This is a genomic window from Streptomyces sp. NBC_00572 (assembly GCF_026341815.1).
Classification (GTDB): Bacteria; Actinomycetota; Actinomycetes; order Streptomycetales; family Streptomycetaceae; genus Streptomyces.
Window position 1 is genome coordinate 630,245 of record NZ_JAPENX010000002.1, and the last position, 57,671, is coordinate 687,915.

Annotated in this window: 44 protein-coding genes (2 of these 44 running past the window's edge); 26 read left to right on the plus strand and 18 right to left on the minus strand. The window is 73.4% G+C overall.

What is annotated here, in order from left to right; all coding sequences use genetic code 11:
• The 3 genes from OG514_RS35135 to OG514_RS35145 all read left to right on the plus strand — a co-directional run.
• Positions 1-640: the 3' portion of an ATP-binding cassette domain-containing protein gene (locus tag OG514_RS35135; protein ID WP_266901700.1), read on the plus strand. It extends 239 nt beyond the left edge of the window; only the last 640 of its 879 coding nucleotides appear in the window; its start codon lies off the left edge, out of view; its stop codon occupies positions 638-640.
• Positions 641-802: 162 nt separating this feature from the next.
• Positions 803-2,818, plus strand: coding sequence for an NADPH-dependent 2,4-dienoyl-CoA reductase (locus tag OG514_RS35140; RefSeq protein WP_266901702.1), 2,016 nt, complete (start codon positions 803-805; stop codon positions 2,816-2,818).
• A 32-nt stretch (positions 2,819-2,850) separates the two neighbouring features.
• On the plus strand, positions 2,851-3,387 hold the full coding sequence (locus OG514_RS35145) for a PadR family transcriptional regulator (protein ID WP_266901704.1): 537 nt from the start codon (positions 2,851-2,853) through the stop codon (positions 3,385-3,387).
• Between the two features lie 18 nt (positions 3,388-3,405).
• On the opposite strand, the gene OG514_RS35150 is transcribed toward OG514_RS35145, so the two are convergent.
• The gene (locus OG514_RS35150; RefSeq protein WP_266901706.1) at positions 3,406-3,621 is read right to left on the minus strand and encodes a hypothetical protein; all 216 of its coding nucleotides are present in this window, start codon (positions 3,619-3,621) and stop codon (positions 3,406-3,408) included.
• Positions 3,622-3,842: 221 nt separating this feature from the next.
• Here OG514_RS35150 and OG514_RS35155 point away from each other — a divergent pair, with 221 nt between their 5' ends.
• Positions 3,843-5,240 carry an NAD(P)/FAD-dependent oxidoreductase gene (locus OG514_RS35155; RefSeq protein WP_266901708.1) on the plus strand — a complete coding sequence of 466 codons (1,398 nt, stop codon included), beginning with the start codon at positions 3,843-3,845 and terminating at the stop codon, positions 5,238-5,240.
• A gap of 99 nt (positions 5,241-5,339) precedes the next feature.
• Here the strand turns inward: OG514_RS35155 and OG514_RS35160 are convergent, their stop codons facing one another.
• Positions 5,340-6,680 (minus strand): DUF2252 domain-containing protein, encoded by a 1,341-nt coding sequence (locus OG514_RS35160; RefSeq protein ID WP_266901710.1) that lies wholly within the window; start codon positions 6,678-6,680, stop codon positions 5,340-5,342.
• Between the two features lie 184 nt (positions 6,681-6,864).
• On the opposite strand from OG514_RS35160, the gene OG514_RS35165 reads away from it, so the two are divergent.
• Entirely contained in the window at positions 6,865-7,626 is a 762-nt protein-coding gene (locus OG514_RS35165; protein WP_266901712.1) for a GntR family transcriptional regulator, read from the plus strand.
• Positions 7,627-7,756: 130 nt separating this feature from the next.
• Here the strand turns inward: OG514_RS35165 and OG514_RS35170 are convergent, their stop codons facing one another.
• Both OG514_RS35170 and OG514_RS35175 read right to left on the minus strand, forming a co-directional pair.
• The gene (locus OG514_RS35170) at positions 7,757-9,295 is read right to left on the minus strand and encodes an amino acid permease (protein WP_266901714.1); all 1,539 of its coding nucleotides are present in this window, start codon (positions 9,293-9,295) and stop codon (positions 7,757-7,759) included.
• Positions 9,296-9,396: 101 nt separating this feature from the next.
• On the minus strand, positions 9,397-10,371 hold the full coding sequence (locus tag OG514_RS35175) for a hypothetical protein (RefSeq protein ID WP_266901716.1): 975 nt from the start codon (positions 10,369-10,371) through the stop codon (positions 9,397-9,399).
• A 302-nt stretch (positions 10,372-10,673) separates the two neighbouring features.
• Between OG514_RS35175 and OG514_RS35180 the strand changes: the two genes are divergently transcribed.
• The 5 genes from OG514_RS35180 to OG514_RS35200 all read left to right on the plus strand — a co-directional run bounded on the left by OG514_RS35180 (position 10,674) and on the right by OG514_RS35200 (position 15,924).
• On the plus strand, positions 10,674-12,212 hold the full coding sequence (locus OG514_RS35180; protein WP_266901718.1) for an FGGY family carbohydrate kinase: 1,539 nt from the start codon (positions 10,674-10,676) through the stop codon (positions 12,210-12,212).
• Complete coding sequence (locus tag OG514_RS35185; RefSeq protein WP_266901720.1) at positions 12,209-13,627, plus strand: FAD-dependent oxidoreductase; 1,419 nt, start codon at positions 12,209-12,211, stop codon at positions 13,625-13,627. Before OG514_RS35180 ends, OG514_RS35185 begins: the two co-directional genes overlap by 4 nt.
• Complete coding sequence (locus tag OG514_RS35190; RefSeq protein ID WP_266901722.1) at positions 13,624-14,835, plus strand: FAD-dependent oxidoreductase; 1,212 nt, start codon at positions 13,624-13,626, stop codon at positions 14,833-14,835. The genes OG514_RS35185 and OG514_RS35190 overlap by 4 nt, the downstream gene beginning before the upstream one ends.
• Before the next feature lie 94 nt (positions 14,836-14,929).
• Positions 14,930-15,406, plus strand: coding sequence for an NUDIX domain-containing protein (locus OG514_RS35195; RefSeq protein ID WP_266901724.1), 477 nt, complete (start codon positions 14,930-14,932; stop codon positions 15,404-15,406).
• A gap of 269 nt (positions 15,407-15,675) precedes the next feature.
• Positions 15,676-15,924: a hypothetical protein gene (locus tag OG514_RS35200; RefSeq protein WP_266901726.1), complete on the plus strand. Its 249-nt coding sequence runs from the start codon at positions 15,676-15,678 to the stop codon at positions 15,922-15,924.
• Between the two features lie 30 nt (positions 15,925-15,954).
• Here OG514_RS35200 and OG514_RS35205 read toward each other — a convergent pair whose 3' ends face one another.
• Both OG514_RS35205 and OG514_RS35210 read right to left on the minus strand, forming a co-directional pair.
• Positions 15,955-17,208, minus strand: coding sequence for a cytochrome P450 (locus OG514_RS35205; protein WP_266901728.1), 1,254 nt, complete (start codon positions 17,206-17,208; stop codon positions 15,955-15,957).
• A 240-nt stretch (positions 17,209-17,448) separates the two neighbouring features.
• Positions 17,449-19,383, minus strand: coding sequence for an NAD(P)-binding protein (locus OG514_RS35210; protein ID WP_266902295.1), 1,935 nt, complete (start codon positions 19,381-19,383; stop codon positions 17,449-17,451).
• A gap of 332 nt (positions 19,384-19,715) precedes the next feature.
• Between OG514_RS35210 and OG514_RS35215 the strand changes: the two genes are divergently transcribed.
• Both OG514_RS35215 and OG514_RS35220 read left to right on the plus strand, forming a co-directional pair.
• The gene (locus tag OG514_RS35215; RefSeq protein WP_266901730.1) at positions 19,716-21,002 is read left to right on the plus strand and encodes a D-alanyl-D-alanine carboxypeptidase family protein; all 1,287 of its coding nucleotides are present in this window, start codon (positions 19,716-19,718) and stop codon (positions 21,000-21,002) included.
• Between the two features lie 167 nt (positions 21,003-21,169).
• On the plus strand, positions 21,170-21,784 hold the full coding sequence (locus OG514_RS35220) for a DUF6058 family natural product biosynthesis protein (protein ID WP_266901732.1): 615 nt from the start codon (positions 21,170-21,172) through the stop codon (positions 21,782-21,784).
• Between the two features lie 39 nt (positions 21,785-21,823).
• Here the strand turns inward: OG514_RS35220 and OG514_RS35225 are convergent, their stop codons facing one another.
• Together OG514_RS35225 and OG514_RS35230 are read right to left on the minus strand one after the other, a co-directional pair.
• On the minus strand, positions 21,824-24,202 hold the full coding sequence (locus OG514_RS35225) for an excinuclease ABC subunit UvrA (protein ID WP_266901735.1): 2,379 nt from the start codon (positions 24,200-24,202) through the stop codon (positions 21,824-21,826).
• Between the two features lie 120 nt (positions 24,203-24,322).
• The gene (locus OG514_RS35230; RefSeq protein ID WP_266901737.1) at positions 24,323-24,535 is read right to left on the minus strand and encodes a DUF5133 domain-containing protein; all 213 of its coding nucleotides are present in this window, start codon (positions 24,533-24,535) and stop codon (positions 24,323-24,325) included.
• Between the two features lie 141 nt (positions 24,536-24,676).
• Between OG514_RS35230 and OG514_RS35235 the strand changes: the two genes are divergently transcribed.
• Positions 24,677-25,714, plus strand: coding sequence for an NAD-dependent epimerase/dehydratase family protein (locus tag OG514_RS35235; RefSeq protein WP_266901739.1), 1,038 nt, complete (start codon positions 24,677-24,679; stop codon positions 25,712-25,714).
• A gap of 113 nt (positions 25,715-25,827) precedes the next feature.
• On the opposite strand, the gene OG514_RS35240 is transcribed toward OG514_RS35235, so the two are convergent.
• Positions 25,828-26,688 carry a glutathione S-transferase C-terminal domain-containing protein gene (locus OG514_RS35240; RefSeq protein WP_266901741.1) on the minus strand — a complete coding sequence of 287 codons (861 nt, stop codon included), beginning with the start codon at positions 26,686-26,688 and terminating at the stop codon, positions 25,828-25,830.
• 172 nt (positions 26,689-26,860) lie between these two features.
• A complete protein-coding gene (locus OG514_RS35245) occupies positions 26,861-27,007 on the minus strand; it encodes a hypothetical protein (protein WP_266901743.1) in 147 nt (48 codons plus the stop codon).
• A gap of 112 nt (positions 27,008-27,119) precedes the next feature.
• Between OG514_RS35245 and OG514_RS35250 the strand changes: the two genes are divergently transcribed.
• The 4 genes from OG514_RS35250 (at position 27,120) to OG514_RS35265 (ending at position 31,338) form a co-directional block, all read left to right on the plus strand.
• Positions 27,120-27,575: an Rrf2 family transcriptional regulator gene (locus tag OG514_RS35250; RefSeq protein WP_266901745.1), complete on the plus strand. Its 456-nt coding sequence runs from the start codon at positions 27,120-27,122 to the stop codon at positions 27,573-27,575.
• 159 nt (positions 27,576-27,734) lie between these two features.
• Entirely contained in the window at positions 27,735-29,099 is a 1,365-nt protein-coding gene (locus tag OG514_RS35255; protein WP_266901747.1) for an acyl-CoA dehydrogenase, read from the plus strand.
• A 156-nt stretch (positions 29,100-29,255) separates the two neighbouring features.
• Positions 29,256-30,128 carry a universal stress protein gene (locus OG514_RS35260; protein WP_266901749.1) on the plus strand — a complete coding sequence of 291 codons (873 nt, stop codon included), beginning with the start codon at positions 29,256-29,258 and terminating at the stop codon, positions 30,126-30,128.
• 151 nt (positions 30,129-30,279) lie between these two features.
• On the plus strand, positions 30,280-31,338 hold the full coding sequence (locus OG514_RS35265; protein ID WP_266901751.1) for a CAP domain-containing protein: 1,059 nt from the start codon (positions 30,280-30,282) through the stop codon (positions 31,336-31,338).
• A 15-nt stretch (positions 31,339-31,353) separates the two neighbouring features.
• On the opposite strand, the gene OG514_RS35270 is transcribed toward OG514_RS35265, so the two are convergent.
• From OG514_RS35270 to OG514_RS35290, 5 genes are all read right to left on the minus strand, one after another.
• A complete protein-coding gene (locus OG514_RS35270) occupies positions 31,354-32,898 on the minus strand; it encodes a sigma-70 family RNA polymerase sigma factor (protein ID WP_266901753.1) in 1,545 nt (514 codons plus the stop codon).
• Between the two features lie 97 nt (positions 32,899-32,995).
• Positions 32,996-33,289 carry a hypothetical protein gene (locus OG514_RS35275; protein WP_266901755.1) on the minus strand — a complete coding sequence of 98 codons (294 nt, stop codon included), beginning with the start codon at positions 33,287-33,289 and terminating at the stop codon, positions 32,996-32,998.
• 97 nt (positions 33,290-33,386) lie between these two features.
• Entirely contained in the window at positions 33,387-35,606 is a 2,220-nt protein-coding gene (locus tag OG514_RS35280; RefSeq protein WP_266901757.1) for an NADP-dependent isocitrate dehydrogenase, read from the minus strand.
• Positions 35,607-35,649: 43 nt separating this feature from the next.
• On the minus strand, positions 35,650-36,720 hold the full coding sequence (locus OG514_RS35285) for a phosphatase PAP2 family protein (RefSeq protein WP_266901759.1): 1,071 nt from the start codon (positions 36,718-36,720) through the stop codon (positions 35,650-35,652).
• Positions 36,721-36,885: 165 nt separating this feature from the next.
• Entirely contained in the window at positions 36,886-38,727 is a 1,842-nt protein-coding gene (locus OG514_RS35290; protein ID WP_266901761.1) for a glycoside hydrolase family 15 protein, read from the minus strand.
• Positions 38,728-38,991: 264 nt separating this feature from the next.
• On the opposite strand from OG514_RS35290, the gene OG514_RS35295 reads away from it, so the two are divergent.
• The 9 genes from OG514_RS35295 (at position 38,992) to OG514_RS35335 (ending at position 51,821) form a co-directional block, all read left to right on the plus strand.
• The gene (locus tag OG514_RS35295) at positions 38,992-39,768 is read left to right on the plus strand and encodes a glycosyltransferase family 2 protein (RefSeq protein ID WP_266901763.1); all 777 of its coding nucleotides are present in this window, start codon (positions 38,992-38,994) and stop codon (positions 39,766-39,768) included.
• A 520-nt stretch (positions 39,769-40,288) separates the two neighbouring features.
• Positions 40,289-41,038 (plus strand): glycosyltransferase, encoded by a 750-nt coding sequence (locus tag OG514_RS35300; RefSeq protein ID WP_266902297.1) that lies wholly within the window; start codon positions 40,289-40,291, stop codon positions 41,036-41,038.
• A 5-nt stretch (positions 41,039-41,043) separates the two neighbouring features.
• Positions 41,044-42,495: a glycosyltransferase family 4 protein gene (locus OG514_RS35305; RefSeq protein WP_266901765.1), complete on the plus strand. Its 1,452-nt coding sequence runs from the start codon at positions 41,044-41,046 to the stop codon at positions 42,493-42,495.
• Entirely contained in the window at positions 42,492-45,107 is a 2,616-nt protein-coding gene (locus OG514_RS35310) for a hypothetical protein (RefSeq protein WP_266901767.1), read from the plus strand. Before OG514_RS35305 ends, OG514_RS35310 begins: the two co-directional genes overlap by 4 nt.
• Positions 45,104-46,930 (plus strand): glycosyltransferase family 4 protein, encoded by a 1,827-nt coding sequence (locus OG514_RS35315; RefSeq protein ID WP_266901769.1) that lies wholly within the window; start codon positions 45,104-45,106, stop codon positions 46,928-46,930. The genes OG514_RS35310 and OG514_RS35315 overlap by 4 nt, the downstream gene beginning before the upstream one ends.
• Positions 46,912-47,784, plus strand: a complete 873-nt coding sequence (locus OG514_RS35320; protein ID WP_266901771.1) for a PIG-L deacetylase family protein — start codon at positions 46,912-46,914, stop codon at positions 47,782-47,784. Before OG514_RS35315 ends, OG514_RS35320 begins: the two co-directional genes overlap by 19 nt.
• Positions 47,781-49,469 (plus strand): glycosyltransferase family 39 protein, encoded by a 1,689-nt coding sequence (locus tag OG514_RS35325; RefSeq protein ID WP_266901773.1) that lies wholly within the window; start codon positions 47,781-47,783, stop codon positions 49,467-49,469. The genes OG514_RS35320 and OG514_RS35325 overlap by 4 nt, the downstream gene beginning before the upstream one ends.
• Positions 49,456-50,550 (plus strand): glycosyltransferase family 4 protein, encoded by a 1,095-nt coding sequence (locus tag OG514_RS35330; RefSeq protein WP_266901775.1) that lies wholly within the window; start codon positions 49,456-49,458, stop codon positions 50,548-50,550. Before OG514_RS35325 ends, OG514_RS35330 begins: the two co-directional genes overlap by 14 nt.
• A gap of 29 nt (positions 50,551-50,579) precedes the next feature.
• Positions 50,580-51,821, plus strand: coding sequence for a beta-galactosidase (locus tag OG514_RS35335; protein WP_266901777.1), 1,242 nt, complete (start codon positions 50,580-50,582; stop codon positions 51,819-51,821).
• On the opposite strand, the gene OG514_RS35340 is transcribed toward OG514_RS35335, so the two are convergent.
• From OG514_RS35340 to OG514_RS35350, 3 genes are all read right to left on the minus strand, one after another.
• Complete coding sequence (locus tag OG514_RS35340; RefSeq protein ID WP_266901779.1) at positions 51,812-52,570, minus strand: class I SAM-dependent methyltransferase; 759 nt, start codon at positions 52,568-52,570, stop codon at positions 51,812-51,814. The two genes, OG514_RS35335 and OG514_RS35340, sit on opposite strands and share 10 nt — an antisense overlap.
• Positions 52,571-57,181: an aminotransferase class I/II-fold pyridoxal phosphate-dependent enzyme gene (locus OG514_RS35345; protein WP_266901781.1), complete on the minus strand. Its 4,611-nt coding sequence runs from the start codon at positions 57,179-57,181 to the stop codon at positions 52,571-52,573.
• A 251-nt stretch (positions 57,182-57,432) separates the two neighbouring features.
• Positions 57,433-57,671, minus strand: partial view of a LacI family DNA-binding transcriptional regulator gene (locus OG514_RS35350; RefSeq protein ID WP_266901783.1) — the 3' end only. It continues 796 nt past the right edge of the window; the window shows 239 of its 1,035 coding nt (coding positions 797-1,035); its start codon lies off the right edge, out of view; its stop codon occupies positions 57,433-57,435.

Here is a 57,671-nt window from a genome sequence, read left to right on the forward strand (position 1 = left end):
CGACCGGAAGGGACTGACCCGGCTGCGGACCACCGTGCAGCTGGTGGTGCAGGACCCGGACGACCAGCTGTTCGCCGCGTCGGTCGGCCAGGACGTGTCGTTCGGTCCGATGAACCTCGGCCTGTCCGAGGAGGAGGTCCGGCTGCGGGTGCGGGAGGCACTTGAGGCGCTGGACATCGTGGCGCTCGCGGACCGGCCGACGCATCTGCTGTCGTACGGACAGCGCAAGCGGGCGGCGATCGCGGGTGCGGTGGCGATGCGTCCCCGGGTGCTGATCATGGACGAGCCGACGGCGGGCCTCGACCCGCACGGGCAGGAGCGGCTGCTCGACGCGCTCCGGAGGCTGCGGAAGTCCGGCACGACGGTGCTGATGGCCACGCACGACGTGGATCTTGCGCTGCGCTGGGCGGACGAGGCGGCGGTGCTCGCCCCTTCGGGCCTGCGGACCGGCCCGGTCGCGGAGCTCCTCGCGGACGACGCCCTGCTCGACGAGGCGAGACTGCGACGCCCCTGGGGCACGGCGGTGGCACGACTGCTCCGCTCCCGGGGCCTGCTCACCGCGGATGCCCCGGAGCCGCGTACGCCGGAGGAGCTGGACGCCTGGCTGGGGGCGGCCGCGGCGCCGCACGGCGCCGAGTAGCGACGCCACGGGCCACGCGCCACGCCCTGCTCGCCGCTCACCGCCGACGCGCTTGCTACTGAGTAGTAGACATCACGTCCCGAATCTTCTGCAACTAGTTGCATAAAGGGGGGGAGGTCACCTAGAACTGTGGCTGACGTTCCTGCGCGAGGAGGCGCCCGCATGACCCCGTACCCGCACCTGCTGAGCCCGCTCGACCTCGGGTTCACCACCCTGCCCAACCGGGTGATCATGGGGTCGATGCACGTCGGCCTCGAAGAGACCGAGCACGGCTTCGAGCGCATGGCCGCCTTCTACGCGGAGCGCGCCCGGGGCGGCGTGGGCCTCATCGTCACCGGTGGCATCGCGCCCAACGACGCCGGTCGCCCCTGGGACGGCGGCGCCAAGCTGACCACCACGGACGAGGTCGCCGAGCACCGGCTGATCACCGACGCCGTGCACGAGGCCGGCGGCCGCATCGCGATGCAGATCCTGCACTTCGGCCGGTACGCGTACCACCCCGCCCTCGTCGCGCCCAGCGCGATCAAGGCCCCCATCAGCCCCTTCGTACCGAACGAGCTGACCGACGCCGAGGTCGAGCAGACCGTCGAGGACTACGCCCGCTGCGCCGAGCTGGCCAAGGAGGCCGGGTACGACGGCGTCGAGGTCATGGGCTCCGAGGGCTACCTCATCAACGAGTTCATCGCCGCCGCCACCAACCAGCGCACCGACCGCTGGGGCGGCTCGTACGAGAACCGCGTCCGCTTCCCGCTGGAGATCGTCCGCCGCATCCGCGAGCGCGTCGGGGAGGACTTCATCCTCGTCTACCGCCTCTCCATGCTGGACCTCGTGCCCGGCGGCTCCACCCTGGAGGAGGTCGTCCGGCTCGCCAAGGAGATCGAGGCGGCCGGCGCGACCATCATCAACACCGGTATCGGCTGGCACGAGGCACGCATCCCCACCATCGCGACGTCCGTGCCGCGGGGCGCCTACACCTGGGTGACGAAGAAGCTGATGGGCGCGGTCTCCGTGCCGCTCGTCACCAGCAACCGCATCAACACCCCCGAGGTCGCCGAGGAGATCCTCGCCGACGGCCGCGCCGACCTGGTCTCGCTGGCCCGTCCCTTCCTCGCCGACCCGGACTTCGTCGCCAAGGCCACGGCCGACCGGGCCGACACGATCAACACCTGCATCGGCTGCAACCAGGCCTGCCTGGACCACACCTTCAACCTGAAGATCACCTCCTGCCTGGTCAACCCGCGCGCCTGCCACGAGACCGAGCTGGTCCTCTCCCCCACCCGCCGCGCCAAGCGGATCGCCGTCGTCGGCGCGGGCCCGGCCGGCCTCTCCTGCGCGGTCTCGGCGGCCGAGCGCGGCCACTCCGTGACCCTGTTCGACGCGGGCGCCGAGATCGGCGGTCAGCTGAACATCGCCAAGAAGGTCCCCGGCAAGGAGGAGTTCGACGAGACGCTGCGCTACTTCCGCGTGCAGCTCGCCGAGCGTGGGGTCGACGTCCGCCTGAACACCCCGGTCGCCGCGGGCGACCTGGACGACTTCGACGAGGTCGTCGTCGCCACCGGCGTCTCCCCGCGCACCCCCGGCATCGCGGGCGTGGACCACCCGAGCGTCCTCAGCTACCTGGACGTGCTGCGGGACGGCGCGCCCGTCGGCGAGCGGGTCGCGATCATCGGTGCGGGCGGCATCGGCTTCGACGTCGCGGAGTTCCTCACGGACGGCGGGGAGGGCGCGAGCCAGGACCCCGAGACGTACTTCCGCCAGTGGGGCGTGGACACCTCGTACGAGAACCGGGGCGGACTGCGCGCGCCCGAGCGCGGCGCGCCGCCGCGCCAGGTGCACCTGCTCCAGCGCAAGGAGTCCAAGGTCGGCGCCGGCCTCGGCAAGACCACGGGGTGGATCCACCGCACCGAGCTGAAGCACCGGGGCGTGGCGATGGTCGCGGGCGTGTCGTACGACCGGATCGACGACGAGGGCCTGCACGTCACCATCGGCGGCGAGCAGCAGCTGCTGCCCGTCGACACGGTGGTGCTCTGCGCGGGCCAGGAGCCGCGCCGGGACCTGTTCGAGGAGCTGGTGGCGGCGGGCCGCGTGGCGCACCTGATCGGCGGCGCGGACGTGGCCGCCGAGCTGGACGCCAAGCGGGCCATCGACCAGGGCACCCGGCTCGCGGCCACCCTGTGATCACCGTGGCCGACCACTTCTAGGATGCGTCCATGTCCCTCCCGCACGCGATCCTCACCGCGCTGCTCGAAAAGCCGTCCTCCGGCCTCGAACTGACGCGCCGCTTCGACAAGTCGATCGGCTACTTCTGGTCGGCCACGCACCAGCAGATCTACCGCGAGCTGGGCAAGCTGGAGCAGGCGGGGCACATCCGCGCCCTGCCCGCCCCGGTGCCCGTACGGGGGCAGCGCAAGGAGTACGAGGTGCTGCCCGCGGGGCGGGAGGCACTCGGCACCTGGGTGGCGAGGTCCGAGGACCCGAAGCCCATGCGGGCCGCCCTGCTGCTCCGGATGCGGGCGGCCGCGGTGGTCGGCGCGTCGGGTCTGCGCGCCGAGCTGACCCGTCATCTCGCGCTGCACCAGCAGCAGTTGGACGAGTACCTCGCGATCGAGACCCGCGACTTCCCGAGCGAACGCCGCCACTCGGAACCCGACCGGCTGCGTCATCTCGTCCTGCGGGGCGGGATCGAGATGGAGCGCTTCTGGGTGGAGTGGCTGACGGGCGCGCTGGCGGAACTCGGGAGAGAGTGACCTCCGGGGCGGGGCGCCCTAGGCGAGCCAGAGCGAGGAGTGCCGGTGGCGTGCCGGAGCGATGTCGACGGCGTCGGCGGCCTCTGCGTCGAGGACTCCCTCGGGGGTGTTCAGTGTGCGCAGGAGCGCGCCGATCCCGTTGCGCAGGTACTGACGCGCCCGGCGTTCCTCCTGGGCGGACCGGTCCGCCACTCCGGTGTCCCGGTTGAAGCGGGGCCATCGGTAGAGGGCCACTGTGCGGCGGATCGCGCACGGGCGAGGCCGTCCGCGCTGTCGCGTCGAGGGATGTCCTGGCGGGCTACCTGAAGCCCGTCGGGCCGCTCGGGCGTTCGCATGCCATGCGCCTCACCCTAGCCGTGGGCCCGGGCGGCCGAAACAGTACGGCCGCGGCGCCTCTCGGCCCGTACCTGCGTGGATACTGGACCGTTGGAGTTCCACGACACGAAAGGGCGGGTATGGCCGACGACTTGGGGCGCCGGGTGACACGTCACGCGGTGGTCATCGGGGGAAGTCTCGCTGGGCTGCTGGCCGCTCGGGTGCTGGCCGAGCATGCGGAGAAGGTGACGGTCGTCGAGCGCGACCGGCTCCCCGAGGGGCAGGAACCGCGGCCGGGCGTCCCGCAGGGCCGGCACCTGCACGTCCTGATCGCGGGCGGGCAGCAGGCGCTCGACGAGCTGCTCCCGGGGTTCATGGACGAGTTGACCGCTCTCGGCGCGCCCAAGGTGGGTGTCCCCGAGGACATGGTCCAGTGGCAGAACGGCAAGTGGTACCGCCGCACGCCCGCGACCGTGCACTTCTACACCGGCTCGCGCCCCCAGCTGGAGTGGCTGGTGCGGCAGCGCGTCCTCGCCGACCCCCGGATCGAGCTGATCGAGGGCACCGAGACGGTGGGGCTCACCGGCGACTCCTCGCGCGTACGGGGCGTACGGCTGCGGGAGCGCGGCGCGGGGGCCGACAAACAGCCCCGTACGCTCACCGCCGATCTGGTGGTGGACGCGTCCGGCCGGTCCACGAAGGCCGCCGACTGGCTCGCGGGCATCGGCGCGGAGGCACCGCACGAGGAGACCCTCGACACCGGTCTCGCGTACGGCACCCGCGTCTACCGCTCCCCGGACGAGGTCCCGGGCACCGACGCGACCGGCTACTACATCGTGCCCAACCCCGCCCAGGTGTACGGCGGTGTCGTGCTGCCCCTCGGCGACGGGCGCCACCTGGTGACCCTGTCGGGCCTGCGCGGCGACGAACCGCCCACCGACGAGGGCGCGTTCGAGGAGTACGCGAAGCGGCTGCCGCACCCGGTGGTCAGCGACTGGCTCGCGCGGGCCGAGCCCATCTCCCCGGTGTACGGCTTCCGCAGGACCGCCAACATCCGGCGCCGGTACGACCGTCCGGGGCGCCGCCCTGCCGGATTCCTGGCCACCGGCGACGCGCTGTGCGCCTTCAACCCGATCTACGGGCAGGGCATGGCCGTCGCCGCGCTCAGCGCGGTCGCACTGCGCCGGGCGCTCGCTGACACCAAGCGCACCCCGACCACCCGCACCGTGCAGCGCGCGCTGCTCGACGCCTCCCGGCAGGCCTGGGACATCTCGGCGGGCGCGGACAAGAAGATGCCCGGGGCGACCGGTGACGCGGCACGCCCGGGTCCGATGGACAAGGCTGTGGGCTGGTACCTGAGCCGGGTGCAGGCGCGGGCCGCGGGCGACCCGGTCGTGGGCGGGCCCTTCCGCGCGGCTCTCACCCTGACCGCCCCGCTGACGAGCCTGTTCGCTCCGTCGGTGGCGCGGGCGGTGCTCTTCGGTCCGGAGGCCGAGACACCCTCGGGGCCGCCGCTGCGCCGTACGGGCACCCCCTAGCGGTGCGAGGGGCGGCGGTGGACATGCCGCCGCCCCTCGCCCCGGACGGGAATCGGCCCGCGCGTGGCGAGTCGGCCACCACCCGTGACGCGGAGCAGTTCAGGCCCCCGGCGCCGCCGCCACCATCCCCGCCGCGATGGCCCCGCCGAGCGCCGCGTAGTCGTCGGCGTTCTGGCCCGCGTAGGCGAGGGCGAAGTCGGCGACGGCGCGGTCGAAGACGTCGGAGCCACCCAGGTAGGCCGCGATTCCGATCCGGTCGCCCGAGCGGGCGTGGGCGCGGGCCAGGGCGCGGCCGCAGAGCCTGGCGTAGTCCCGGAGCAGGGCCGGGGACATGGTCTCCACCTCGGCCGAGCCCTTCATGTCGCGCAGCTGGCGCCAGTAGAAGTGGCGTTGCTCGGGGCCGGTCATCCAGCCGAGGAAGATGTCGCTGGCGGCCTGGGTGAGGCGCTGCCCGGAGACGACACGGTGTCCTTGGTGGGTGTACGTACTCGCCGGCAGGTACTCCTCCAGGACGGACTTCCCGGCCTCCTTGATCTGGAGGATGAGCGGGTCTCCGTCGTCGCGGCCTTCGAGGAGGAGGACGAAGCAGCGGGTGCCGACGCTGCCGACGCCGACGACCTTTCGCGCCGCGTCGACGAAGCGGTAGCGGTCGAGGAGGACACGGCGTTCCTCGGCGAGCGAGCTGCGGTAGTCGTTGAAGATCTTGCCGAAGGTGACCCGGTCGAGGTCCGTGGCCCGTTCGAGGAGCGGCGGGTCGTCGACGATGTGCCGGGCCCCGGTGGCGTCGGTCTCGGTGAGCTTGTTCAGGACCTGGAGGCTGGTGCGGCGGCGGGCGCCGGCGAGCCGGTTCACGAGGCGGGCCCGGTCGTCGCGGCGGACGAGGGGGACCAGGTCATCGGCGGCGATCCGCTCGTACCAGACGGCGAGCTCGCCGAGTCCGGCGAGCCGGCGCATGGCCGTCCGGTACGCCTCGGTGGCGACGAGGGCCGCCCGGTGGGCCTTGGCCTTGCTGCTGCCGTTCTGGAGGGCGGCGACGGTGATGCTGGCGGCGAGCCGCTTCACGTCCCATTCGAAGGGTCCGGGGAGCGTCTCGTCGAAATCGTTCACATCGAAGAGGAGGGTCCGTTCGGGTGAGGCGTAGACCCCGAAATTGAGGAGGTGGGCGTCGCCGCAGAGCTGGACGGTGAGCCCGGTGTGGCGCTGGGCGGCGAGGTCGGCGGCCATCACCTCCGCGGCGCCGCGGAGGAAGGCGAAGGGGGAGGCCGACATCCGGCCGTACCGGAGGGGGACGAGGTCGGGCAGCCGGCCCGCGGACTCGCGTTCCAGCACGTCGATGGGGTCGGGGCGCTGGGAGCTGGGTATCCAGCGGCCGTGCGAGGAGCGGGGGACTCGCTTGCGGGCCGCCCTGCCCTGTGCGGCGCGCTCCGACGGTGTCGTCATCCGGCCTCGCCCACCTTTCCCGTCGCTGCGGTCTCGCCCCCGTCACCTGGTACCTCATTACAAGGGCCCTCGCTCCTTTCGGCCACTCTGCCGGGCAGCCCTGGCGAAATGGTTTAGACCAATGATAGAAATTGATCACCCACACGGCCCAGGCAATCACGCTGAGCGAAGAGAGGGATTGATCATGGCCGAGCCCGAATCCGAGGCGACGGCAGACGCGCCGCTCTATCTCCGGGTCGCCGCCGCGCTGCGCGAGGACCTCGCCCACCGCCGCATCTCCCCCGGCAGCAGACTCCCTTCGGAACGATCCCTGTCCCAGCGCTACCACGTCAACCGGCAGACGGTACGCAGCGCCCTCCAACTCCTGCGGGACGAGAGGCTCGTGGTCACCGACCGACGCGGCACCTTCGCCGCCGCCGGATCCGCGGACGCCGGCGAGCCGGTCGTCCCGGCCCTGACCGCCGGCCGGCCGACCTTCCCCGGCGGCCCCCGCGCGGCAGAGGCGCTGGTACGGGCCACGCTCACCTGGGAACCCGCGCCCACTCCGCTGGCACCGCGGCTCCTGCTCACCCCGGGCGAGCCCACGCTCGTACACCGGCACGTGGTGCACGGCCCGCAGGGAGCGGCACTCCAGCGGGCGGTGTCGTGGTTCTCCCGGCCGGCGCTCGCCGAGATCCCCCAACTGGCCCGCTACCGGCGGGTCCGGGACCGGCGTCAACAGCCCGACCTGCGGCTGCTCTACCACTGGATGCACCAGGCGGGGCTGCGCATCACCCACCGGGAGTCGGTCGGCGTTCCGCCGGGTCCGACCACGACGACGGCCGGCGGCGCGGCCCGGCTGATCGTCCACCGGGTGGTGAGCGATCAGCACGGGCACGCCCTGGAGATCACGGACATCGACTTCTCGGCCCAGTCGGCGGCCTGGACGTACGAGTTCAGCGCCTGACAGTGGGCCGGCTCCTGTCCGGCACGGGGACAGGAGCCGGCCTCACCGACTCGTCGGGCTCGTCGGGCTCGTCGGGCTCGTCGGGCTCGTCGGGCTCGTCGGGCTCGTCGGGATTCTCCGGTAGCTCCGGTCAGACGATGCCCTCCGCGATCTCCGCCTCCTCGCGGGCGTTGCCGTACGCCGTCGGCGTGCCGTACGAGCGGCGGGCGACGTACCACCAGACGCTGGCCAGGACGAGCACGACTGCCAGCGCGATCACGGCGTAGTTCATGGTGTCGACGGTCACCGGGGACTTCTGCGGCAGGCAGAACAGCACGGTCACGATCGCCACCCAGACGACCGCGGTCCAGCCGATCGGCTTGCTCCAGCGGCCCAGGCTCCACGGGCCGGGGGTGAAGCGGTTCCCGGCGCGCAGGCGCAGATAGATCGGGATGGCGTAGGCGGGCGTGATGCCGATGACGTTGATCGCGGTGACGGCGCCGTAGGCGGTGGCGGAGTACAGCGAGGGAAGGGCAAGCACCGCGGCCACGACCACCGCGAGCCAGACGGCCGGGACCGGTGTCTGGGTGCGGCCGCTGACCTTGCGCCAGATCGCCGAGCCCGGCAGGGCGTTGTCACGGCTGAAGGCGAAGACCATGCGGCTGGCGGCGGCCACCTCGGCGTTGCCGCAGAACAGCTGGGCGACGATGACCACGAGGAGCAGGGCGGTGGCGCCGCCTGTGCCGAGCGCGTCCAGGAAGATCTGGGCGGGCGGGACGCCGGTGGCGCTGTTCTGCGTGGCGGTGTAGTCCTGGATGGCGAAGCTCAGCCCGGCGAGCAGGGCGAATCCGGCGAGCCAGGAGACCCAGATGGCCCGGACGATGCCCTTGGAGGCGGCGACGGAGGCGTTCGAGGTCTCCTCGGAGAGGTGGGCCGAGGCGTCGTAGCCGGAGAAGGTGTACTGGGCGAGGAGCAGGCCGATCGCGGCGACGTAGAAGGGGTTGGCCCACCCGGTGTCGTTGACGAACTCGGTGAACACGAAGTCGACGGACTGGTGCCGGTCGGGGACGAACGCGAGGGCTCCGACGATGATCGCCACGCCGGCCAGGTGCCACCAGACGCTGATCGAGTTGAGGACGCTGACCAGGCGGACGCCGAAGAGGTTCAGGACGGCGTGGAGCAGCAGGATCGCGAGGAAGATCAGGAAGGTGGAGCCGGCGGTGGGTTCGAAGCCCCACTGGAGGTTGAGGAAGGCGCCGGTGAAGAGCGCGGCGCCGTAGTCGATGCCCGCGATGGCGCCGAGCAGACCGAGCAGATTCAGCCAGCCGGTGTACCAGCCCCAGCGTCGCCCGCCGAGCCGGTCCGCCATGTAGTAGAGCGCGCCGGAGGTCGGATAGGCGCTCGTGACCTCGGCGAGCGCGAGGCCCACGCACAGCACGAAGAGGCCGACACCGACCCAGCCCCACAGCATGACGGCGGGGCCGCCGGTACCCATGCCGAAGCCGTACAGGGTCATGCATCCGGAGAGGACGGAGATGACCGAGAAACTGATCGCGAAGTTGCCGAAGCCTCCCATCCGGCGGGCGAGGACGGGCTGGTAGCCGAGTTCTCTCAGCCGCGCCTCCTCGTCCTGGGCCGGGGGTGGCGTGCGTATCGCGTCGGTGGGGTCGGGGGCGGTGCGGGACGACATGGATTCCTCCGGGGACGGGGGGCGAGCGGGTTCGGGGGGGGGAATGAACGGTGGGAGAAATGAATCGAGTGGGGGCAGCGAGGGGGACGTACGAGGGAGCTTCAGCCGCTGAGACAGCGGGCGCGGGCGCGCAGGAAGACCTCTTCGGCGAGCACGCGGTCGTCCGGGTGAGGGGTCCGGTACGCCCAGGGAAGGGTCGTGTAGTAGGGGCCGAGCGACTCGAAGACCCGGGCCGCGTCGGTGAAGCGGAGGGCCCCGAAGAGGGCGTGCGCCAAGTGGTTGAGGTCGAGCAGGGAGGCCTCGTCGGTGGCACAGAAGAGGAACCACGTGTCGAGGGCGCGCTGGGCTTCGCGTACGGCGTCCTCGGCGACCCAGTGCAGGTCGAGGGCCCGTTCGTGGCCGCGCTCGCGCCGGTAGCGCTCGACGCGCACGTACAGCGGGAGGACGTGCAGGGCGGAGCCGACGGGAGCCGAGGAGGCGGCCCAGTGCGAGTAGTTGACGGCCTCGGAGAGCGGTCCGGGGCGCCGGGCGTACACGAACTGGAGCATGCGGTGGTGCGCCTCGCGGTTGTACGGGTCGCGCTTCTCGGCCTCGGCGAGCAGGCCCCAAGGGCCGGGTGGCAGCATGGGGGCCGGCGGGGACAGCCGGTGTTCCTCCATGCGCTGGCGGCCGTCGAGGGCGGCGAGGGCGATCAGGCCGACCCAGGGCACGGGGTCGTCGGGGGCCAGGTCGGCGGCCTCCCGGCAGGCGCTCCAGGCCTCCTGCCAGAGTTCCCGGGTACGGGCGTGGCCGGCGCGGTGGGCGCGTACGGCCCGCTCGACGGTGACGCGGCTGTGCATCACGGTGGCGGCGAGGCTTCCGGGCTGTTCGGTCCGCCACATGTGGACGACGTCGGTGCCCGCGGCGACGGCGGCGAGGACCTGGGTGCGGCGGGTCCAGCCGTCCCAGCCCTCCGTCTCGTCGAGGAGCCGGGCCATCGCCACCCAGCGGCCGGTGCGTAAGTCCTGGACGGCGTTGCGCAGGGCGTGGTCGTGGCCCGCGGGGTGGTAGACGGGTCTGAAGCCGTGTCCGGCCATCAGGGGGTGGGGCGTGGTGTGGATGACATGGGTCCTCGGTGGATGGAGGGGGTGGTCAGTCCCCCGGCGGGCGTCCCGGCCGTTGATCGGCGATCACTATAGAGGGCTCTGGACCCGACCGGTCCACTTTCTCTTGTGACAGTAATTATCAAGCCAACGACTGAATTTGACTTACTGTCAGGTACCTCCATCGGACCTGACGTGATCATCCGCGGAGGCTTGACGAAGGGCCGCCGCGACGGCACCCTGGCCCTTTTCGGTGACCGGACGATCACCGAACGTCCACCGGACAGGAGCGCACGATGACGGGCGGCCCGGTACTCGCCGTCGACCAGGGCACCTCGGGCACCAAAGCCCTCGTCCTCTGCCCCGAACGCGGAGTCGTCGGCAGCGGTACGGCCCCGGTCCGGCCCCGCTATCTGCCGGGCGGACTGGTCGAGGTCGACCCTCGTGAGCTGTACGACTCCGTGGTCGCCGCCGGGCGCGCGGCACTCGCCGAGGCCGGCACGCCGGTCGTCGCCGTGGGCCTCGCCAACCAGGGGGAGACCGTCCTCGCCTGGGACCCCGCCACCGGCGAGCCGCTCACCGACGCCCTGGTCTGGCAGGACCGCCGATCGGCCCCCCTCTGCTCCGAACTCGACGCCCACGCCGAGCAGTTGAGGCAACTCACCGGGCTTCCCCTCGACCCCTACTTCGCCGCGCCGAAGATGGCCTGGATCCGCCGCCACGCCACCGGCGCCGGTGTCGTCACCACCAGCGACGCCTGGCTCGTGCACCGGCTCACCGGTGCCTTCGTCACCGACGCGGCGACCGCCGGACGCACCGGACTCCTCGACCTCGACACGGTCGCCTGGTCGGAGACCGCCCTCGACCTGTACGGCCTGGGCGGCGAACGGCTCCCCCGGGTCGTGGACTGCGACACCCCCGTCGGCACCACCACGGCCTTCGGCCCGCCGCTTCCGCTCACCGGCCTCCTCGTGGACCAACAGGCCGCGCTGCTCACCCAGAGCGCCGACGACCCGGCCGCCGCCAAGTGCACGTACGGCACCGGGGCCTTCCTCCTCGCGCAGACCGGCGCCGAACCCCGGCGCGCCTCCTCGGGCCTGGTCAGCTGTGTCGCCTGGCGGCTCGGCGGGCAGGTCGCCCACTGTCTGGACGGCCAGGTGTACACCGTCGCCTCGGCCGTGCGCTGGCTCACCGACCTCGGCGTCATCGGCGGCGCGGAGGAGATCGACCCGGTGGGCGGCGGGGTCCCGGACACCGGCGGGGTCACCTTCGTACCCGCGCTCGCGGGGCTCGCCGCGCCCTGGTGGCGGGGAGACGTCCGCGGCTCGCTCACCGGCCTCGGCCTCGACACCACGCCGGGCCACCTGGTCCGCGCCCTGTGCGAGGGCATCGCCGCGCAGGTCGTCGAGCTCGCCGCGGCCGTCGCGTCGGACCGGGGCGCACCGCTGACCTCCCTGCGTGCCGACGGCGGGCTCACGCGGTCCGCTCTGCTCATGCAGACCCAGGCGGATCTACTCCAACTCCCGGTCGAGGTGTCCTCGTTGCCCGACGCCACCGCGCTCGGGGTGGGCGCGGTCGCCCGGCTCGGACATGACCCCGGCCTCACGCTCCGCGAGGCGGTACCGGAGTGGAAGCCGTCGGCCGTCTACGAGCCCCGCATCTCGGGCGACGAGGCGGGCGAGCGCCTGGCGCGGTTCCGTGGCGAGGTGTCGGCCCTGGTGGAGCGGGCGGGCGGCCACGGTGGCGGCTTCGGCACGGAGACCGGCTCCCCCTCCGGATCCGCGACCGGCTCTCCCTCCGGGTCCCGGTCCGGCTCCGGGTCCGGCTCCACGTGACCGTCACCCGCACCGGGCCCCTCCCCGGGGACCCCGACGCGGTGTACGACGTCGTGGTCGTCGGTGCCGGGGTCGTCGGCTCGGCCATCGCCCGGGCACTGGCCCGCCACCCCCTGCGCGTCGCGCTCGTGGAGGCCGCGAACGACGTCGGCGACGGTACGTCGAAGGCCAACACCGCCATCCTGCACACCGGTTTCGACGCCTTGCCCGGCACCCTGGAAGCGCGGCTCGTGCGCGAGGGGTACCGGCTGCTGTCCTCGTACGCGCAGGAGACCGGCATTCCCGTGGAGCCGCTCGGCGCTCTCCTCGTCGCCTGGGACGAGGAGCAGCGCGCCGCCCTCCCCCGCCTCGCGGAGAAGGCCGAACGCAACGGACATCACACGACCCGACTGCTCACGGCCGCCGAACTACGAGTGCGAGAGCCGCACTTGGGACCCGGGTCTCTTGCCGCGCTCGAAGTTCCGGGCGAGTCGGTGATCTGCCCGTGGACGACCACCCTCGCGTACGCCACGCAGGCCGTCCGCTCCGGGGTCGAGCTGCATCTCAACTGCCGTGTGGAGAAGGTCCGTCCGGGAGATCCGTACCACCTTCTCGTCACGCGGCGCGGGGTGCTGCGGACCCGCCATCTCGTCAACGCGTGCGGACTCCACGCCGATGCCTTCGACGCGCTGGTCGGCCGCGAGGACTTCACGGTCACTCCGCGCCGGGGCCAGCTGCTGGTCTTCGACAAGTTCGCCCGCGACCTGGTCCGGCACATCCTGCTCCCCGTACCGGGCCCGCTCGGCAAGGGCGTGCTCATCGCGCCGACCGTGTACGGGAACGTCATGCTCGGGCCCACCGCCGAGGACCTGGACGACAAGACCGCCACCGGCACGACGGCGGAAGGGCTCGCCGGGCTCCGCGAGCAGGGCGGCCGCATCCTCCCCGCACTGCTCGACGAGGAGGTCACGGCCGTCTACGCGGGTCTGCGGGCCGCCACCGGGCAGGAGGACTACCGCATCGCCGCGCACCCGGGTCTCCGGTACGTGACGGTCGGAGGGATCCGTTCCACCGGGCTCACCGCCTCCCTGGCCATCGCCGAGCACGTCCGCGGGCTGCTCGCCGACTGCGGGCTCGACCCGGGGCCCGAACGGCCGCTCGCCCGGCTCCGCATGCCGAACCTCGGCGAGGCCTTCCCCCGCCCGTACCGGGACTCCCGACTCATCGCCCGTGAGCCGGATTTCGGCTCGATCGTCTGTCACTGCGAGCGGGTCACCCGGGGCGAGATCCGGGCCGCGCTCACCTCGACGATCCCGCCGGGAGGCCTCGACGGGCTGCGCCGGCGCACGCGCGCGCGTGGCGGCCGCTGCCAGGGCCACTACTGCGGCGCGGAGGTACGGGCGTTGTTCGAGGAGTACGGGGAGGGGGCCCGGTGAGCCGCACGGTCGACGTGCTCGTGGTGGGCGCGGGGCCCGCCGGGCTCGCCGCGGCCGGCCGCCTCGCGGCGCTGGGCGCCGGGCGCGTCGAGGTCCTGGAGCGGGAGCCGGCCGCCGGCGGCATCCCACGACACTGCGCCCGACCGGGATTCGGCGGGGACGCCCGGGGCCGCCCCCTCGACGGCCCGGCGTACGCACGCCGCTCGGTGCGGGCGGCGGTGCGGGCCGGGGCCACCGTCCGTACCGGCGTGTCGGCCACCGGCTGGGCGGGGCCGCTGACCCTCGACGTCACCGCACCGACCGGCCTCGAACGCATCCGGGCCCGCGCGGTCGTCCTGGCCAACGGTGCCCGCGAACGACCCCGCAGCGCACGGCTCGTCCCGGGATCACGACCCGCCGGGGTGCTGACCACGGGCGAGCTCCAGCGGCTGGTCCCACGGTTCGGGGCGCGCCCTGAGCACATCGGACGACGGGCCGTGGTCGTCGGTGGTGATCCCGTGGCCCGCAACGCCGTGCGCACGCTCCGCGCCGCCGGGGTGGAGGTGGTGGCCGTCGTCACCGAACGCCCGGCACGACGCGTGGCGTTCGGGTCCGTCCCGGTGCTCACGGGCGCGGTCGTGACGGAGCTCCTCGGACGGGGGCGACTGACCGGGGTCACGGTCCGGGGCGGGGACGGTCGTACGAACCGGCACACGCTGCGGTGCGACACCGTCGTCTTCACCGGGGACTGGATCCCGGACCACGAACTCGCCCGCGCCGGCGGGTTGCCGCTCGCTCCGGGCACCCGGGGCCCCGCGACGGACTGCGCCTTCCGCACCGCCGTACCCGGGGTCTTCGCGGTGGGCAACCTTCTGCGCGGGGTGGAGCCGGCGGTGGTGGCCGCCGCCGAGGGGCGGGCGGCGGCAGCGGCCGTACTCGATCTGCTCGCCGGTCACCCCTGGCCCGACGGTGGAGTGCCGGTGCGGGCGGCGGAGCCGCTGAGGTGGGTGACGCCCGGTCTCCTCGGTCCGGTGGCCGCTCCCCTGCTCTTACGGTCGGAGCGCCGGCTCGTGCGACCGGTCCTGACCGTCACCCAGGACGGCGCCCCGCTGCGTCGGGAGAGGGTGAGCGGCTCGCTCGTTCCTTGGCGTTCGGTGCGGCTGGGGCCGTCCTGGACGGAAGGGGTGGACCTCGCGGGCGGCCCGGTGGTGGTGGCCGCCGAGGAGTGACGCGCGCGGCGGGGGCGTGCGGGCACGGCGTGTGCGACCGCGGTGACCGCGTGCGCGGCTGCGACTGCTCGGCCCTTCGGCCAGACTGACCCACATGTCGGACAAGCGCAGTGCGGGTCTTCTGGTCTTCCGCCGTACGACGGACGGTGGCGTCGAGGTTCTCATCGGTCATATGGGCGGGCCCTTCTGGGCGTCCCGCGAGGTGGCGGCCTGGTCGATCCCCAAGGGGGAGTACGAGCCGGACGAGGCACCGGAGGCGGCGGCGAGCCGCGAGTTCCTGGAGGAGCTGGGCCTTCCGGCCCCCGAGGGCGAGTGGTGGGGCCTCGGGGAGTCCCGGCAGCGCAACGGAAAGCTCGTCACCATCTGGGCCGTGGAGGGCACGCTCGACCCGGCCGAGGTCGTGCCGGGCACCTTCACCATGGAATGGCCGCCCCGGTCCGGGGTCCAGGGGGAGTTCCCGGAGATCGACCGGGTGGGCTGGTTCTCCCCGGAGGCGGCTGCTCCGCTGCTCGTGGAGGGTCAGCGGGTCTTCCTGGAACGGCTGGCGGAACGGCTCGACGGACAGACCTGAGGACGCCCGACGCCCGCCCCGCAATCCCTCTGTCGCCCGTCGTGGTTCGTGAGCGAGAACGCGCGCCGTGTGACGGGGGAGCAGCATGGATCACACGAAGGCACGATGGACCGGGCTCGGCGGCTGTCTCGGTGCCGCCACGACGGCGTCGGCCCGGTCCTTCACCAAGGGCGGCAGGCTGCGTTGACGCCGCCGGGGCGGCTACGAGCGTCGTTGTCAGACCCGTACGACAGAGTGGTGAGCGCCGAACTGTCGAGAGGGAGCCCGACATGACCACCACGATCACCGCCAGCGAGCGCGCGGCCGCCCAGGCGTACCTGAGGTTGCTCGAATCCACCCAGGCCGTGCTGACCGATCCACAGCTCGCCCCGTATGCGGGGGTGATGCTCACCCATCCGATGGCCGAGGCGGACGAGGCGCTCCGCGCCGCGGGCCTCGCGGGGAACGAGGCCCGGCTGCTGAGCCTCGTCTCCTCCCTGCGCTCCTCCCCCGCGACCGCCTGGGGACGGGCCGGGTGAGGGGCCCGCCCGAGACAATCCCTGGGACCGTCAGCCGCCCGGCCGGACCGGGAGCGCCCTGACGCTGTTGCCGACGAAGCCGGCGTGGCGGTGCAGCTCGGACTCCGGAACCGCCAGGTCCAGGTCCGGGAAGCGGGTGAAGAGTGCCTCCAGAGCGATGGCCGCCTCCATCCGGGCGAGCGGGGCGCCCAGGCAGTAGTGGGGGCCGTGGCCGAGCGAGAGGTGCTTCACCGTCGTCGTACGCGTGAGGTCGAAGCGGTCGGCGTCCGGGCCGTGGGCCTTCGTGTCCCGGCCCGCCGCCGAGTATCCGGCCAGGACGGGGGTGCCCTGCGGGATGAGGGTGCCGTCGACGGTGAGGTCGCGGGTGGCATAGCGGAACGGGAAGTAGCTGACCGGGCTGTTCCAGCGGAGGGTCTCCTCCACCACGTCCGACCAGGTCGCGCGGCCCTCGGTGACCAGGGCGAGTTGGTCGCGGTGGGTGCAGAGCGCCCGTACCGCGTTGGTCACCAGGTTCATGGTGGTCTCGTGGCCCGCGATGAGCAGCAGGAGCAGGGTGCCGATCAGCTCGGGCTCGCTCAGCCGGTCGCCGTCCTCGTCCCGGGCGGCGATCAGGGCGCTGGTGAGGTCGTCGCCGGGAGCGGCGGCCTTCTCACCGGCGATGGAGGCGAGGAGTGCGAGGACTTCGCGGTTCGCGGCGACGGCCCGCGCGGGCTCCGTGTCGGTCGCGACGATCAGGCCGGAGAGATGGTGCAGCCGGTCCTGGTGGGCGGCCTCGACACCGAGGAGTTCGCAGATGACGCCGAGTGGCAGCGGCAGCGCGTAGTGACGGCGCAGGTCGGCGACGCCGTCGCCGGTCCCGGCCGCCTCGGCGAGTCCGTCGAGGAGCCCGGCGGTGACGGTCTCGACACGCGGGCGGAGTTCCTCGACCCGGCGGGCGGTGAAGGCGCTGCTCACCAGGGTGCGCAGACGGCGGTGGTCGGCGCCGTCCGAGGTCGTCATGCCGGGCACGGTGGCGAAGGTCCGCAGCGGCCAGCCTTCGGGTATGCGGCCCTCGGTGAGCGCGGTGAAGTGCTGGGGGCTCTTGGCGACGTCGGGGTGGGAGAGGAAGTCACGAAGGGCGTCGTGGCCGAGTACCGCCATGCCCTCGATCTCGCCGGGGAGGATCACGGGAGCGACGGCGCCTTCGGCGAGCAGGCGGGCGTTCTCGGCGTGGGGGCAGCCGCCGGACGGGTCGATGCGGTGGGGCCTACGGCCGCGGGCGGCGTCGTCGTGTGGTGTGTTCACTGGCGGAACTCCTGACTGCGGGGCCCGTGCGGGGCGGGACGGTACGGATCCTGGTGGTGCGGGGCCATGAGAGTGCGGGCCCCACAGGGTGCGGGGCACGTACCGGAGGCGCCCGGCCGGGCGCCGTCCCGTGGGCCACCCTCCCCGGGACTCCGTCCGGGGCGACCCCCACCGCCCTGCGGGACGATTGCCCACCCGGCGGGGTGCGGGGGTCGTCGCGTGCGGGGTCAGATCCTACGGTCAACCACGGTCTGTTCGTGGCGGGTTGAGCGGCACATCGCCGTCTCCCGTCTCGGCGGCCCGTCCGCCTCGCCCGAGGAGTTCGGCCAGGCCTCGGCGGGTTGCGGCCACCACGACCCGGTCGGCCGGTTCCAGGACTCGGGCGGGGTCCAGGCGCCATAGCGGGTCCCGGCCCGCCGGGCCGGAGTACATGCCGCTTCGGTCCAGGGCGATGACCCGCCACTTGCCCGGGTGGAAGGCCTCGGCCACGGTGCGTCCGTCGAGGAGCGGGTGGTCCGCGACGTCCACGGCGGCGAAGAGGAGGACCCGGCGCTCGACCGGCACGGCGCCGAGCACCTGACGGCCCAGCATCGCGCCGGCGAAGGCGGGGGCGGCGAGGTGGGAGACGCTGCGGCTGCGGGTGAGGGCCGCGGGGTGGGCGGTGCGGAGGGTGCGGAAGACGGCCGTGGCGAAGTCGTCGTCGTACAGACGCAGGACGACCCGCAGGTCCGGGGTGACGGCGCGGGCGGAGAGCGCGGCCTCCAGGTTGGTGATGTCGACGCTGGTCAGGGCGAGCAGGGCATGGGCGCGGTCGATGCGGGCGGCCTCCAGGACGCCCTCCTCCGTGACGTCGCCGATGACGGTGGGCACGCGCAGCCGTCTCGCGACGGCGATGCCGCGGGCCTCCGGGTCGGATTCGACGCAGACCACGGGGATGTTCAGCCTGCGCAGCCGGGCGAGGACGCGGGTGCCGACCTTGCCGAGGCCGAGGAGGACGACGTGCCCGGAAAGTCCACGCGGCGGACGTCTCAGGGTGGTCGCCGTACGGAAGGTGCCGAGGCCCTCGATGAGAGCGGCGACGATCACCGGCAGCAGGAGAAGCCCGACGAACCCGGCGAGGATCTGGAGGACCTGACGGCTGGTCGACTCCCCCACCGCCGGGTCGCCGATGGCGAAGATGTCGAGCAGCGTCAGATAGGCGGCGTGCAGCGGGTGGTCGCCGGTGGTGAAGGTGGACGCCAGGGCGAGCGCGAGGACGGCGGCCGCCGCACCCGCCAGGGACCAGCGCAGGCGACGCGAGAAGAGGGAGGCGACGGGCAGGGCGGAGGCGGCGAGGCGGGCGGAGGTCAGGACGGGGCCCGCCGGGGTGACCGCTTCGAGGGTGACGGCGGCGCGGCCGATGGCGGCGGCCACCGTCCGGTCGTCGGGCAGCAGTCGGGGACCCGCGTCGCCGCTGCGTTCGGAGCCCTCGCAGCCGGCCGGGTCGCGGGCTGTGGCGGAGAGCAGGGCGAGCGTGCACAGGCCGGGGTCGGGGGCCTCTCCGGCGGCCGGCAGGCGCTCCACGGCGTGCAGCAGCAGTCCCCCTGCCTGGACCACCTTGCTGGTGCCCGCGACGGCGGCCGCGGCGAGACCGGGAGCGGCGGTGTCGACGTCGGAGAGGACCGTGGTGGCGGCGTCGAGCTTCTCGGGGTCGAGGCCCGGTTCGGCGACGGCGGCGGCCTGGTCGAGGAGGGTTTCGAGGTGTTGCCCCAGCTTGCGGTTGTAGAGCCGGATGACGAGGCGCAGCCGGGGGTTGAGGCGGCGGGCGGTGAGCGCGGCCCGGATGTTGGTCTCGTCGTCCTCGTGGACGAGGGCGAGCGCGGCGGCCCGCTCGACCCCGGCGTCGGTCAGCGCCCGGTCGTCGGCCTCGGCCGACTCGACGACCCGCAGGGTGCCGGTGGGATCACCGCCGTCCGCGCCGGTCGCCGCCGGGGCGGGCGGGGCGGTGGTGCCGGTGGTGCGGGTGACGGCGGCCGTGACCCGTCCGAAGAGGGCGAGCGCCCGGCCGGCGCGGGCGCTGGGTGTGCGCGGTGCGTCGGGTCGTACCGGCACGAGGAGGGTGACCTGCTCGCCGTACACCTCGTGGAGCTCGCCCGCGAGACGGTGGGCGAGGGCGTCGTCCCCGCAGACGATCATGTGCCCGGCGGGCGTCCGGCGCGGCTGCCGATCGGTCCGGAAGGCGGGCGCGCCGAAGGGGCCGCCGCCGTTCGTCCCGGGAGACCTGGTGGGGCCGGGGACGGACCGGGAGGCGGGTTCGGCGGGTGGCGCTCCGGCACTGTCGGCCGGAACGGCGTTGCTCTGGTACGGGTGTGAGGGCACGTCACAAGGATGCCCTGCGCCACCGACAGCGGGCGGGGGAGGCCGTACCACCCGGGCGGGCTCACGACTCGCCGCCGTACGCCACACCCGCTACGCCGGTCGGCGCACTCCGATCTGCGCGTATCGCGCCTCCTTCCTACGGTGACTGAATGATCGTCACGTCAGCTGTCCGTCATGCCGCCGCCGGTACCGCGGCGGTGCTGTTCGTGCTGTCCGCTCCGGCGGCCACGGCGTCATCCGTCACCTCGACCGCGACCGCGTCCTCGACCGCGTCCGTCTCCTCGGCCTCCTCGCTCCGGGAGCCCACGCCGCCCGCACGCCAGTACCTCGACCGTGCCCGGCTGGACCGGAAGGGCACGCAGGTGCAGCCGCTGCCGGGCGCGCCCGACGTACCCTCGGTCTCGGCGCTGTCCTGGGTGGTCGCCGACGCGTCCTCCGGCGAGGTCCTCGCCGCGCGCAACGCCCACCGGAAGCTGCCCCCGGCCAGCACCCTCAAGGCGCTGTTCGCCCTCACCGCGCTCCCCGGTCACGCCCCCTCCGAGCAGCACACCGTGGCCGATTCCGAGCTGACCGGGATCGGGGACGGCAGCAGCCTGGTCGGAGTGAAGGAGGGGTACACGTACAAGGTCTCGGATCTGTGGAACGGTGTGTTCCTCAGCTCCGGGAACGACGCCGTGCACGTCCTGGCCGCGATGAACGGCGGCTGGGAGTCGATGTCCCGGCAGATGCAGGAGAAGGCCAGGTCCCTGGGCGCCCTGGACACCCACGTGGTGTCCCCCGACGGCTACGACGCGCCGGGCCAGGTGTCCTCCGCGTACGACCTCGCGGTGTTCGGCCGGACCGGTCTGCAGGACCCGGCGTTCACCCGGTACTGCTCGACCGCGTACGCGGACTTCCCGGCGGGCTCCTGGTCGTACGGCATCGCCAATACCAACCGACTGCTGACGGGCGCGGACGGCGTGGCCCGTTACCCGGGGCTCATCGGGATCAAGAACGGCTACACGAGCAACGCGGGCAACACGCTGATCTCTGCGGCCCGGCGCGGCGACCGGACGCTGGTCGTCACGGTGATGAACCCGCAGGGCGGCGGCGGGCTCGCCGTGTACGAGGAGGCGAGGGAGCTCCTCGACTGGGGCTTCGAGGCGGCGGGGCGGGTCCAGCCGGTGGGCTCCCTGCTCCCCGTACCGACGAAGGACACGGCCGACGCGGGCACCCGGGCGGTGTCCGTGGCCCGTGAGGGCCGTGCCGCGAAGGCCGCCGGTCAGGCGCCCCGGGCCGGAGCGGTGGCGGCGGCCGCGCCCGGCAAGGACCCCGCGCACGAGCCCGCGCCCTCGGGCGCGTCGGTGGGTCTTCCGCTGGCCCTCGTCGGCTCGGCCTGCGCCGCGGCGCTGGCGCTGTGGGGTCGGCGGCGCAGGGCGGCCCACCGGGTGGGCTGATCGCGCGGGGCGGGCCCGCCCATGGACCGCCGGTCGTGCGGCGCCACTGGAGACATCGGACCGGGTCGTGCCGGCGACGGTTCGGTGGGCGCCGCACGATCCGGCTTCTAGCCTGCGGGGACGCCGTCCGGGAAGGGCTCTGACGGCCTCAACCGGGGAGTGGTGTGATGACGGACCGGACACTGGTGCGGCAGGTCGCGGAGCGGTTCCGGGAAGTGAACGGCGACCATCCGATGACCGCGGCGGACGACGCGTACGTCACCGGACAGTTCGTCCCTCTGGAGGCGCTGTGCGCCTCGCTCGGCCGGGACGCCGACGAGGCCCGGCGGCTGATGCTGGAGGGGCTGCTGCCGCTGCCGGGCTATCTGCGCTCGGACGGCGCCGAGATGGTGCCGCGCGATCTGTTCCGGCTCGCCGAGGCGGCGGGGAGCTCCGAGCGGCTGCGCGCCTGGTTCACCGCGCACTGGAACGACCGGGAGCAGGGCGAGGCGGAATGGGAGGCGTATCTGAGCGGGCAGTACGTCTGTCTGCACAGCGTCACCCCGGCGCACATCCGCAGGAAGGACGAGCTGTCGACCGAGATCGCCGGGGCTCTGGAGACGGCCCCGGCCGAACCGTCCCCGCAATGGCGTGCCGCGCTCCACGCGCGCGTGGACGAGCTCGACGCCCTGGAGCCGGCGTTCACGGCGTACGACCGGCTCCGATTCGGCGGCCCCACGTCACGGGACACGTGCGTGGACGCGGCACGGGCCCGGTTCCCGAGCGGCGGCCCGACGGCCTGAGCCGGAACCGGAGCCACCGCTCGGACCGTCAGGAAACCGTCAGGCCCCCACGTACGCCGCCAGGTGCTCCCCCGTGAGCGTCGACCGTCCGGCCACGAGCTCGGCGGGGGTGCCCTCGAAGACGATCTTTCCGCCGTCGTGACCGGCGCCGGGGCCGAGATCGATGATCCAGTCGGCGTGCGCCATGACCGCCTGATGGTGCTCGACGACGATCACCGACTTGCCGGAGTCCACGAGCCGGTCGAGCAGCCCGAGCAGCTGCTCCACATCGGCGAGGTGCAGACCGGTGGTCGGCTCGTCGAGGATGTAGACGCCGCCCTTGTCGCCCATGTTCGTGGCCAGCTTGAGCCGCTGGCGCTCGCCGCCGGACAGCGTGGTGAGCGGCTGGCCGAGGCTGAGGTAGCCGAGACCGACGTCCGCGAGCCGGGCGAGGACGCGCTGCGCGGCCGGGGTGCTCGCCTCGCCCGAGCCGAAGAACTCCTCGGCCTCGGTGACCGACATCGCGAGGACCTGGCTGATGTCCCGGCCGCCGAGGAGGTATTCGAGGACCGAGGCCTGGAACCGCTTGCCCTCGCAGTCCTCGCAGGTCGAGGAGACCCCGGCCATCATGCCGAGGTCGGTGTAGATGACTCCGGCGCCGTTGCAGGTGGGGCAGGCGCCCTCCGAGTTGGCGCTGAACAGCGCGGGCTTCACACCGTTGGCCTTGGCGAAGGCCTTGCGGATCGGGTCGAGCAGTCCGGTGTACGTGGCCGGGTTGCTGCGGCGCGAACCGCGGATCGGGCTCTGGTCGATCGACACGATGTCGTCGCTCGCGGGGATCGAGCCGTGCACGAGCGAGCTCTTGCCGGAGCCCGCGACGCCGGTGATGACGGTGAGGACCCCGAGCGGGACGTCGACGTCGACGTCGCGCAGGTTGTGGGTCGTCGCGCCCCTGATCTCCAGGGTGCCGGTGGGCTCCCGCACGGTGTCCTTGACGGTGGCCCGGTCGTCGAAGTGGCGGCCGGTCACGGTGCCGCCGGTCCGCAGCCCCTCCACCGTCCCCTCGAAGCAGACGGTGCCGCCCGCCGTGCCGGCGCCGGGGCCGAGGTCGACGACGTGGTCGGCGATCGCGATCGTCTCCGGCTTGTGCTCCACGACGAGCACGGTGTTGCCCTTGTCCCGCAGCTGCAGGAGCAGTTCGTTCATCCGCTGGATGTCGTGCGGGTGCAGGCCGACGGTGGGCTCGTCGAAGACGTAGGTGACATCGGTGAGCGAGGAGCCGAGGTGCCTGATCATCTTGACGCGCTGCGCCTCGCCGCCGGACAGCGTGCCCGCCGGCCGGTCGAGGGAGAGGTAGCCGAGGCCGATCTCGACGAAGGAGTCGAGGGTCAGCTGGAGCGCGGTGAGCAGCGGCGCGACCGAGGGCTCCTTGAGGGCGCGGACCCAGGTGGCCAGGTCGCTGATCTGCATCGCGCAGGCGTCGGCGATGCTGATCCGCTTGATCTTCGAGGCCCTGGCACCCTCGGCGAGCCGGGTGCCGTCGCACTCGGGACAGGTGGTGAAGGTGACGGCCCGCTCCACGAACGCGCGGATGTGCGGCTGCATGCCCTCCTTGTCCTTGGCGAGGAACGACTTCTGGATCCGCGGGATCAGCCCCTCGTACGTCATGTTGATGCCCGCGATCTTCATGCGGGTCGGATCGTGGTGGAGGAAGGCCTGCAGCTCCTTCTTCGTGTACCTGCCGATCGGCTTGGCGGGGTCGACCAGGCCGGACTCGCTGTAGAGGCGGTAGTTCCAGCCGCCCGGGGTGTAGCCGGGGATGGTGAGCGCGCCCTCGTCGAGCGACTTGGAGTCGTCGTAGAGCTGGGTGAGGTCGATGTCGGAGACCGAGCCGCGGCCCTCGCAGTTCGGGCACATGCCGCCGGTGCGGTTGAAGGTCGCCTTGACGGTCTTCTTGTTGCCGCGCTCGACGGTGATCGCGCCGCTGGCCTTCACCGAGGGGACGTTGAAGGCGTACGCGCTGGGCGGGCCGATGTGAGGTTTGCCGAGCCGGCTGAAGAGGATGCGGAGCATCGCGTTGGCGTCGGTGGCGGTGCCGACGGTGGAGCGGGGGTCGGCGCCCATCCGCTGCTGGTCGACGATGATCGCGGTCGTCAGGCCGTCGAGCACGTCGACCTCGGGGCGCGCCTGGGTCGGCATGAAGCCCTGGACGAAGGCGCTGTACGTCTCGTTGATCAGCCGCTGCGACTCCGCGGCGATCGTGTCGAATACGAGGGAGCTCTTGCCCGAGCCGGAGACGCCCGTGAACACCGTGAGGCGGCGCTTCGGGATCTCGATGTTGACGTCCTTGAGGTTGTTCTCCCGCGCGCCGTGCACTCGGATCAGCTCGTGCCGGTCGGCCGGGTGCGGCTGCTTGTCCGCCCTGGGGGCCTTGCTCATCGTCTCTCCAGCTGTCGCGCGGGGCCGAAAAACGGACCGGCGCGGTGCGTCGTGACCGACGGCGGCTGTCTCGCGGGGTCCATGGCAGCCACGCTAGCGGCGGCCGGATGACGACGCTTCTCAAATCCTGATCGAGGTTCCGGCGACATAGTGTTCGGCGGCGTGGACGGCCTCGCGGGCGGTGCGTTCTCCCATCAGGACGCACAGGGTGTACGCCGTGTCCTCGAAGCGCCGGCGCGCCGACAGGTCGCACGGCCTGGCCAGCACGGTCCGCTCCAGAGCGCGGTAGTGCCGGAGCAGCCGGTCGACCGTGTTCCTGTCGGGCAGCAGCATGGTGTCCTCCTTCTCCTGAGTCGCTCCATACTCCCGGTCGCGGGCCACGCTCGCGACCTGCACGGACACGCTGTGTGACGACGCCGTGCGGGGGACGCCCCCGGAGTGCGCTTCCGCCCCCCATGGCGGAGGGTCGGAGACATGAACCCGAGCACGATTTCGCGGGTGGTCGTCACCGGCGCCACCGGCAACGTGGGCACCAGTCTGGTACGGCTCCTGGCGCGCGAACCGCGCGTCGGCTCGGTCCTGGGACTGGCCCGGCGCCGTCCGGGACTCGAACTCCCGGGGGTGGAGTGGGCCGAGGTGGATCTGTCCCGCGAGGGGGACGAGCCCCTGCTCGCGCAGCACGTCGCCGACGCGGACGCCGTGGTGCACCTGGCCTGGCGGTTCGGGCCGACCCACGACCCGGTGGAGACCTGGCGGACCAACGTCCTCGGTTCGGTGCGCGTGTTCGACGCCGTCGCGGCGGCGCGGGTGCCCGTCCTGGTGTACGCCTCCTCGGTGGGGGCGTACTCTCCGGGCCCGGCGGGCGGTGCGCCGGTGTCCGAGGCGTGGCCGACGCACGGCTGGCCGGGGGCCGCGTACACCCGGGAGAAGGCCTACCTGGAGCGGGTCCTGGACACGTTCGAGCGGGACCATCCGATGATCCGGGTGGTCCGGATGCGGCCGGCCTTCCTGTTCAAGGAGGAGTCGGCGAGCGGGCAGCGGCGGATCTTCGCGGGGCGCTTCTTCCCCGGACAGCTGATGCGGCCCGATCTGCTGCCGCTGCTCCCGGAGTTCGACGGGCTCCGCTTCCAGGTCCTGCACACCGAGGACGCGGCCGCCGCGTACGGGCAGGCGCTGCTGCGGGACGTCCGTGGCGCGTTCAACCTGGCTGCCGAGCCGGTGATCGACGCCGCGGTCCTGGGCGAACTGCTGGACGCCAAGCCGGTACGCGTACCGGCGGGCGCGGTCCGGGGCGCCCTGTCGGCCGCTTGGCGCCTCAGACTGGCCCCGGCCTCCCCCGGCCTCTTCGACGCGCTGCGGCACATGCCGCTGCTCGCGACGGAACGGGCGCGCCGGGACCTCGCATGGGAGCCGACGAGGACGTCCCTGGAGGCCCTGGAGGCATTCCTCCGCGGGGTCCGCGCGGGCGCGGGCGACGATACGGGCCCCCTGGCGGGCCACCGCATCGGCTGACACGGGGGGGCGTGACCCGGGGCCGTGACCCCGCGCCACGCGCCGTACATCAGAGGCCGTGCCCTCGTGCCACGCGTCGTGCGTCCGGCGCCGCCGCGTGCGCGCGTCCCGTGTCAGTGGGCCGGTGTCGGCCAGTCGACGAGGCGGATCGCCGCTCCTGCGGCTTCGCGGCCCCGGCAGTGGGCGCGGTGGCGGCGCATGAGGCCTTCGATGTCCAGGCGGCGGGCGAACTCGGGGCGCGCCGCGAGGCGGCGGGCGTAGGCCCACAGGGCGGGGTATCCGGCGACCCGGTCCATCGCGGCGGCGTCCAGGTGCCAGCGGTGGACGGTGTCGAGCTGGACCAGGGTGACCCCTACCTGCACGTCGGCCGCCGTCGGTGCGTCGCCGAGGACGTACGGGTGGCGGGCCAGGCGGCGTTCCAGCGAGCCGAGGGCGGCGAAGAGGACCGTGAGGGGGTCGCGGTGGGCGGCCTCGCCGTCGAGGCCGAGCTCCCCCGCCCGCTGGGCGGCCCGGTTGATGCTCCGCTCGCACAGGTCGGCGATGGCCTCGATCTCGTCCCGGCGCTCCTCGGGCAGCAGTTCGGGTCCTTCGCCGCGGAAGCGGAGGGCGAGGTCCCGGAGGATGTCGGGGACGTGCGTGCTGACGATCCGTCCGGTCCATCCGTCGCTCAGGACGGGTGCGGCGGCCGGCCCGGCGTAGAGGTGTGCGCTCGCCTCGTACAGCGGGCGGAGGACGGCGTATCCGCCGTCGGGCGTGTCGGGGGTCTCGGGCAGTACGGAGAGCGGGAGCGTGTCGTCGAGGCCGAGGAGGCTGTGGGTCAGGGCGATGCTCAGACAGCCGGGGTCGTACGGCGCGACATGGAGGCGGTAGCGGTGCGGTACGGCGTAGTGGCCGCTGTGCACGTCGCGGCCGATCCGGCCGCGGAAGGCGGGCACGGCGGAGGCGGGCAGCAGCGAGGACGGAACGACGGACATGCTTCTCCCTTGGGGTGCTCGGTGCTGGGTCGTGGCGGCGCGTGACACGGCGCCGGTCGCGGCAGCGCGACGGCGGCACCGGCCGAACGGGGCCCGGAGGCAGCAGAGGTACGGGAAGAGGAGGAGACGGGCGCGGCGCCCGCGGGGCGGCGGCCTCTCGGCGAACGGGCCCTCAGCGGGCGGGGTGACCCACCCGGTGGGAACCGCGACTCGCCGCGCTGCAGACGCGCAGCAGATCGATGTGGCGGCGGGACGTGAGGGGCAGGGGGCGCGGGAGGGGTGCGGCGAGTGAGGTGTCCCGCCGACCGTTGCGTCCCATGGTTCCCTACCTGTTCGCTCGGTTTCCCCGCCCTTGAGTGTCCGACCGGCCATGTGCGGCGTCAAGGGTGCGGTACGGGCCTCCTCCCGGAAGCGTGCGGAATAATGCGCGCATGCGCATTTCAGCCAGGGCCGATTACGCGGTGCGTGCCGCCCTCCAGCTCGCCGCCGCCCAGGACGCGGGTCCGCTGAAGGCGGAGGCCATCGCCGAGGGCCAGGGCATTTCGCACAAGTTCCTCGAAGGCATCCTGGGGGACATGCGCAAGGGCGGTCTGGTGCAGAGCCAGCGCGGCGGCAACGGAGGCTACTGGCTGGCCAGGCCCGCGGAGTCGATCTCGGTCGCGGAGGTCATCCGCTGCGTCGACGGCCCGCTGGTCTCCGTCCGCGGCGAGCGGCCGCCGGACCTGTCGTACACCGGTCCGGCCGAGTCGCTGCTCACCCTGTGGATCGCGCTGCGGGCCGGCGTCCGCGAGGTGCTCTCGGTCTCGCTCGCGGAGGTGGCGGCGGCCGAACTGCCGGACGGAATCGTCGCGCTCGCGGACGACCCGGAGGCCTGGACCAATCCCTGAGCGCGGTCGGGCAACCGCCCGCGACCTGCGTCGACTTGACCCGGTCTCACACACCAAGACGACCCTGTCCAGCTTACGGACGCCCCTTGGGGCGACGCACCCACCTCTGCCACTATCCCTACTATTCCAGTGGGGATACTAGGGATCATGTGAGGTGACGTGAGTACGCCGAGGAAATCGCCGAAGAGACCAGCGATACGCACCACCTCCGCAGCGGCCGACCGGATCGCCGACCGCCCGGTCGACCGGCCCGTCGACCGGACCGCCGACGACGAGATCTGGCCCCGCGTCACCCGCGAACTCGCCGACGACCTCGCCGTCGACGCCCTCGCCAGGGACCGGGCCGGCAAGGCGCCGTTCGACGAGGTCGCCCGGCTCCAGGAGGCCGGCCTTCCCGCCCTGTTGACGGCCCCGGGAACGAACCGCCGGGGCGCCGACTGGCCGGCCGCGTGTGCGGTCGTACGGGAGATCTCCGCCGCCGACAGTTCGGTGGGCGAACTCCTCGCCCACCACTACGCCCTGTCCTGGAGCAGCCGCTTCTTCGACGGCCCCGCGCGGGACGCGGGCACCCCCCTCGCGAACGGCCTCCCCCTCGACGTCCGCACGGCCGAGGAACACTGGCTGCTCGCCGGCGGCGTCGAACCGCCGCGCAACGAGGCCGGCCCCGGCCTCACGCTCTCCCCGGCCGACTCCGGCGGTGGCTGGATACTCGACGGGAGCCGTACCTTCGCCTCCGCCGTGACGGTCGCCGACCGGCTCGTCGTCGGGGCCCGACCCGGCGGCAGCGGTGACCTGTTCGTCGTCCTGGTGGACCCGGCCGGACCCGGGGTGTTCACCGACGCCGGGGCCGAGCGGGTCGGGCAGCGGCTCGCCGGCGCGGGCACCGTCACGTTCGACCGGGTCCCGGTACCGCCTGAGGACGTGCTGGGATCGCTCCCCCACGACGAACACGCCGTCGCCCCCTACTCCACCCTCGCCCCACTGGCCCTGCGCCTGCTCCTGGTCCACGTCGGGCTCGGCATAGCCGAGGGTGCGCTCGCCGAGGCCCGGGACATCAGCCGCGCCGGCCAGTCCGGACCCGCGCCGACGGGCGGGACGGGAGGCCCCACGGACGGTGCGCCACCGGTCGGCGCGGGGGACGATCCGTACCTCCTCCTCGCCTACGGGGAACTGGCGACGGCCGCGCACGCCGCCGCCGTGGTGGTGGAGCGGGCGACGGACGCCCTGGCCCACGGGCTGCTCGGCGCCTGGTCGCTGGGCGTGGAGGAACGGGCCGACATCGCCGTCCTGGTGGCGGCGGCCGAGACGGTCGCCGGCCGGGCGGCCGTGCACATCACCACCCGCATCCTCGAAATCGTCGACGGTACGGCGGGCGCCGACGCCCGCTCCGGCGGTCCGGGCTTCGACCGTTTCTGGCGCAACGCGCGCGCACTCACCGCCCCCACCCAGGCGGCGCACCGGCTCCGCGACATCGGGGACCACTACCTCAACGGCACCCACGCACGGCTCACCCTGCTGGCCTGACGGCACTCCCGGCGCCGCCGGAGGGGAGACGAAGGGACGGACGGACCGGCATGTCGGGACGTACGGCCCTCTCCTCCGGCGACCGAAGGGCCCAAGCTGGGAGGGGAGGGTCCGGCCGCCCGGCGGGCCCGACACCGCACCCACGGAGGCAGCCTGATGAGTCGTGAGATCGTCGCAGGAGTGGACGGATCCCCGGAGAGTCTCGCCGCGGCGGACTGGGCCGCCCGCGAGGCCCTCCACCGGGGGCTCCCGCTACGGCTCGCGCACGCGTGGCGCTGGGAACCGATCGACCTGCCCCTGGTCCAGAACCGCGCGACCCAGGAACGCGCCGCGGACGCGGTCCTGCGCGAGGCGGAGGCCACGATCGCCGCCCGCTATCCGGAGCTCGCCCTCACGGCCGAGGTGCTGGTCGACACACCGGTCGCCGCGCTCCTCGGCGCCGAGGAGCGGGCCGAGATGCTCGTGCTCGGCTCGCGCGGACACGGGGCCGTGGCCGGATTCCTGCTCGGCTCGCACGGACAGCGGATCATCGCCGCCGCCACCGGCCCCGTGGTGGCCGTCCGGTCCCGCGACGGCGAGCCGGCCGAACCGCCCACCGGACACGTGCTCGTCGGACAGCTCGGCAGCGCGGAGGACAGCGCCGCCGTGCTCGGCTTCGCCTTCGGGACGGCCGCCGCCCGCGGGGCCTCCGTACGGGCCGTGCGCGCGTGGAGCCTGCCTCCGCTGTACGCGTACAGCCCGGCCTCCATGCGGCTCGCCGACGAGGCCGGCGGGCTCGTCCCGTACGAGGAGAAGGCGCTGCGCGAGGCCCTCGCGCCCTGGCGCAAGCGCTACCCGGACGTGCCGGTCACCGAGCACGTCGAGCTGGGCAGCGCCGGCCAGGTGCTGCTCTCCGCCTCGGGGGCGGCCCAGCTCCTGGTGGTCGGCCGACGGGCCAAGCGCGGGACCGTCGGGCCGCGCATCGGTTCCGTCGCGCACGCGGCGCTGCACCTCGCGCCCTGTCCGGTGGCGGTCGTTCCGCAGGGCTGAAAGGGTGCGATACGGGTTGACGCGCGAGGTTGACGCGTCATGTTGACGAGGAGTGTCGGGGTGGCCGGGGCCGGAAAGTGTTACCGCCGTCGCCCCGGTGGCTCTCCCAGCGCCGGCCCGTCCGGCGACCACGGCGAGAGAGCGGAGCTCCATGCGGTACCACGACCGCCCCGGTCACCCCGAAGACCCTGAACACACCGCGTACCTCCACGACGTCGTACGGGGCTTCGCCGACGATCCCGTCGCGGACGAGGACCCGGCGGCGCGCGCGAGCGGGCGTCATCGCAAGGGCGGCGGGGCGAGACGGCGACCGCGCAGGCCGTCCTTCCGCACCGCCGTCACCCTCGCCGGGGCCGCGGCCGCCGTCCTGACGGTGGCCACCGGGGTGTACGTGGCCTCCCCCGGCAGCGGTGACAGGACCCCCGCCCCCTCGGCCGCGGAGCCGGTCGGGGCATCGGTCGCGCAGACGGTCACCGGGTCGGTCGCGGAAGCCGTGGCGGAACCCGCCGCGCCTTTGGGCTCTCCCGACACCGTCTCCAAGGCCGCCGTACGGGAGGCACGGCCGACCTCCCCCACGCTGTCGTCACCCTCGACCGCGCCCACGCCCTCCTCTCGTACGGCGAGAACGACGGCGGTCGGCTCCGCGGCCCCCGAGTCCCGGCCGGAGACACCTCCGAAGGCGGAGTCGGAGCGGCAGCGGGACGAGGCGCGACGGCCCGGACAGTCCCGGGAACAGCGGCAAGGGCAGGAGCAGCGGGGCGGGGCGCCCGCGGCCGAGGCCCCCGCGGCGGAGGCTCGGGCGGGGAGGGCGCCGGCGGGAAAGGTCTCGCGTTTCGTCCACGATGTCATCGCGCTCGCCAACGCCGAGCGGGAGAAGGCCGGCTGCGGACCGCTGCACACCGAGAACCAGCTGCGGACCGCCGCCCAGGGGCACGCCGACGACATGTCCGCCCGCGACTACTACGAGCACGACAGTCCGGAGGGCCGTGACGCGGGCGACCGGATGAGCGGCGCCGGGTACGTGTGGTCGACCTGGGGGGAGAACATCCACCGCGGGCCGACGACCCCCGCCCGGGCGATGGAGGACTGGATGGACAGCCCCGGCCACCGGGCGAACATCCTCAACTGCTCCTTCAAGGACATCGGCGTCGGGGTGACGCTCACCGCCAACGGCCCCTGGTGGGTGCAGAACTTCGGCGCCAGGCGCTGAGCACCGCCCCGGTCGTCAGGACGCGGGAGCGGCCAGCTTCTGCACCCAGATCGTGCCGCCGGGACCGGACACCGACGCCACTCCGGTGTCCCGGTACCGGCAGTCGAGCATGTTCTCCTCGTGCATCGACCCGTCGGTCCAGTCGTCGACGACGGACGCCGGGTCGGCGGTACCCCGGTCCAGGTTCTCCGCCCAGGCGCTCCAGTCGTACCCGGCGGCGGTGATCCGGGCGTCCGCGAACTCGCCCTCGGGGCTGGCGTGTCCGAAGTAGCCGCGCGCCGCCATGTCACGGGCGTAGCCGCGGGCCGCCTCGGAAAGGCGGGGGTCGATGCGCAGCGGGGCGCAACCGGCCTGCGCCCGGAGCCGGTTGACGAGTCCGGTCACCCGCTCCTCGCCGGTGGGTGCCGGTGTGGGACGCGGGGTGCGGCGCGGTGTGGGAGGCGGGGTCGTCGGGGCGGGGGTGGTGGGGGTGGCCGTCGGGGTCGGGGAGGTCGTCACGGCCGGGGCGGGGGTTGCCGGGGGTGCGGCGGCCGGCTTTCCGGGCGCCACGCGCGCGTGCGGTTCCTGGGGTACGAGGAGGGCGACCGCGCCGAGGACGGCGATGGTGGCGGCTCCGGCGACGCCGGCGCGACGGAGCGGTGTCCAGCGTGAGCCGGACTCGGCGGCTTCGGTGCCGGTGTCCGTGCCGGTGCCGGTGTCCGTGCCGGTGCCGGTGTCCGTGCCGGTGTCGGCGTCGGTCTCGAAGGCGACGGGTTCGGGGGTGTGGCCGTCCGCGACCGCGACAGCGAGCGGCGGTACGAGGCCGATGCCGACGAGCAGGCCTTCGACGGGGGCGAGGCCGCTGCGGCCGGTGACCCTGGCCGCACAGACGGTGCAGGTCCGCAGGTGGCGGGCGACGCGTTTGCGCCAGAGCGGGGAGGGCCGGCCGTCCCAGGCCGTGACGGTCTCGGCGAGGTCGGGGCACATCGGTACGGCGTCGAGAGCGCGGACGACGGCGCGGCCGGTCTCCAGGCGTTCCTTCATCCGCTGGACGCGGACGGCGGCGTGCTGCGGGGAGATCCCGCCGAGGCCCTCGGCGAGTTCGGCGCGGGTCAGCTCGCCCGCGGCTTCCAGCCACCACAGGGTGAGCAGTTCGCGGTCGTCCTCGTCGAGCCAGCGGGTGGCGCGGGCCACGTCGCGGCGCTGCCCGGAGAGGCCGAGCCGGAGGATGGTGGCCTCGGTGAAGTCGCCGGCGGCCGGGTCGGCGAGTTCGGTGGCCCGGTCGAGGCCGGGCACGGGTGCCTGCTGGCGTTCGCGCCAGCGGCGCCGTATCCCGTTCATGGCGATGGCGACGAGCCAGGACCGGAAACGGGCCGGGTCGCGGAGACCGGTCAGGCCGTCCAGGGCCCGGACCATCGTCTCCTGGACGATGTCGTCGGTGTCGGCATGGCCGTCCAGGGCCCGGCCGACGATGTTGTGGACGAGGGGCAGGTAGGCGCGGACCAGCGCGTCCCTGGCGTGGGCGTCACCGGCCCTGGCCGCCTCCACCACTGCGGTGGTGCGGCGCTCGTCGCTCTGCATGGATCTACTCCCTCATCCCTGGTGCGAGTCCCCCGTGGTTCGGAGACCCGTGGGTGCGGGAGGGATAACACTTATCGCTGTTCGGCGCCGATGTCGATCACACCGGTGGTACGGGCAGGGTCGGGACCGTGGCCCCGTTCCCCTCCCGGACGGCGGCCACGACGGCGTCGTGCAGATCGCGGCTCTCCTCCTCCGACGCGCACGGAACGGGACTGCCCGACATGGTGAACCAGTCGGACGCGCCGCTGTACTGCACGGCCACGCTTGCCTGGCCGTCGGCGGCCCAGGTCGTGTGGACGGTCACATCGCCCGTGACGACTCCGGCCTCGACGGTCAGCACCCCACCTCGCCCGGTGTACACACCGGCGGTCGTCCAAGATGCCCAACTCATCCATCCAGGTTCACACCCGAACGGCGGATGCGCCACCGACGGGACCGCCCCGGTCGGAGGAGTTCCGGCCGGGGCGGTCCTGCGGGCGTGCGCCGGATCAGGCGAGGGACGCGACGGCCTCGTTGAAGGTGGTGGACGGGCGCATCACGGCCGCGGCCTTGGCCGGGTCGGGCTGGTAGTAGCCACCGATCTCGGCCGGGGAGCCCTGGACGGCGACGAGCTCGTCGACGATCTTCTGCTCGTTGGCCGAGAGGGTCTCGGCGAGCGGCGCGAAGGCCTTGGCCAGCTCCGCGTCCTCGGTCTGGGCGGCCAGCTCCTGGGCCCAGTACAGGGCCAGGTAGAAGTGGCTGCCGCGGTTGTCGATACCACCGAGGCGACGGGTCGGCGACTTGTCCTCGTTGAGGAAGGTGCCGGTGGCGCGGTCGAGGGTGTCGGCGAGGACCTGGGCGCGGGAGTTGCCCGTGGAGGTCGCGAGGTGCTCGAAGCTGGCGGCCAGGGCGAAGAACTCGCCGAGGCTGTCCCAGCGGAGGTAGTTCTCCTTGACGAGCTGCTGGACGTGCTTCGGGGCGGAGCCGCCGGCGCCGGTCTCGAAGAGGCCGCCGCCCGCCATGAGCGGGACGACCGACAGCATCTTGGCGCTGGTGCCCAGCTCCAGGATGGGGAAGAGGTCGGTCAGGTAGTCGCGGAGGACGTTGCCGGTGACCGAGATGGTGTCCTCGCCTCGGCGGATGCGCTCCAGGGAGAACGTGGTGGCCTCGACCGGGGCCAGGATCTTGATGTCCAGGCCCTCGGTGTCGTGCTGCGCCAGGTACGCGTCGACCTTGGCGATCAGCTGCGCGTCGTGGGCGCGGTTCTCGTCCAGCCAGAAGACGGCCGGGGAGCCGGTGGCGCGGGCGCGGGTGACGGCGAGCTTGACCCAGTCCTGGATGGGCAGGTCCTTCGTCTGGCAGGCGCGGAAGATGTCGCCCTCGGCGACCTCCTGCTCCAGGACGACGTTGCCCTCGGAGTCGACGAGGCGGACGGTGCCGGCCTGGGCGATCTCGAAGGTCTTGTCGTGGGAGCCGTACTCCTCGGCCTTCTGCGCCATGAGGCCGACGTTCGGGACGGAGCCCATGGTCGACGGGTCGAAGGCGCCGTTGGCGCGGCAGTCCTCGATGACGGCCTGGTATACGCCGGAGTAGCTGTGGTCCGGGAGGACCGCGAGGGTGTCGGCCTCCTGGCCGTCCGGGCCCCACATGTGGCCGGAGGTGCGGATCATGGCCGGCATCGAGGCGTCGACGATGACGTCGGACGGCACGTGCAGGTTGGTGATGCCCTTGTCGGAGTCGACCATCGCCAGGGCGGGGCCCGTGGCGAGCTCGGCCTCGAAGGAGGCCTTGATCTCGTCGCCCTGAGGGAGGGACTCCAGACCCTTCAGGACGCCGCCGAGGCCGTCGTTCGGGGAGAGGCCGGCGCCGGCGAGCACCTCGCCGTACTTGGCGAAGGTCTCGGGGAAGAAGGCACGGACGACGTGGCCGAAGACGATCGGGTCGGAGACCTTCATCATCGTGGCCTTGAGGTGCACGGAGAAGAGCACGTCCTCGGCCTTGGCGCGGGCGACCTGCTCGCTGAGGAAGGTGCGCAGGGCGGCGGCGCGCATGACGGCGGCGTCGACGACCTCACCGGCGATGACCTTCAGCGGCTCGCGGAGCTCGCTGGTGGTGCCGTCGGCGGCGGTGAACTCGAAGCGGAGGGTGTCGTCCTTGGTGACGACGACGGACTTCTCCGTGGAGGCGAAGTCGTTCTCACCCATGGTGGCGACATTGGTCTTGGACTCGGAGGTCCAGGCGCCCATGCGGTGGGGGTGGTTCTTGGCGTAGTTCTTGACCGAGCCGGGCGCGCGACGGTCGGAGTTGCCCTCGCGCAGGACCGGGTTGACGGCCGAGCCCTTGATCTTGTCGTAACGGGCGCGGACGTCCTTGTCCTGGTCCGTCTGCGGGTCGTCCGGGTAGTCCGGGAGGGCGTAGCCCTGCGCCTGGAGCTCGGCGACCGCGGCCTTGAGCTGCGGGATGGACGCCGAGACGTTCGGCAGCTTGATGATGTTGGCGCCCGGCGTCTTGGCCAGGTCGCCGAGCTCGGAGAGGGCGTCGGCGATGCGCTGGCCCTCCTCCAGGAACTCGGGGAAGACGGCGATGATGCGGCCCGCGAGGGAGATGTCCCGCGTCTCGACCGTGACGCCGGCCTGCGAGGCATACGCCTGGATCACGGGCAGGAACGAGTACGTCGCCAGGGCAGGCGCCTCGTCAGTGTGGGTGTAGATGATGGTCGAGTCAGTCACCGGGTGCTCCGCTCCACGTCTGCGTATGCGAGATTGCTCGACATCAAGATATCTCGTGATCGAGGTCCTCGGTGAAGGGGCCCACGAGCTCGCCGTCCCGGGGCGCTCCGGCGGCCTCTACGAAGGGTCCGCCGAGCCGGTACGGAGCGGGGGCGCCGTCCAGGTCCACGCGGCGGAGCAGGCCGAGCAGGACGAGTCCGGCGGCGGCGACCACGCCCGCGGCGAGGGCCTGGCCGCAGCGGTGGGCGAGCCGGAGCTCGGCCGGGTCGTAGGGGGCGACGGCCGGCAGGGAGAGGGTGTCGCCGAGCAGCCAGAGGCCCGCTCCGAGCCCGGCGGCGGCCAGGAGGGCGAGCGGCACGGTCACCGGGAGGCCGGGCAGGCCGGGTCCGCGCCGTCCGCCGGGACGCACCTTGCCCTTGCGGGCGAGGACGGCGAGGAGACCGCAGTGGACGGCCAGGACCACCAGGGCGGCGGCGATGACGTCACCGGGGCGGTGCTGCCCGGCGGCGACGGTGTACGAGCCGACGGCGAGGGCCCAGAGCGTGCCGGCGCCGACGGCGAGGCTGCGCAGTCGATAGGGGACGACGAGGGCCAGCCCGAAGGCGATGCCCAGGGCGAGGGTGGTCTGGGCGCTGGGGAAGCCGGTGGACATGAGCCCGGCGGTGTCGGCGAGCCGGGGGCGTGGCGCGTACCGCTGGAGCAGTCCGGTGAGGGCGAGGGCGGTGACGACCGCTCCGGCGGCGATGCCGGTGAGGGCGTACCGCTTGCGTATCAGGCCGACGGCGAGCAGCAGGACGCCGCCGAGGACCAGGGAGAGGGTGGTGGCCCCGGCGAGCGAGGGGTGCTCTCGGAGCACGGTGACGGCGGCGGCGTCGGCGCGCCGACCGGTCATGGCCGCGTCGCCCCAGCGACGGCCGGTCGCGGTGAGCACGAGGCCCGCGTAGACGACGGTGAGGAGGAGCACGGCCCCGAGGCAGCCACGCCGGGTCCGGGTGCGGACGCGGGTGCTGAACGAACCGGCGGCCTCGCCTGCCACAGCGGCGTACCACCAGGTGTCACCGGTCTCCAGCGGCCTCGGGGAGCCGCCCGCGCGGGGCCTGTCGTAGGAAGCCATGCCCCGATTCGAACCCACGCGCGGCCACCTCGCCCGCTGGGCGCACCCGAACGAAACGCGGACGCCGTCTCCGGGGAGGGCGGGACGGCGGCGGGATCGGCGGCCCGGCTCGGGCGCCGCGGGCCGGGCGCCCGGCGCCGACCGGACCACCGGCCGGGGGCGCCGTCACGCCACGGCGAGATGGCGGTTCGCCGTACGGTCGTGACGCCGTGTCCCGTACAGGGTGAACGCCGTGTTCACCAGGGCCACATGGCTGAGCGCCTGCGGCATGTTGCCGAGCTGGCGGCCGGCCACCGGGTCCCATTCCTCGGCGAGGAGGCCGACGTCGTTGCGGACGTCGAGGACCCGCTTGAAGACGGCCCGGGCCTCGTCGGGGCGGCCGGTCATGGCGAGTGCGTCGGCGTACCAGAACGTGCACGCGACGAAGGCCCCTTCGGTGCCGCCGAAGTCGTCGAGATCGTGCGTGCCGCCGTCCCGGACGTCCCCGTAGCGGCGCAGGAAGCCGTGGTCGTCGAGCCGTGCCATCGCCCGGACGGTCCCGAGGACCCGCGGGTCGTCGGCGGGGAGGAAGCCGAGCCGGGGGATCAGCAGGGCGGTGGCGTCGACCTGGTGGCCCCCGTAGTACTGGGTGAAGGACTGCTGCTCGTCGCTCCAGCCCCGGGCGCAGACCTCCGCGCGCAGTTCGCGCCGGAGGGCCTGCCAGCGCCTGAGCGAGCCGCGGAGCCCGGCGACCCGGGCGAGGCGGACGGCGCGGTCGGCGGCGACCCAGGCCATGACCTTGGAGTGGACGAAGTGGCGGCGCGGGCCTCGGACTTCCCAGATGCCCTCGTCCGGTTCCTGCCAGCGTTTGCCGAGGTACTCCAGGAGCGAGGCCACCAGGGCCCAGGCCGTGGCGTCGAGGGCGACCCCGGCCCGGACGGCCGAGTAGACGGTGTTGAGGACCTCGCCGTAGATGTCGAGCTGGAACTGGTCGACGGCCGCGTTGCCGAATCTGACGGGCCGTGAGTTCTCGTAGCCGGGGAGCCAGTCGGCGTAGGTCTCGGGGAGCCGCCGCTGACCCTCGACCCCGTACAGCGGCTGGAGGTCGACGGGGTCGCCGGCGACGGCGCGGACCAGCCAGTCGTTCCAGGCGAGCGCCTCTCTGCGGTAGCCGCCGCGCAGCAGGCAGGAGAGCGTGAAGGTGGAGTCGCGCAGCCAGCAGAAGCGGTAGTCCCAGTTGCGCTGCCCGCCGATGGACTCGGGGAGGGAGGCGGTGGCCGCGGCGACGACCCCGCCGGTGGGGGCGTAGGTGAGGGCCTTGAGGGTGAGCAGGGAGCGGATCACGGCCTCGCGCGCGGGCCCCTCGTAGCGGAGGGCGGCGGCCCAGTCGTTCCAGAAGGCGAGGGTACGGGTGAGGGCGGCGTCGATGTCGGCGGGCGGGGCGGCGGCGGGCGCGGGGGTGTGCGAGGGGCGCCACCCGAGGACGAAGGCGACCCGCCGGCCGGCGGTGGCGGTGAACTCGACGGTGGTGCGGTCCGGGGTGACGACGGGTTCGAGGCCGGGCCCGCAGGAGAGGTAGGCGGCGTCGGGTCCGGCGACCCAGGCGACGGTGCGGCGGTCGACCGAGCGGGTCCAGGGCACGATGCTGCCGTGGTGGAAGCGGACCCTCAACTCGCTTCGTACGTCGACGCGTCCGGCGATTCCCTCGACCACGCGGACGATGCGCGGGGCGTCCTCGCTCGGCGAGCGCGGGGGCATGAAGTCGGTGATCCGGACGGTTCCGGTGAGGGATTCCCAGACGGTGTCGAGGACGAGCGTGTCGCCCCGGTAACTCCGGTGCGTGCAGCGGGTCCTGCCGACGGGGGCGAGGAGCCAGCGGCCGTGCCCCGGATCGCCCAGGAGGGCCGCGAGGCACGCGGGCGAGTCGAAGCGGGGCGCGCACCACCAGTCGACGGACCCGTCGGTCCCCACGAGCGCGGCGGTCTCCAGGTCACCGACGAGGGCGTAGTCTTCAATTCGCCCTGCCATGAACGGATTGTATGCCTTATGGGAATCCCCTGCAGGACCGGCCGGGGATTCGACGGATCGCGGCCGAAAGCCCGTCAGGGAATCGCGAGCGGGCCGGTCGGGAATCACTTCACGGGCGCCCGCATATTCTTCCGGCTCTCTTCGGCAATTCTTGACGGGATCACGCCGGGGCAGGATTCTGAAGAACGCGGGATCTCCGCGGACTGCGGGTTCCCCGCGAGGGAAGGCCGCACCGATGAAGGCCGTACCGACGAAGCCGTACCCATGAGTAGCGATTCGCATCCCCTGCGCCGCTCGACCGACCGCGCGCCCGGCGCCGGCACGCGGACGGTGAGTCTCGTCCTCACGGTCCGCCCCGGCGGCGGGGACCCGCAACCGGCGCTCGACCGGCTCCTCGACCAAGTGCCGTCGACCGTGGGGGACGTGGTCCTGGTCGGCGGACCGGCCGGGAACGGACGGACGCGCAACGGGCTGACCGTGCGCGGACTCGGGGCCTGGGACGCCTCCCGCGGCGACATTCCGCACGCGGGGCTGCTCGCGGCGACCGGCGATCTGGTCGTGCTGATGAACGCCGACGGCAGCATGTCCCCGCACGAGATCCCGCACTACCTGCACTACCTGGAAAGCGGTTACGACTTCGTCAAGGGGTCACGCTTCATCGCGGGCGGTGATTTCGCCGACTATCCGCTCTCGCGACGACTCGGGCACCGCGCGCTGCTGCGTGTCGCACGCCAGTTGTACGGCCAGCACCTGACCGATCTCTGGTACGGGTTCTGCGCGTTCCGGCGCTCTTTCGTGGACCTCCTCGACCTGCGCGAGGACGGTGTCGAGCTGGGCGCCGAACTGGTCACGCACGCCCTGCACTACGGCCTGCGTGTCGCCGAGGTGCCCAGTCTCGAACTGCCGCCTCTGCACGAGCCGTCGCACCCCCGCACGATCCGGGACGGCGCCCGCATCCTCGGCACACTCCTCGACGACCGGCCGCACAACGCCCTGTCGCGGCTCGCACACCGACGGCGGCCGCACGGCTCCCGCGGTTGACGAATCACCCCGAACGGTGCTAACGCTTGGAAGAGCACATTTCAGAACAAAGCAGACCCTGAGCGCACACCCTCGGCAGGGTCGGTTGCCGGAAGAGGCTCGTCGTGACCTCCAACCCCCTCAACCGAACGCCGGTGGCATCCGTACCGCACCCCCTGCGGCGGATGACCGACTGGCCCCTCGCCGATGCCCGGCGCCGCTCACTCTGCCGCCCCGCCCACCGACCGGTCGCCCACCCCGCACGCCGGGCGGCCGACCGGATCGCCGCCGCCGTCCCTCCGCCCCGGAGCCGGACGTGCAGGCCCCGGGGGGCGACCCGCAGGCGACGCGCCCGTACGGCTCACACCCGCACCGCGCGGCGAGCCCGCGGCTCCGACGGACCAGCCGGACCATCCGGACCGGACGGACCGTCCGAACCACCCACGGGCAAGACCCGTAACCACCGCCCCGTCCCCGCACCGATCCGCCGCGCGCCCGTGCGCCCCGCGCCCCGCGCCTTCCCCCGAGGAGGCGTGGCGTGATGGCCACCGCCCGCTCACACGCACCGCTCCCCCGCCGGCTCGTCCGCCCGCCGGTGGAGCTCGAACTGCTCATCCCGGCCTACAACGAGCAGCGCCGGCTGCCCTCGACCGTGGCCGCCACGGTCGACTTCCTGGCCGGACGGCCCTGGTCCTCGGCGGTCGTCGTGGTCGACAACAACAGCGCCGACGGCACCCTCGACGTCCTGGAGCGCTTCGCCGACTCCCCCGTCCCGGTCCACGCCATCGGCTGCAGCGACCAGGGCAAGGGCGCGGCGGTCCGCCGCGGCATCGAGACCTCCTCCGCCCGCTTCATCGGCTTCGCCGACGCCGACAACGCCACCCCCGTGGAGACCCTGGACCGGGTGATGGCGCTGCTGCGGGCGGGCCACGGCGCGGTCATCGCCTCGCGCCACGCGCCGGGCGCGCACCTCGACGTGGAGCAGTCGGCCCTGCGGCGCGGCGGCGGCCTGCTGTTCCGTTCGCTCGCGCATCTGTCGCTGCCCGGGGTCGCCGACACCCAGTGCGGGTTCAAGTTCTTCTGCGGTCCGCTGGCCCGCGCGATCACGCGTGACTGTCGCATCGACGGCTTCGCCTTCGACGTGGAACTGCTCGCCCGTGTCGTACGGGCCGGGCGGGACGTCGTGGAGGTGCCGGTGGTGTGGCACGACGTACCCGGCTCGACGTTCTCGGCACGGCGCGACGGACTGCGTTCGATGGCCGATCTCCTGCGTATCTCGCTGGCCCGGTGATGATCATGACCGCACTCGACCGGCTCGCTCGTACCGACCTCGCCTTCCTCAACTGGCGCGACCCCACACACCCCGACGCGGGTGGGGCCGAGGCGTACTGCTGGGAGATCGCCCGGCGGTTCGCGGCGGCCGGAGCCCACGTCACCCTCGTCTCGTCGCGGTACCCCGGCTCGCGTGCCCGGGAGTACCGCGACGGGATCCGCATCGTGCGTGCCGGCGGCACGTTCGGCGTGTACGCCGCCGCCGCGGCGCACCTGCTGCGGAACCGGCACGCGTACGACGCCGTCGTCGACTTCCAGAACGGGATCCCGTTCTTCTCACCCCTGTTCACGCCCCGGTGGACCGCGGACCTCTGCGTCATCCACCACGTCCACCAGCACCAGTTCGACACCCGGTTCCGGTGGCCGATGAACACCGTCGGCCGGGTCCTGGAGAAGCAGGTCAGCCGGCGCGTCTACCGGGGCCGGCCCGTGGTGGTCGTCTCGCCCTCCACCCGCGAGGGCACCCGGCGGGAACTCGGCTTCGGCAATCCGATCCACATCGTGCCCAACGGGCGCCCCCGCCCCGAACTCACGGGTCCCGCCGGGCAGCGCTCGGCGACCCCGCTGCTCACCGTCGTCAGCCGGCTCGTGCCGCAGAAGCGGGTCGATCTGATCCTCCGGGCCATGCCGGCGCTGCTGCGCCGCCTGCCGGAGCTCCGCGTCGACCTGTGCGGGGACGGCCCCGAGGGCGAGTCGCTGCGCAAGCTCGCCGCCGGTCTCGGCATCGGCTCCGCCGTCGAGTTCCACGGACACGTCTCCGACGAGCGCAAGCAGGAGCTGTTCCACCGGGCATGGCTGACGGTCGTTCCGTCGGTCGCCGAGGGCTGGGGCCTCGCCGTCATCGAGGCGAACACCGTCGGCACGCCCGCCCTCGCCTTCGACGTGCCGGGGCTGCGGGACGCGATCCGCCCGGGCGTCAACGGGTGGCTCCTCGATCCGGACGCGGATCTGGCGGCCGGCATCGCCTCGGCCTTCGACGCGCTGTCCACCCCCGAGGCGCGGGCCCGCACCGCCGCCGACTGCCGTGCCTGGGCCGCCGCCTTCTCCTGGGACGCCAGCGCCGAACGGCTCGCCCAGGTCGTCGTGGAGGACCTCCAACGCATCCGCCGGCACCGGCGCTCGCGCCGCTCGGCCAGCGATCTGTCCGTCATCACGCGCTTCACGTCCCCCGACCCCGAGTCCACCGAGCGTGCGGTCCGCCGCGCCCTGCGGCAGACCGACGCCTGGCAGCGGAACGGCGACGCCTTCCGGCTGCTGCTCCACGGCTGCGACGAGGTGCGGGCGTTGAGCGCGCTGCGCCGCCTCGACGTCGCCGAGGCCGACATCGTCCTGGCGAACGGCCACGACGTCCTGCTCGGCGCGGCGGAGCCCGGTGAGGGGTCCGCCGACCGTCCGGGCCCCGGGCGGCCGTCATGACCTCCGTCGCGCGCGTCGCCGAGCGGTCGCCCGTCCACCAGGACGAGGTCACCGCCGTCCACGGCGCGCGCTGGATCGCGACCGCGGTGGTCGTGGTCGGCGCGGTGAACTACGCGTACACCCTGATCCTCACCCGGCTCCTCGACGTCTCCGGGTACGCCACCTTCGCCGCCGGCCAGGGGCTGGTCGTGTGCACCGCCGCGGTCGCCGTGGTCACGGTGCCCTGGATGCTCGCCCAGGCCCTCGCCCGGTCCGGCTCGAACGCCGAACGCGGTGAGGCGGTCCGCTTCGCCATGATCACGGCCGTCGTGGGCGGCACCGTCGCCGCGATCGCGGTGGGCTGTGTGGCGATGGAGTTCGCGGGCACCCTGACGACGCTCGCCATCGCGGGCTCGACCCTCGCCATCTACGTCACCCGGGTCAGCGTGGGCTGGCTCCAGGGCACCGAGCGGCTGCGCACCCTCGCGGTCCTCACCGCCGCCGAGGCCCTGCTCAAGTTCGGCGTGGGACTCTTCTTCGTCTCTGCGCTGGGGCTCGGCGAGACGGGCGCCCTCGCCGCCTTCGGCGTCGCCGTACTGCCGTACGTGTTCTTCTGGCCGCGCCGGTTCCGCAACGAGCCGCGCCGGCCGTGGCACGCGATCAGCGCCGACCGGGACCTGTGGCGGCGGGCGTCCGGCGTCGCCTCGCTCCAGGGCGTGGTGGCACTGCTCGCCTCCGTGGACATCGTCCTCGTCGCGATGCTGCCGACCGACCGTGCGGCGGCGGCCAGTTACCAGGCGGCGGTCATGCTGGGCCGGGTCCCGCTGTTCCTGGCCGGGGCCGTCTCGATCGCCTTCCTGCCCGCGCTCTCACGGCGCCGGGCGGGCGACCCGCTGACCGCGAGCGCGCTGCGGATGTATCTGACCGTGGCACTGCCCCTGACGGTGGTGGCCGCGACGGTGCCGAACGCCATCATCACCGAGGTCTTCCCGTCGGGCTACGCGATGGTCTCCACGCTGATGGCCTGTACGGCGACGGCGGGCCTCGCGCTCGGCGCGCTCGCCCTGCTCGTGACCTTCGCCCAGGCCGTCAACGACTACGCGTGCCTGCGCACGCTGCTCGTGGGGCTCGGCCTGTACGTGACCGCCCTGGCGTCCGGCTGGGCGACCGGCGGCGTGCTCGGCATGGCGATCGGCGGGCTGTGCGGGACGGTCGCCGCGCTGGCCCTGCTGGCCGTGCGGCACTCCCGCCGACACGGGTTCGGGGTCGCTGAGCGACCGTTCGGCCGGGTGGTGCTGCCCCTGCTCGCGCTGGCCGCGGGCCTCGCGCTGCTCCGCCCGTTCACCTACGTGTGGTTCGCTGCCGCGCTGGTGGTCACCACGGTCGCCCTGTGGCGGTTCTTCGGACGGCGGCGGCAGACGCCCGTTCCCGAGACCGGACCCGCCGAAGGGCCGGAGGACGGGCCTGGGGACGGGCCCGAGGGCGAACCCGGTGACGGGCCCGTGGCAGGGCCCGAGAAAGCGCCCCTGAACGGCGGGACCGGTGCGTCTCCGAAGGCGGAGCCCGTACCCGAGCGGCAGTTGCCGCCGCCCGCCGAGGCTCGAGGGACCCGGGCCGCGGTCCACGACGAGCACGCCGAAAACCTTCTCGTCGACGCCGTGTGGCGGGGTCGGGTCCAGCCCGCCGCGGACGAGGAGCTCCTCGGTGCGCTGGCCGCGGCCCGGCGCAACCAGGTCGAGGGCCGGCTGGCCCGCGCGTACCCCCGTCAGCTCGCGGCCACGCTCACCGAGGTGGAGAGCGCGACCGGGCTGTTCCGACGGAACCTCGTCGAGTCCACGGACCGGCTGCGGGCGGCGGGCATCCCGACCGTCCTGATCAAGGCCGATCTGGCGGGGGACTACGTGTACGGCAACTTCGACCTGGTGGTGCCCCCGGGAGGGTTGCGGGCCGCGCAGGCCGCGCTCGACGGCTGGTACGCGCACCGCACGACGTACTGGCTGGAGCGCTCGACGAAGGTGCTCCTGGAACCCCCGAAGGGCCCGGCGGCCCATCTGCACGGCTCGGTCTCGTGGTTCGGCGTTCCGGTGGTGCCGACCGACCGGCTCTTCGCCCGGGCGGAACACGTCGCGCGGCCCGGGGCCGTGAACGGGCACGCGAACGGGCACCTGAACGGCTCCCCGGACGGGCACCCGCGTGACGCCGAGGACAGCGACGCCGCGAACGGCGACACCGACGGGTACGCCTGGCTGACACCGTGCCCCTCCGACCGGCTGCGGATCTGGCTGGCGCACGCCCTCTTCCAGAACCTGACCCTGGACCTCTCCGAACTCCTCGCCCTGCGCTCGCTCCTCCACCCCGACGTCGTGGCGGAGGCCCGCCACGAGGCCGCCCGCGAGGGCTGGTCCGCCGGCGGCCGGGAGGCGCTCACCACCGCCGTCGAGGCGATGGCACGGCTCGACCGGGGCGAGCACGTCCCGCTGCCGCTGCCGCTTCCGGTGACGACCTCGCTCCGGGTGGGGGCCGAGCACTCGGGCCACCTCCTCGGCCAGGGCCGGCTGCGTGCCGCGACCCGCGAGGCGTCCCTGCGGGTGCCGCTCGTGATGGCCAAGAAACTGCGGAGGCGAGCGCCATGACGACCTCACACGCCCCCCTCCTGGTCGCCGTGTCCGGACCGGACGGGGCCGGCAAGTCCTCGCTGGTCGGCCAGCTGGCGGCACTGCTCGCCGAGCGCGGGCTCACCGTCGTCGCCCTGCACCCCTACGGCTGCTTCCTGTGCCGCGCCTTCCCGGCTCCCCCCAACGCCGGGGAGACGGAACCGGGCGGGGACGGGTGGGCACGGCGCGCCACGGATCCCGAGCGCCGGGGATCCCGGCTGCACCGTGCCCACGCGTTCCTGGACGCGGGCGAACTGGCCGTCCGGATCGCGGTCGCCGGAGTGCGGGCCCGCAGGCGCGCGCGGGGCGGGGACTCCGTGGTCCTCACGGACCGGGGGCCGCTCGACGGCCTGGTGAAGTTCGACCTGCCGACCGGCTCGGCGACGGTGTCCCTGTTCCGCCGGATCGCCGACCGCTACGGACTCACCCTGCTCCTGGAGACCGGGCCCGACGCATTGTGGGACCGCGGCTGGGAGGAGATCGCGGGTCCCCCGACCATCTGGTGGGCCCGCTATCGGAACTGGTCCCAGCGGCTTCCGCGGCTCGCGCGGATCGACGGCGAACGGTCGCAGCCCCTGGTCGCGGGTGAGGCGCTCGACCGGATCCTGGACGCCGTTCGGGACCGGGAGCGGATCCGGCACACGACCGTGCAGCGACGGCACGTGGTGGTGTCCATCTACGACGACGCGGAGAACCCCGCCTACCGGGGCGGTGGCGCCCTGGTCGTCGGCAAGGTGGCCCGCCGGCTCGCCGAGGACTTCCGGGTGACCGTCGTGACGGCCGGCCGCAACGGCGGCAGCGTGGAGCGCAACGGCATCCGCTACGTCCGGCTGCCGGTCTGCCGGGCGGGCCCGCGCGCCGGCCAGCTGCTGTTCCTGATGCTGCTGCCGTTCGTCGCCCACCGCATCCGCCACGACCTGTGGCTGGAGAGCTTCACTCCCCCGTTCTCGACGAGCTTCCTGCCCCTGACGACGGGCGCCCCCGTCATCGGCATCGACCAGGGCCGCAGCGCCGAGGCCCTGTGGCGGCGCTACCACATCCCCTTCTTCCTGGTCGAGCGGCTCGGGCTGCGCTGCTACCGGCACATCGTGGTGATGAACACGGCCGACGGATCGGAGATCCGGCGACGCAGCCCCCGGGCCGACGTCCAGGTCATCGCCAACGGGGTCGAACAGCGGGTCCTCGACGAGAACCGGCTGGGCGGCGGGCAGTTCATCCTGTTCCTGGGACGCATCGACACCTGGGTCAAGGGCCTCGACCTGCTCCTCGACGCGTACGACAGCGCCGCGCCGCCGCTGGAGCTGCTCATCGCGGGCAGCGGAACCCCGGCCGAGGAACGCCGGCTCGCCGCCCTCGTGGCCGCCCACGGCCGCGGCCCGAAGCCCCGGATCCACTGGGTCGGATACGCCGAGGGCGACCGCAAGCGCCAGCTCCTGCGCGACAGCGCCTTCCTGGTGGTGCCGTCCCGCCACGAAACCTTCGGTCTGGTGGCCCTCGAAGGCATGGCGTACGGCAAGCCCGTCCTCCACTTCGACCTGCCCGCGCTGCGCTGGATGCGCGACGGCGGCGATGTGGCCGTGCCGCCGTTCGACGTGGCGGCCTTCGGCCGGCGGATGAACGAGCTGGCCACGGACGCGGCGCTCCGCCGCCGGCTGGGCCGACGCTCCGGGATCGCCGCCCAGCACTACACGTGGGACGAGATGACGGGCCGCTATCTGGCCCTGGCCCACCGGCTCCTGGACGCACCCGCCTCCGCACGGCGGCCGAGGAAGAGGGGTGCGTCATGGCTGACGACCCGCTGACCAGCTTCATCCGGACCGTCGTCGGATCGGGCGTCCCGATCCTGGTGCTCTCGCCGCATCTGGACGACGCCGTCCTGTCCTGCGGCGGGCTGCTGGGCTGGGCGGGGCGTCGGGCGCCGGTGACGGTCGCCTCGCTGTTCACGGAGGCCGCGCCACCGCCGTACACCCTCTCCGGCCGGCAGTACCTGAAGCAGATCGGCGCCGACGACGCGGAGGAGCTGTTCGCCGAGCGGCGCGCCGAGGACCGGCGGGTCCTGGACCGGCTCGACGTCCGCTGCCGCCACGTCGGTCTGGTCGACGGACTGTTCCGGCGGCTGCCCCGGCCCCGGCCCGGCACACGTCGGCTGGCCCGACTGCTGCCCGAGGTGGCCCATGTGTATCCCACGTACCGGCTGCACCTGTCCCGGGGCCGGGTCTCCCGGCACGACGCCGAGACCCTGCGCCTGGTCGGTGCCACCGTCGACGAGCTGCTGCCCGGTCGCTCCGGCGGTCTGGTCCTGGCCCCGCTGGGCGTGGGCGGGCACGCCGACCACGTCGTGGTCCGCACCGCCGCCGAGCGGAGCGGCCGCCGGGTCGTGTACTACAGCGACTTCCCGTACAACCAGCACGCCACCCCCGACGCCCGCTTCATCGCGCGGCACCGGCTGGTGGCCCGTGCCTGGGAGCGGGGCCTCGACCGGAAGGCCGAGCTGATCGGGGGGTACGGGACCCAGGCCGACGCCCTGTTCCCCGAGGGCCGCGTCCCGCGCGTGCCCGAGGTGTACCTGCTGCCGGAGACGGGGTGGACCGCGACGAAGCCGGCCCCCGCACGCGGCCCCGGCATCGAGGTCCGGACCGCCGGAGGTGTGTCGTGACCGTTCCGCACACCGCTCCCGCGTCCGCCGGCACCGAACCGGCGACGCCGGTCCCTTCCTCTTCCCCGCCTCCCCGGCGGCGGCGCGGCCCCGTACCGACCGTGGTGTACGCGGCCGGGGCGGCGCTGCTCACCATGGCCCTGCGCCTGATGCAGATCAGCCGGGCGGGCGACCTGTTCATCGACGAGCCGATCTACCGGCGGCTCGGGGACAGCGCCGCCGCGGGCGGCTTCCCCCGTACCGACGAGGGGCTGTTCTTCCTCCACCCGCCCGGCTACTTCTACCTGGAGGCCGGCTGGACGAAGGTCGTCGGGGAGCACTCCGACATCATCGCGGGCGTGCACTCCTCGCGGGTGCTCAACGCGCTCCTCGCCGGGGTCACCGCGGCCCTGATCGTCTTTCTCGTCGCCCGCGTGCGGTCGCGCGGCGCGGGCGCGGTCGCCGGGGTGGTGTTCGCCCTGGACCAGTTCTGCATCCGGCAGAACAACCGGGTGCTCCTGGAGACCGGGACGATGGTGTGGATCCTCGCGGGCTATCTGGTCCTGGTGGGACTCACCCGGTCCGATCCGCCGCCGCGGCCCCGGGCCCGGGCGGTGCTCGCCGGGATGTTCTTCGGGCTGGCGATCCTGACGAAGGATCACGCGATCCTGCTCACCGTGCTGCCGCTGCTGGCCGCCCTGCTCCTCGGCTGGGGTCCACCCCGGAGGCTCGTCGCCCGGACCGTCGCGGTGACCGCCCTCTCGTACGCCGTCTACGTGGCGCTGATTGCCGGATTCGGGCACTTCGACGAGTTCTGGGAGGCGAAGACGTCCGGCGTCCGCCGGCTCCTCGGGATCGTGCAGGAGACCGGCTTCAACGCGGAGGGCACGCCCTCGCTCGCCGGCCGGCTCCTCGACGAAATGCCGGCGTACGCGGGCACGTACGTGCTGCTCGCGCTCACCCCGGTGGCGCTCTTCCTGCTGCTTCGCCGCAAGGAGCCCGTGTATCGGCTGCTCGCTCTTTTCCACGCCTCGGCGATCGTCACCCTGGGGTACGCGCTCGGCGTGGGCACCCTGGAGGAGCAGGCGCTGTACCTGCTGTTCGTGCCGAACCTGGTGGCGCTCGCGGTCACCGTGCCGATGCCGTCCCGGCACCGGCGCGGACTGCGCCTCGTGGCCTGCGGCGCCCTCGTCGCGCTCCTCGCCACCCCCGCCGCGGTGTACGCGCGCGACCGGTGGACACCCGACGACGGCTTCGACCGCCTCCGCACGTATCTGCTCACCCAGGTACCGGTGGGCACTGGGATCGTCACGGTGGACGGGCAGCGGACGCGGGGTGTCACCAACTGGGCGCTGAACGACTCCTACCGGCTCGGGAACTGGACGACCCCCGAGGAGCAGGCGGCCCACGACGCCCGGTACGTGATCGTGCCGTGGCGGGTCATCGAGCAGGGGTACGGGCGTTCCTCGCTCGCGGAGGTGCAGCGGCTCACGGAGGGGCTGCGGCCGGTGTTCGCGTTCGACGGACCCACGTACGGCACGCTCGCCCTGTACCGACTGCCGTCGTCCCTGCCCGGACCGAGCGTGACCGCATTCGCGGTGCCGGGATCGGCGGTGCCGGGCCCGCTGCGGTCGGCGCCGCAACCGCCTCCGGCAGAGCGGGGCGACAGCGCCCCCGTGACGGGAGCGCGCGATGCGCCACGGTGAGCGGCGCCCCCGCGTTCTCCTCCTGACCAGCAGCCCGCTGGACGGGGCGGAAGGGTGTGACGTGCGGCTCGCCTCCGATGTCCTCGGGTCCCTGCCCGACGTGGACTTCGTCTGGTTCTCCCAGTGGCCGGGCCGCCGGCAGCCCCCGCCGGGGCGCGGCCGGCCCGTGCGCATCCTCTCCCGCGACGGTGTGCCGCACGTTCCCGAGCGGGTGCAGTCCGCCCTCTTCGGCGCGGTCCTGGCCCGCCGGGTCGACCTGGTGCACGCCTTCCTCACCGTCGGCCGTACCTTCCCGGCCTTCTCGTGGCTGCGCCCGCTGCTGCTCGGGGGGCGGCCGGTCGTCCACACCGTGCCCGGAGTGATGAACGCCCGCTACCTGAAGCACATCCGGCCGCTGGGGACGACGGTCGCCCTGTCGGAGTCCATGGCACGGCGGCTGCGGGCCTCGAACTTCGGGGACGTACGGGTGATCCCGCCCATGATCGGCCTGGACGAGTGGCCGTACCAGCCGCGCCCGGAGGGATTCCCGGTGGTGCTGTTCGCGGGGCACCACGATCTGCACGGCGGTGCGGAGACGGCGATCGACGCGGCGGCGGAGGCCGTACGGACGGGGTCGAGGTTCCGCCTCGTGCTCGCGATGCGCGGGCGGCCGGGGCAGGACAACGCGATGCTCGACGAGGCGCTGCGGGAGCGGGCCGGCGCGGCGGGGCTGACCGACTTCGAGGTGCGCGGGTATGTCGAGGACATGCACGCGCTGCTCTCCACCGTCCATGTGCTGCTGTTCCCGCCGGCCGTGCTCGGCGGCAAGGCCGACATCCCGCTGACCGTCCTGCAGGCGCTCGCCTCGGGGCGGCCGGCGATCCTCAGCGACCTCCCCCAGTTCGCCGACTTCGGGCACGCGGTGCTGCGGGCCCCGGCGGGCGACGCGCGACGCACCGGGCAGCAGTTGGCCTGGCTGCTCGACCAGCCGCGCTCCTGGGACGTGCTCGCCGACCGGGGCCGGGCCCTCGTGGAGGACCACTTCGGTCCCGAGCGGTTCGCGGCCCGGTACGGGGCCCTGTACCGGGAGCTGCTGTCGTGACGACGCGGTGGTGGACCGGATCCCGGGGTGTGTCAGCCGCGCTCGCGGCGCTCGCGGTTCTCGTGTTGCTCGTGGGGGCGTTCGCCGTGCTGCGGCACGAACCGGCGGACCCGGAGCCGTACTGGTACGGCACACTGCAGACGGATCCGGACCGGGCGCGCACCGAGTACGAGCACGGCATCCGGGTCGCCCATCTCCAGATCGACTGGAGCAGGCTGGAGCCGGAGCAGGGCGTGTACGACGAGGGGTACGCGCGCGAAGTGCGGTACCGGCTCGACGCCTTCCGGGAGGCGGGGCTGCGGGTGGAGGCGGGGCTCGGTCTCAACCATCCGCCGCAGTGGCTGCCGGACGCCTTCCCGGAGTCGGTCTTCCTGAACCAGTTCGGCGAACGGTCCACCGGCGTCCCGAACATCGTGTTCAGCGAACCCGTACGGGAGCACGTCGCCGAGTACGCGCACGCGGTGGACCGGCTGATCGGCCTGGAGAACTTCTGGGCGGTCCGGGTCGGCGTCAACGAGAGCGGTGAGTTCGCCTATCCGACCCCGCTGTCGGAGAGCGGCGGTCCCGCCGAGTTCTGGGCGTACGACAGCCACGCCCAGGAGAGCAGCCCGTACCCGGGGTGGCGGCCCGGGGAGGCCACGTACCACGGGAAGCCGTTCACCCGGGAGCAGGTGGCCCGGTGGTACGACTGGTACGCCGGGGCCCTGGCCGGGGCGGTGAACTGGCAGCTCGACCTCTACACCTCGCTCGGGTACGAGGGGGCACTCAAGATCCTCGTCCCGGGGGCCGGTTTCTACCCCTCCGACCTGCGGGCGGCCGTCGACGCCCGGCTCGTCGGCACCCCGTCGATCCGGCTCGTCGCGCGCGGCGCCGGGTTCTTCCTGACGCTCCCGCTGGTCGAGCACCGGGACACGGTACGGATCGTCACCACCGCCCTGGTGGACGGGACCGGCGACCCCGACGACAACGGCTGCGCGCCCGCCGACGCGCGGACGGACGTCGCCGCCCCGGACGACGCGCTGGTGCGCGACTGGTCCTCGGCGCGCTGGGTGGTGGCGGTGGCCAAGAGCGCGGGCTTCACCCGGCTGACCGGGGAGAGCGCCGGGCCGCAGGTGTCCCCGTACCGGCCCGGAGTGACGGAGACGGCGTCCCGGCAGATGGCGTCCTGCGGTCTCGAGGGCATGATGTGGGCCTTCGACCGGCAGCTGTACGACGGGACACCGGGCTCGTCCCTGGAGGAGTACGCGCAGACGATCCGGCGTCACCCCTGAGGCGCAGGTGCGCCGGTCTCGGTGGCGGACCGCTCGGCGGTGAGGAGAAGGATGCCGGTGTCCCCGTACTCGGGAAGCGTGAGGTCCTTGGCGACCCGGGCGATCCGCAGGCCGGTGGTACGGGGTGTGAAGACGGCCCGCAGGGCGGCCTCGTCGACCGGGCAGGCGGGCCAGAGCGGTCCCGCGCCGATCCGGTAGCTGGGCATGCGTTCCATGAACGCGGCGAGGAGACGCCCGCCGGGGCGGACCGCGTGGACGAAGGCGTCGCAGAGCGCGGTGAACTCGGCGAAGTCCTCCGTGACGCTCTCGGCGACGAAGTTCATCGAGGCGAGGTCGTACGTGCCGGGGACCAGGTCGTCGACGGTGCCGGGCACGACCCGCACCGGGCGCAGCGCCTCCGCACCGCTCTCCGGGAGGGCGGGGTCGAGGGAGCGGCACAGGGCGTAGAAGGGCTGCCAGCTGGCGTCGACGCCCTCGGCGAGCTGGCGGCGCAGATAGCGGATGCCGGCGGCGCTCGGTTCGAGGGCGTCGATCCGGCGGCTCGCCGCGCCCGCGAGCATCAGGGGGTAGAGGTTGGGGCCCGCGCCGAGCTCGAGGGTGCGGGCCAGGCTGCCGGGGGCGTAGCGCCGGTAGACGGCGGCGTGGTGGTGGATGACGCCGATGTCGCAGGGGTGGAGCCGGCGGTAGTTCTCGGCGAGGTAGTCGGCGACGGGCCAGGCGTCCCAGTCGGCGTCCCGGTTGCGGCGCACTCACGGCTCCGGTGTCCGGCCGGCCGTGACGGCGGAGGGGCGGACGGCGCCGGCGGGCTGCAGGGGGAAGCGCTCGGCGAGCGCGGTGAGCACCGCGCAGAGCTCCTCGATCTCCTCGTCGGTGTTGGCGGCGGTGACCTGGACGCGGAAGCCGACCCGGTCGCGCGGGACGAGCGGGTAGGAGGCGAGCGTCACGTAGATGCCGTGTTCCCAGAGGAAGGCGGCGACCGCGTCGAGGTCGTCGGACTTGCCGAGCGGGATCTCGATGATCGGCAGTCCGTCGGTGTTGGGGGTGGCGATGCCCAGGGCGCGCACATGGGAGAGGACACGGGCCGTCTTGCGGTAGAGCCCGGACCGGATCTCGTCCCCGCGCTCGTCGTTGACGTCGAGTCCGGCGAGGGCGGTGGCGAGCGAGGCCGTCGGCGAGGGACCGGAGTACAGATACGGGGCCGCCGCCACCTTGAGGTGGTCCTTGAGCCACTTCGGGACGGCGAGGAAGGCGAGCAGCGAGGAGTACGCCTTGGAGAAGCCGCCGACCAGGACCAGGTCGTCGTAGGTCTCGCCGAGGTGGCGGACGATGCTGTTGCCGCGCGAGCCGTAGGGGCTGGTCTCGCCGGGGTGGTGCTCCCCGATGACACCGAAGCCGTGGGCGTCGTCGACGTACAGCAGGGCGCCGTTCTCGCGGGAGATCCGGGCCAGGGTGGGGAGGTCGGGGAAGTTGCCGGTCATGCTGTTGACGCCGTCCATGCAGATGAGGCGGCTCGCGTCGGCGGGCGCGCCCCGCAGCAGCGCCGACAGCTCGTCGGGCCGCTCGGCGTGGAAGCGGTGGACCTCGGCGCCCTGGCCGCGGGCGGCGACGCAGCCGTCGTACACGGTGCGGTGGGCCTGTGCCTCTACGAAGACCTGTCCGGTGCCGGCGAGGAGCGGGATCACCGACTGGTGGATGAGGGTGATGGTCGGCAGCAGCAGCGTGTCGGGGGCGCCGAGGAGTTCGGTGAGCCGCTCCTCGATCCGGGGGTAGAGCCGGGGGCTGCCGATGAGCCGTGACCAGCTGGGGTGGGTGCCCCAGCGTCTGACCTCGGGTTCGATCGCCGCGATGACCGTCGGGTCGAGGTCGAGACCGAGGTAGTTGCAGGAGGCGAAGTCGATGAGCCAGTCGTCGCCGACCCGGATGCGGCGGCCGTCGATCTCGTCGATGACGGCGTCGCACATGCGGCTGGTCCGCTGGAGGTGTTCGAGGTCGCGCCAGCGGGACGGGCGCGGGGGGTGCCCCGCCCTGGCGGCCGGGCGGACGGCGGGCCGGGCGGGCGGCCGGGCGGCGGACGGCGGGGCGCGGTGCAGATACGACTCGGCCTGGTGGGCGGTCATGGGGCGGGCGAAGAGAAAGCCCTGCCCGTAGCGGCAGCCCATGTCGGCGAGGAGCGCGCGCTGCTCCTCGTGCTCGATGCCCTCGGCGACGACCTGGAGGCCGAGGACGTCGGCGATGCGCACGATGCCCTCCACGAGTGCCACCTGCTGCGGGTCGGTGGTGATGTTGTCGATGAACGACTTGTCGACCTTGAGGACGTCGATGGGGAACTCGCGCAGGTAGCTGAGCGAGGAGAAGCCGGTGCCGAAATCGTCGATGGCGATGGAGACGCCCAGGTCCTTGAGGGCGGCCATGGTGGTCCTGATCTGGGCGTCCCTGCGCATCAGGACGGACTCGGTGAGCTCCAGGACGAGCGAGCCGGGCGCGAGTCCGGAGGAGCGGAGGGTGCGGCGGACGCCTTCGAGGAAGCCGGGGTCGCGGAACTGGCGGGCGGAGACGTTGACGCTGGCGTACAGCGGGGCCTGCCGGGGGCGGGCGCGCTGCCAGCGGGCGATGTCGAGCGCGGCGTGTTCGAGGACCCAGGCGCCGAGCGGCATGATGTGGCCGCTCTCCTCGGCCAGGGCGATGAACTGGTCCGGCGGGACCATGCCTCGCCGGGCGTGCGGCCAGCGGATGAGCGCTTCGAGGCCGGCCGGCGCACCGTCGCGTACCTCGACGATCGGCTGGTAGCGCAGGGCGAACGCGTGATCGGCGATGGCCGTGTCCATGCCTGCCTGGAGTTCGTGCCGGGCGACGAGTCGGGAGTGGAACTCGGGGTGGAAGAGCCGCCAGCGCTTCTTGCCGGCGGCCTTGGCCGCGTAGAGGGCGAGGTCGGCGTGGCCGAGGAGTTCCTCTGCGTGGGCGCTGTCGAGGACGGTCGCGACGCCGACGCTGGTCGACACGGAGACGGCTCCGTCGGTGAGGTGGAAGGGCTGGCTCAGGGTGTGCACGATCTCCGCCGCGAGGGTCTCGGCGTCGCGGGGTTCCCGCGCGCCCTCGATGAGGACGGCGAACTCGTCGCCGCCGAGCCGGGCCGCGGTGTCGGTGAGCCGCAGGACGGAGGTGAGGCGGCGGGCGACGGCGACGAGGAGTTCGTCGCCGACGGAGTGCCCCATGGTGTCGTTGACGACCTTGAAGTCGTCGAGGTCGACGAAGAGCATGCAGGTCAGGGTGGATTCGCGGCGGCCCCTGAGCAGGGCGCGTTCGACCCGTTCGAGGAGGAGGACGCGATTGGGGAGCCCGGTGAGGGAGTCGTGGAAGGCCCGGTGGGTCAGCTCGCGTTCCAGTTTCCGCTGCTCGGTCACGTCGCGGAGGGTGAGGACGAGGCCGTGCACGGTGTGCTCGTCGCGGAGGTTGCTGCAGCGGACCTCGACCTCCAGGTCGGCGGAGCCGCCGTGGAGCAGTTTCCAGTCGTCCCGGGCGTCGACGGCGGCGCGGGTGCGCGCGTCGGACAGGACGCGCAGGGCGGCGGCCGTGTCGGCGGGGGCGACGAGGTCGGTGAGGGGGGTGCCGGGGAGCAGGGAGCGGCCGAACATGGACTCGGCGGAGGGGCTGGCGTACCGGACGGTGTCGTCGTCGTCGACGATGAGGATGACGTCCGAGGTGTTGTGCACGAGGGTACGGAAGTAGGCCTCGCTGGTACGGCGGTTCACCTCCTCGCTGAGTGCGAAGCGTTCGAGGGCGAGGGCCGCCTGGGAGGCGAGGGACTGGGCGGGGCCCGAGATCTCGGCGAGCTTCTTCTCCGGGCCGGCGAGGAGCAGGACGCCTAGCAGCGGTTCGGAGCCCGCCGGGGCCTGGAGTTCCAGGGGACAGAGCAGGGCGAAGGACTCGGGTTCGAGCTCCGCGGCGACGGCGGGGTCGAGCCGGGACGCGGGGAGGAGCCGGGTGCCGTCGGAGACGGTCTCGGGCCAGGCGGTCCCGGGAGGCCGGGGAGGCGTGTCGGTGGCGGGCCGGGGTGGATCGGTGCGTGGACGCGTCGGATCGGGCTCGGTGGTGGCGAGGTGCCGGGTCGGCTCGTCCGACGGCCCGGCCGACTCGTTCGACGGCCGGGGAGGCGATGCCGGGGGCCGGGTCAGCTCGTCCGTGCGGCAGCTCCAGGGGTGGCCGGCGGTGGCCACGCCGCTCAGGCCGCCCCTGCGGTCCCGGGTGAGGAGGAGAACCCGGTGCCCGGTGCCGGGGCCGAAGAGGGTGGCGGACGCCGTCTCCACGGCGCCGGCGACCTCGCGGGGGCTCAGGGCGGCGACGAGGGAGGCGGCGGCCATCCGGAGGCTGCGTTCGCGGGCCTCGGCCTTGTCGTGGTCGTTCATCATGCCCCAGAGCCGGGCGAGGACGAGCAGGAACATGAGGGCCGAGAAGATCGCGATCACCGCGATGTCCTGGTCCCGGTCGTGGCGCAGCGACTGGAAGAGGAGCAGGGCGGGCGCGACGAGCGAGGCACCCGCGAGCAGGGCGAGCCGGCGCTCGGCCACGTGCGGCGCCGGTTCGGGGGCGCGCTCGGTGAGTCCGGTCATCGAGGGGTGGAGGGCCGCGAGGCCCCAGGCGGTGAAGAAGACGACCCAGCCCAGGTCCCAGGGGGTGCCGACCTGCCAGGTGCCCCTGAGCTGGAGGGTGCCGTAGATGACGTCGGAGGCGAGGATGCCGCAGGTGCCGAGCGTGAGGAGCTGCACGGACCGGGATCTGAGGCCGCCGGGGACCAGGAGCCGGGCGAGCATCGCGAGCATCAGCACGTCGCCGAGGGGATACGCGATGGAGATGGCCTTCTCGGTCCAGCTCATGTCCTCGCTCCTGGCCAGCGGGGTGATGAGGTTGACCCAGGAGAGCAGCGCGAGGCCCGAGGTGAGGATCAGCGCGTCGAGGACGACGCCGAGGTCACGGCCGACGGCCCGGTAGCGGATGAAGCCGAAGAGGCCGACGGCGAACAGTGGGTAGGTGACCAGGTACAGGGCGTCGGCGACGGACGGGAAGGGTCTGATCTGGCCGAAGAAGCCCTCCAGGGCGTTGTACGCGGTGTCGCCGCCCACGAAGGCGAGATTGGCGGCGGCGAGCACCAGCCAGGGCCAGCGCCGGGAGGGCTTGTGCAGATGGACGCCGACGAGGATGGCGGCGACGCCGCAGAGGCCGATGAGCGCCCACAGGACGGTGTGCCGGGCGGGGAACTGCAGGTAGGCAACCGTGAGCAGAGCCACGATCAGGAGGTACACGAGGGTCCATCGGCGCAGTGCACCGGTCGCGGCGAGCGGCCGGTTCGGCTGGCGCAGCGACATCGTCGACCGCCCCCTTGCCGGGTCGGACGGACGCCGTCGGGAGCGCCCTGATCGCGGATAGGACCCCGTACGGTGTCCATTCTCCGGGGCGCCCGGGACGCCTGCATCTCGGCGCCTTCGCGACCGGTGCGGCGGGCCGGCGCCGGTGCGGAGGTTCGGCGGCGGATGCGGACGCTCGGGCGGCGGAGGTGCGGCGTCGGTGCGGAGGTTCGGGCGGTGGGTGGTTCGGCGTCGGGTGCGGACGGCCGGCGTCAGGACGAGGCGCGGACCACGAGTTCCGTCGGGAGCATCTGCCGGGGCTGCTCGTCGGGCTCGCTGGGCGCGGCGATCTCCTGGAGGAGCAGCCGGGCCATGGTGCGGCCCATCTCCTCGATGGGCTGGCGGACGCTCGTCAGCGGCGGGTCCATGTGCCGGGCGACGGCCGAGTCGTCGACACCGACGAGCGCCACGTCCTCGGGAACCCGGCGGCCGGCCTCGCGCAGGACACTCC

Excerpts from the sequence above, each read along its gene's own strand:
- OG514_RS35200 (WP_266901726.1), top strand. The coding sequence starts at position 15,676 with ATGACCACCACGATCACCGCCAGCGAGCGCGCGGCCGCCCAGGCGTAC.
- OG514_RS35225 (WP_266901735.1), bottom strand. The coding sequence starts at position 24,202 with ATGAGCAAGGCCCCCAGGGCGGACAAGCAGCCGCACCCGGCCGACCGG.
- OG514_RS35235 (WP_266901739.1), top strand. The coding sequence starts at position 24,677 with ATGAACCCGAGCACGATTTCGCGGGTGGTCGTCACCGGCGCCACCGGC.
- OG514_RS35160 (WP_266901710.1), bottom strand. The coding sequence starts at position 6,680 with ATGACGACACCGTCGGAGCGCGCCGCACAGGGCAGGGCGGCCCGCAAG.
- OG514_RS35165 (WP_266901712.1), top strand. The coding sequence starts at position 6,865 with ATGGCCGAGCCCGAATCCGAGGCGACGGCAGACGCGCCGCTCTATCTC.
- OG514_RS35170 (WP_266901714.1), bottom strand. The coding sequence starts at position 9,295 with ATGTCGTCCCGCACCGCCCCCGACCCCACCGACGCGATACGCACGCCA.
- OG514_RS35265 (WP_266901751.1), top strand. The coding sequence starts at position 30,280 with ATGCGGTACCACGACCGCCCCGGTCACCCCGAAGACCCTGAACACACC.
- OG514_RS35260 (WP_266901749.1), top strand. The coding sequence starts at position 29,256 with ATGAGTCGTGAGATCGTCGCAGGAGTGGACGGATCCCCGGAGAGTCTC.
- OG514_RS35140 (WP_266901702.1), top strand. The coding sequence starts at position 803 with ATGACCCCGTACCCGCACCTGCTGAGCCCGCTCGACCTCGGGTTCACC.
- OG514_RS35300 (WP_266902297.1), top strand. The coding sequence starts at position 40,289 with ATGGCCACCGCCCGCTCACACGCACCGCTCCCCCGCCGGCTCGTCCGC.
- OG514_RS35315 (WP_266901769.1), top strand. The coding sequence starts at position 45,104 with ATGACGACCTCACACGCCCCCCTCCTGGTCGCCGTGTCCGGACCGGAC.
- OG514_RS35215 (WP_266901730.1), top strand. The coding sequence starts at position 19,716 with ATGATCGTCACGTCAGCTGTCCGTCATGCCGCCGCCGGTACCGCGGCG.
- OG514_RS35175 (WP_266901716.1), bottom strand. The coding sequence starts at position 10,371 with ATGGCCGGACACGGCTTCAGACCCGTCTACCACCCCGCGGGCCACGAC.
- OG514_RS35320 (WP_266901771.1), top strand. The coding sequence starts at position 46,912 with ATGGCTGACGACCCGCTGACCAGCTTCATCCGGACCGTCGTCGGATCG.
- OG514_RS35345 (WP_266901781.1), bottom strand. The coding sequence starts at position 57,181 with ATGTCGCTGCGCCAGCCGAACCGGCCGCTCGCCGCGACCGGTGCACTG.
- OG514_RS35195 (WP_266901724.1), top strand. The coding sequence starts at position 14,930 with ATGTCGGACAAGCGCAGTGCGGGTCTTCTGGTCTTCCGCCGTACGACG.
- OG514_RS35145 (WP_266901704.1), top strand. The coding sequence starts at position 2,851 with ATGTCCCTCCCGCACGCGATCCTCACCGCGCTGCTCGAAAAGCCGTCC.
- OG514_RS35290 (WP_266901761.1), bottom strand. The coding sequence starts at position 38,727 with ATGGCAGGGCGAATTGAAGACTACGCCCTCGTCGGTGACCTGGAGACC.
- OG514_RS35230 (WP_266901737.1), bottom strand. The coding sequence starts at position 24,535 with ATGCTGCTGCCCGACAGGAACACGGTCGACCGGCTGCTCCGGCACTAC.
- OG514_RS35180 (WP_266901718.1), top strand. The coding sequence starts at position 10,674 with ATGACGGGCGGCCCGGTACTCGCCGTCGACCAGGGCACCTCGGGCACC.
- OG514_RS35285 (WP_266901759.1), bottom strand. The coding sequence starts at position 36,720 with ATGGCTTCCTACGACAGGCCCCGCGCGGGCGGCTCCCCGAGGCCGCTG.
- OG514_RS35275 (WP_266901755.1), bottom strand. The coding sequence starts at position 33,289 with ATGAGTTGGGCATCTTGGACGACCGCCGGTGTGTACACCGGGCGAGGT.
- OG514_RS35270 (WP_266901753.1), bottom strand. The coding sequence starts at position 32,898 with ATGCAGAGCGACGAGCGCCGCACCACCGCAGTGGTGGAGGCGGCCAGG.
- OG514_RS35210 (WP_266902295.1), bottom strand. The coding sequence starts at position 19,383 with ATGATCGTCTGCGGGGACGACGCCCTCGCCCACCGTCTCGCGGGCGAG.
- OG514_RS35155 (WP_266901708.1), top strand. The coding sequence starts at position 3,843 with ATGGCCGACGACTTGGGGCGCCGGGTGACACGTCACGCGGTGGTCATC.
- OG514_RS35245 (WP_266901743.1), bottom strand. The coding sequence starts at position 27,007 with ATGGGACGCAACGGTCGGCGGGACACCTCACTCGCCGCACCCCTCCCG.
- OG514_RS35220 (WP_266901732.1), top strand. The coding sequence starts at position 21,170 with ATGACGGACCGGACACTGGTGCGGCAGGTCGCGGAGCGGTTCCGGGAA.
- OG514_RS35240 (WP_266901741.1), bottom strand. The coding sequence starts at position 26,688 with ATGTCCGTCGTTCCGTCCTCGCTGCTGCCCGCCTCCGCCGTGCCCGCC.
- OG514_RS35305 (WP_266901765.1), top strand. The coding sequence starts at position 41,044 with ATGACCGCACTCGACCGGCTCGCTCGTACCGACCTCGCCTTCCTCAAC.
- OG514_RS35295 (WP_266901763.1), top strand. The coding sequence starts at position 38,992 with ATGAGTAGCGATTCGCATCCCCTGCGCCGCTCGACCGACCGCGCGCCC.
- OG514_RS35330 (WP_266901775.1), top strand. The coding sequence starts at position 49,456 with ATGCGCCACGGTGAGCGGCGCCCCCGCGTTCTCCTCCTGACCAGCAGC.
- OG514_RS35310 (WP_266901767.1), top strand. The coding sequence starts at position 42,492 with ATGACCTCCGTCGCGCGCGTCGCCGAGCGGTCGCCCGTCCACCAGGAC.
- OG514_RS35250 (WP_266901745.1), top strand. The coding sequence starts at position 27,120 with ATGCGCATTTCAGCCAGGGCCGATTACGCGGTGCGTGCCGCCCTCCAG.